Source organism: Micavibrio sp. TMED2 (assembly GCA_002168225.1).
Taxonomy (GTDB): Bacteria; Pseudomonadota; Alphaproteobacteria; order TMED2; family TMED2; genus TMED2.
In genome coordinates this window covers 284,951-341,979 of the sequence record NHBH01000001.1, presented here as the reverse complement: position 1 = coordinate 341,979, position 57,029 = coordinate 284,951, and the positions used below count along the sequence as shown (strand labels likewise).

60 protein-coding genes and 1 tRNA gene (2 of these 61 running past the window's edge) are annotated in these 57,029 nt (G+C 58.7%); 32 read left to right on the top strand and 29 right to left on the bottom strand.

Annotation, left to right across the window (positions count from 1 at the left end; genetic code table 11):
* From CBB62_01715 to CBB62_01675, 9 genes are all read left to right on the top strand, one after another.
* Positions 1-100: the 3' portion of a hypothetical protein gene (locus tag CBB62_01715; protein ID OUT41104.1), read on the top strand. 539 nt of this gene lie to the left of the window's left edge; the window shows 100 of its 639 coding nt (coding positions 540-639); its start codon lies beyond the left edge, outside the window; the stop codon is at positions 98-100.
* Positions 78-698, top strand: coding sequence for a 16S rRNA (guanine(527)-N(7))-methyltransferase RsmG (locus CBB62_01710; GenBank protein ID OUT41103.1), 621 nt, complete (start codon positions 78-80; stop codon positions 696-698). The genes CBB62_01715 and CBB62_01710 overlap by 23 nt, the downstream gene beginning before the upstream one ends.
* 69 nt (positions 699-767) lie before the next feature.
* Positions 768-1,667, top strand: a complete 900-nt coding sequence (locus CBB62_01705) for a chromosome partitioning protein ParA (protein OUT41102.1) — start codon at positions 768-770, stop codon at positions 1,665-1,667.
* Positions 1,667-2,632, top strand: a complete 966-nt coding sequence (locus CBB62_01700; GenBank protein ID OUT41101.1) for a hypothetical protein — start codon at positions 1,667-1,669, stop codon at positions 2,630-2,632. The genes CBB62_01705 and CBB62_01700 overlap by 1 nt, the downstream gene beginning before the upstream one ends.
* Before the next feature lie 181 nt (positions 2,633-2,813).
* Complete coding sequence (locus CBB62_01695; protein ID OUT41100.1) at positions 2,814-3,533, top strand: hypothetical protein; 720 nt, start codon at positions 2,814-2,816, stop codon at positions 3,531-3,533.
* Positions 3,534-3,596: 63 nt separating this feature from the next.
* Complete coding sequence (locus tag CBB62_01690; protein ID OUT41099.1) at positions 3,597-4,781, top strand: hypothetical protein; 1,185 nt, start codon at positions 3,597-3,599, stop codon at positions 4,779-4,781.
* 119 nt (positions 4,782-4,900) lie between these two features.
* The gene (locus tag CBB62_01685) at positions 4,901-6,160 is read left to right on the top strand and encodes a hypothetical protein (protein OUT41098.1); all 1,260 of its coding nucleotides are present in this window, start codon (positions 4,901-4,903) and stop codon (positions 6,158-6,160) included.
* 125 nt (positions 6,161-6,285) lie between these two features.
* Complete coding sequence (locus tag CBB62_01680; GenBank protein OUT41097.1) at positions 6,286-7,491, top strand: hypothetical protein; 1,206 nt, start codon at positions 6,286-6,288, stop codon at positions 7,489-7,491.
* A 126-nt stretch (positions 7,492-7,617) separates the two neighbouring features.
* Positions 7,618-8,301, top strand: coding sequence for a hypothetical protein (locus CBB62_01675; GenBank protein OUT41096.1), 684 nt, complete (start codon positions 7,618-7,620; stop codon positions 8,299-8,301).
* 4 nt (positions 8,302-8,305) lie between these two features.
* On the opposite strand, the gene CBB62_01670 is transcribed toward CBB62_01675, so the two are convergent.
* Positions 8,306-9,466, bottom strand: a complete 1,161-nt coding sequence (locus CBB62_01670; GenBank protein ID OUT41095.1) for a hypothetical protein — start codon at positions 9,464-9,466, stop codon at positions 8,306-8,308.
* Positions 9,467-9,609: 143 nt separating this feature from the next.
* Between CBB62_01670 and CBB62_01665 the strand changes: the two genes are divergently transcribed.
* A complete protein-coding gene (locus tag CBB62_01665; GenBank protein OUT41094.1) occupies positions 9,610-10,143 on the top strand; it encodes a hypothetical protein in 534 nt (177 codons plus the stop codon).
* A 19-nt stretch (positions 10,144-10,162) separates the two neighbouring features.
* Complete coding sequence (locus CBB62_01660) at positions 10,163-11,875, top strand: hypothetical protein (GenBank protein OUT41093.1); 1,713 nt, start codon at positions 10,163-10,165, stop codon at positions 11,873-11,875.
* Between the two features lie 16 nt (positions 11,876-11,891).
* Here CBB62_01660 and CBB62_01655 read toward each other — a convergent pair whose 3' ends face one another.
* The 6 genes from CBB62_01655 to CBB62_01630 form a co-directional block, all read right to left on the bottom strand.
* Complete coding sequence (locus CBB62_01655; GenBank protein OUT41092.1) at positions 11,892-12,449, bottom strand: hypothetical protein; 558 nt, start codon at positions 12,447-12,449, stop codon at positions 11,892-11,894.
* A 135-nt stretch (positions 12,450-12,584) separates the two neighbouring features.
* A complete protein-coding gene (locus CBB62_01650) occupies positions 12,585-13,163 on the bottom strand; it encodes a hypothetical protein (GenBank protein OUT41091.1) in 579 nt (192 codons plus the stop codon).
* Positions 13,164-13,232: 69 nt separating this feature from the next.
* Entirely contained in the window at positions 13,233-13,520 is a 288-nt protein-coding gene (locus CBB62_01645; GenBank protein OUT41090.1) for a hypothetical protein, read from the bottom strand.
* 153 nt (positions 13,521-13,673) lie between these two features.
* Positions 13,674-14,666 (bottom strand): GDP-fucose synthetase, encoded by a 993-nt coding sequence (locus tag CBB62_01640; protein OUT41089.1) that lies wholly within the window; start codon positions 14,664-14,666, stop codon positions 13,674-13,676.
* 18 nt (positions 14,667-14,684) lie between these two features.
* Positions 14,685-15,608 (bottom strand): hypothetical protein, encoded by a 924-nt coding sequence (locus CBB62_01635; protein ID OUT41088.1) that lies wholly within the window; start codon positions 15,606-15,608, stop codon positions 14,685-14,687.
* Complete coding sequence (locus CBB62_01630; GenBank protein OUT41087.1) at positions 15,601-16,686, bottom strand: GDP-mannose 4,6-dehydratase; 1,086 nt, start codon at positions 16,684-16,686, stop codon at positions 15,601-15,603. Before CBB62_01630 ends, CBB62_01635 begins: the two co-directional genes overlap by 8 nt.
* A gap of 279 nt (positions 16,687-16,965) precedes the next feature.
* Between CBB62_01630 and CBB62_01625 the strand changes: the two genes are divergently transcribed.
* The gene (locus CBB62_01625) at positions 16,966-17,868 is read left to right on the top strand and encodes a hypothetical protein (GenBank protein OUT41086.1); all 903 of its coding nucleotides are present in this window, start codon (positions 16,966-16,968) and stop codon (positions 17,866-17,868) included.
* Between the two features lie 21 nt (positions 17,869-17,889).
* Here CBB62_01625 and CBB62_01620 read toward each other — a convergent pair whose 3' ends face one another.
* The 3 genes from CBB62_01620 to CBB62_01610 all read right to left on the bottom strand — a co-directional run bounded on the left by CBB62_01620 (position 17,890) and on the right by CBB62_01610 (position 20,202).
* A complete protein-coding gene (locus CBB62_01620; protein ID OUT41085.1) occupies positions 17,890-18,201 on the bottom strand; it encodes a hypothetical protein in 312 nt (103 codons plus the stop codon).
* Between the two features lie 532 nt (positions 18,202-18,733).
* Positions 18,734-19,447, bottom strand: a complete 714-nt coding sequence (locus tag CBB62_01615) for a hypothetical protein (GenBank protein OUT41084.1) — start codon at positions 19,445-19,447, stop codon at positions 18,734-18,736.
* A 35-nt stretch (positions 19,448-19,482) separates the two neighbouring features.
* Complete coding sequence (locus CBB62_01610; GenBank protein OUT41083.1) at positions 19,483-20,202, bottom strand: hypothetical protein; 720 nt, start codon at positions 20,200-20,202, stop codon at positions 19,483-19,485.
* Between the two features lie 196 nt (positions 20,203-20,398).
* Between CBB62_01610 and CBB62_01605 the strand changes: the two genes are divergently transcribed.
* The 3 genes from CBB62_01605 to CBB62_01595 are packed head-to-tail and all read left to right on the top strand — an operon-like array spanning position 20,399 to position 22,761.
* Positions 20,399-21,283, top strand: a complete 885-nt coding sequence (locus CBB62_01605; GenBank protein ID OUT41082.1) for a shikimate dehydrogenase — start codon at positions 20,399-20,401, stop codon at positions 21,281-21,283.
* The gene (locus tag CBB62_01600; protein ID OUT41081.1) at positions 21,283-21,999 is read left to right on the top strand and encodes a dephospho-CoA kinase; all 717 of its coding nucleotides are present in this window, start codon (positions 21,283-21,285) and stop codon (positions 21,997-21,999) included. The genes CBB62_01605 and CBB62_01600 overlap by 1 nt, the downstream gene beginning before the upstream one ends.
* 39 nt (positions 22,000-22,038) lie before the next feature.
* Positions 22,039-22,761, top strand: a complete 723-nt coding sequence (locus tag CBB62_01595) for a DNA polymerase III subunit epsilon (protein OUT41080.1) — start codon at positions 22,039-22,041, stop codon at positions 22,759-22,761.
* 7 nt (positions 22,762-22,768) lie between these two features.
* Here the strand turns inward: CBB62_01595 and CBB62_01590 are convergent, their stop codons facing one another.
* Both CBB62_01590 and CBB62_01585 read right to left on the bottom strand, forming a co-directional pair.
* Positions 22,769-23,344 (bottom strand): protein-export chaperone SecB, encoded by a 576-nt coding sequence (locus CBB62_01590; protein ID OUT41079.1) that lies wholly within the window; start codon positions 23,342-23,344, stop codon positions 22,769-22,771.
* A gap of 104 nt (positions 23,345-23,448) precedes the next feature.
* A complete protein-coding gene (locus CBB62_01585) occupies positions 23,449-23,955 on the bottom strand; it encodes a hypothetical protein (GenBank protein ID OUT41078.1) in 507 nt (168 codons plus the stop codon).
* A gap of 302 nt (positions 23,956-24,257) precedes the next feature.
* Here CBB62_01585 and CBB62_01580 point away from each other — a divergent pair, with 302 nt between their 5' ends.
* Both CBB62_01580 and CBB62_01575 read left to right on the top strand, forming a co-directional pair.
* A complete protein-coding gene (locus CBB62_01580; protein ID OUT41077.1) occupies positions 24,258-24,947 on the top strand; it encodes a hypothetical protein in 690 nt (229 codons plus the stop codon).
* Positions 24,934-26,223, top strand: coding sequence for a hypothetical protein (locus CBB62_01575; protein ID OUT41076.1), 1,290 nt, complete (start codon positions 24,934-24,936; stop codon positions 26,221-26,223). The genes CBB62_01580 and CBB62_01575 overlap by 14 nt, the downstream gene beginning before the upstream one ends.
* On the opposite strand, the gene CBB62_01570 is transcribed toward CBB62_01575, so the two are convergent.
* Positions 26,155-26,778, bottom strand: a complete 624-nt coding sequence (locus CBB62_01570; protein ID OUT41075.1) for a hypothetical protein — start codon at positions 26,776-26,778, stop codon at positions 26,155-26,157. The two genes, CBB62_01575 and CBB62_01570, sit on opposite strands and share 69 nt — an antisense overlap.
* 21 nt (positions 26,779-26,799) lie before the next feature.
* Entirely contained in the window at positions 26,800-27,687 is an 888-nt protein-coding gene (locus CBB62_01565; GenBank protein OUT41074.1) for a phosphoenolpyruvate synthase regulatory protein, read from the bottom strand.
* Between the two features lie 601 nt (positions 27,688-28,288).
* Here CBB62_01565 and CBB62_01560 point away from each other — a divergent pair.
* The 3 genes from CBB62_01560 (at position 28,289) to CBB62_01550 (ending at position 31,513) form a co-directional block, all read left to right on the top strand.
* Positions 28,289-29,392 carry a uroporphyrinogen decarboxylase gene (locus tag CBB62_01560; protein ID OUT42586.1) on the top strand — a complete coding sequence of 368 codons (1,104 nt, stop codon included), beginning with the start codon at positions 28,289-28,291 and terminating at the stop codon, positions 29,390-29,392.
* 7 nt (positions 29,393-29,399) lie between these two features.
* Positions 29,400-29,831: a TIGR00701 family protein gene (locus tag CBB62_01555; protein ID OUT41073.1), complete on the top strand. Its 432-nt coding sequence runs from the start codon at positions 29,400-29,402 to the stop codon at positions 29,829-29,831.
* A 425-nt stretch (positions 29,832-30,256) separates the two neighbouring features.
* Entirely contained in the window at positions 30,257-31,513 is a 1,257-nt protein-coding gene (locus CBB62_01550) for a transcription termination factor Rho (protein OUT41072.1), read from the top strand.
* Here CBB62_01550 and CBB62_01545 read toward each other — a convergent pair.
* Positions 31,507-33,207: a hypothetical protein gene (locus CBB62_01545; protein ID OUT41071.1), complete on the bottom strand. Its 1,701-nt coding sequence runs from the start codon at positions 33,205-33,207 to the stop codon at positions 31,507-31,509. The genes CBB62_01550 and CBB62_01545 overlap by 7 nt on opposite strands.
* A gap of 254 nt (positions 33,208-33,461) precedes the next feature.
* Between CBB62_01545 and CBB62_01540 the strand changes: the two genes are divergently transcribed.
* Entirely contained in the window at positions 33,462-33,992 is a 531-nt protein-coding gene (locus tag CBB62_01540) for a hypothetical protein (protein ID OUT41070.1), read from the top strand.
* Positions 33,993-34,001: 9 nt separating this feature from the next.
* On the opposite strand, the gene CBB62_01535 is transcribed toward CBB62_01540, so the two are convergent.
* Both CBB62_01535 and CBB62_01530 read right to left on the bottom strand, forming a co-directional pair.
* Complete coding sequence (locus tag CBB62_01535; protein OUT42585.1) at positions 34,002-34,976, bottom strand: UDP-glucose 4-epimerase GalE; 975 nt, start codon at positions 34,974-34,976, stop codon at positions 34,002-34,004.
* A gap of 128 nt (positions 34,977-35,104) precedes the next feature.
* Positions 35,105-35,179, bottom strand: a tRNA-Gly gene (locus CBB62_01530).
* Between the two features lie 203 nt (positions 35,180-35,382).
* On the opposite strand from CBB62_01530, the gene CBB62_01525 reads away from it, so the two are divergent.
* From CBB62_01525 to CBB62_01505, 5 genes are all read left to right on the top strand, one after another.
* Complete coding sequence (locus CBB62_01525) at positions 35,383-35,889, top strand: hypothetical protein (GenBank protein ID OUT42584.1); 507 nt, start codon at positions 35,383-35,385, stop codon at positions 35,887-35,889.
* A 188-nt stretch (positions 35,890-36,077) separates the two neighbouring features.
* Positions 36,078-36,986, top strand: a complete 909-nt coding sequence (locus tag CBB62_01520) for a thioredoxin (GenBank protein OUT42583.1) — start codon at positions 36,078-36,080, stop codon at positions 36,984-36,986.
* An 80-nt stretch (positions 36,987-37,066) separates the two neighbouring features.
* On the top strand, positions 37,067-37,858 hold the full coding sequence (locus tag CBB62_01515) for a hypothetical protein (GenBank protein ID OUT41069.1): 792 nt from the start codon (positions 37,067-37,069) through the stop codon (positions 37,856-37,858).
* 42 nt (positions 37,859-37,900) lie between these two features.
* The gene (locus CBB62_01510; protein OUT41068.1) at positions 37,901-38,092 is read left to right on the top strand and encodes a hypothetical protein; all 192 of its coding nucleotides are present in this window, start codon (positions 37,901-37,903) and stop codon (positions 38,090-38,092) included.
* Entirely contained in the window at positions 38,085-38,450 is a 366-nt protein-coding gene (locus tag CBB62_01505) for a hypothetical protein (GenBank protein OUT41067.1), read from the top strand. Before CBB62_01510 ends, CBB62_01505 begins: the two co-directional genes overlap by 8 nt.
* 25 nt (positions 38,451-38,475) lie before the next feature.
* On the opposite strand, the gene CBB62_01500 is transcribed toward CBB62_01505, so the two are convergent.
* Positions 38,476-38,622 carry a hypothetical protein gene (locus CBB62_01500; GenBank protein ID OUT42582.1) on the bottom strand — a complete coding sequence of 49 codons (147 nt, stop codon included), beginning with the start codon at positions 38,620-38,622 and terminating at the stop codon, positions 38,476-38,478.
* A gap of 264 nt (positions 38,623-38,886) precedes the next feature.
* Between CBB62_01500 and CBB62_01495 the strand changes: the two genes are divergently transcribed.
* The gene (locus tag CBB62_01495) at positions 38,887-39,810 is read left to right on the top strand and encodes a hypothetical protein (GenBank protein ID OUT41066.1); all 924 of its coding nucleotides are present in this window, start codon (positions 38,887-38,889) and stop codon (positions 39,808-39,810) included.
* 24 nt (positions 39,811-39,834) lie between these two features.
* Here the strand turns inward: CBB62_01495 and CBB62_01490 are convergent, their stop codons facing one another.
* The 5 genes from CBB62_01490 to CBB62_01470 all read right to left on the bottom strand — a co-directional run bounded on the left by CBB62_01490 (position 39,835) and on the right by CBB62_01470 (position 43,738).
* Positions 39,835-39,996 carry a YqaE/Pmp3 family membrane protein gene (locus CBB62_01490; protein ID OUT41065.1) on the bottom strand — a complete coding sequence of 54 codons (162 nt, stop codon included), beginning with the start codon at positions 39,994-39,996 and terminating at the stop codon, positions 39,835-39,837.
* A 139-nt stretch (positions 39,997-40,135) separates the two neighbouring features.
* A complete protein-coding gene (locus tag CBB62_01485) occupies positions 40,136-40,756 on the bottom strand; it encodes a 2'-5' RNA ligase (protein ID OUT41064.1) in 621 nt (206 codons plus the stop codon).
* Positions 40,698-41,750, bottom strand: coding sequence for an NADP(H)-dependent aldo-keto reductase (locus tag CBB62_01480; protein OUT41063.1), 1,053 nt, complete (start codon positions 41,748-41,750; stop codon positions 40,698-40,700). The genes CBB62_01485 and CBB62_01480 overlap by 59 nt, the downstream gene beginning before the upstream one ends.
* A gap of 26 nt (positions 41,751-41,776) precedes the next feature.
* Complete coding sequence (locus tag CBB62_01475; protein ID OUT41062.1) at positions 41,777-42,916, bottom strand: hypothetical protein; 1,140 nt, start codon at positions 42,914-42,916, stop codon at positions 41,777-41,779.
* Positions 42,917-43,024: 108 nt separating this feature from the next.
* Positions 43,025-43,738 carry a hypothetical protein gene (locus CBB62_01470; GenBank protein ID OUT42581.1) on the bottom strand — a complete coding sequence of 238 codons (714 nt, stop codon included), beginning with the start codon at positions 43,736-43,738 and terminating at the stop codon, positions 43,025-43,027.
* 19 nt (positions 43,739-43,757) lie between these two features.
* Between CBB62_01470 and CBB62_01465 the strand changes: the two genes are divergently transcribed.
* The 3 genes from CBB62_01465 (at position 43,758) to CBB62_01455 (ending at position 47,965) form a co-directional block, all read left to right on the top strand.
* Positions 43,758-44,486: an ABC transporter gene (locus CBB62_01465; protein OUT41061.1), complete on the top strand. Its 729-nt coding sequence runs from the start codon at positions 43,758-43,760 to the stop codon at positions 44,484-44,486.
* A 4-nt stretch (positions 44,487-44,490) separates the two neighbouring features.
* Positions 44,491-47,052 (top strand): glycosyl transferase family 1, encoded by a 2,562-nt coding sequence (locus CBB62_01460; protein OUT42580.1) that lies wholly within the window; start codon positions 44,491-44,493, stop codon positions 47,050-47,052.
* 190 nt (positions 47,053-47,242) lie between these two features.
* Positions 47,243-47,965 (top strand): hypothetical protein, encoded by a 723-nt coding sequence (locus CBB62_01455; GenBank protein ID OUT41060.1) that lies wholly within the window; start codon positions 47,243-47,245, stop codon positions 47,963-47,965.
* 84 nt (positions 47,966-48,049) lie between these two features.
* Here CBB62_01455 and CBB62_01450 read toward each other — a convergent pair whose 3' ends face one another.
* Positions 48,050-51,388: a hypothetical protein gene (locus CBB62_01450; GenBank protein OUT41059.1), complete on the bottom strand. Its 3,339-nt coding sequence runs from the start codon at positions 51,386-51,388 to the stop codon at positions 48,050-48,052.
* Positions 51,389-51,553: 165 nt separating this feature from the next.
* On the opposite strand from CBB62_01450, the gene CBB62_01445 reads away from it, so the two are divergent.
* Positions 51,554-52,315, top strand: coding sequence for a hypothetical protein (locus CBB62_01445; GenBank protein OUT41058.1), 762 nt, complete (start codon positions 51,554-51,556; stop codon positions 52,313-52,315).
* 18 nt (positions 52,316-52,333) lie between these two features.
* On the opposite strand, the gene CBB62_01440 is transcribed toward CBB62_01445, so the two are convergent.
* Positions 52,334-52,954: a hypothetical protein gene (locus tag CBB62_01440; protein ID OUT41057.1), complete on the bottom strand. Its 621-nt coding sequence runs from the start codon at positions 52,952-52,954 to the stop codon at positions 52,334-52,336.
* A gap of 233 nt (positions 52,955-53,187) precedes the next feature.
* Here CBB62_01440 and CBB62_01435 point away from each other — a divergent pair, with 233 nt between their 5' ends.
* Positions 53,188-53,949 (top strand): hypothetical protein, encoded by a 762-nt coding sequence (locus tag CBB62_01435; protein ID OUT41056.1) that lies wholly within the window; start codon positions 53,188-53,190, stop codon positions 53,947-53,949.
* A 97-nt stretch (positions 53,950-54,046) separates the two neighbouring features.
* Here the strand turns inward: CBB62_01435 and CBB62_01430 are convergent, their stop codons facing one another.
* From CBB62_01430 to CBB62_01415, 4 genes are all read right to left on the bottom strand, one after another.
* Complete coding sequence (locus CBB62_01430; protein OUT41055.1) at positions 54,047-54,868, bottom strand: hypothetical protein; 822 nt, start codon at positions 54,866-54,868, stop codon at positions 54,047-54,049.
* A 113-nt stretch (positions 54,869-54,981) separates the two neighbouring features.
* Positions 54,982-55,839: a hypothetical protein gene (locus tag CBB62_01425; protein ID OUT41054.1), complete on the bottom strand. Its 858-nt coding sequence runs from the start codon at positions 55,837-55,839 to the stop codon at positions 54,982-54,984.
* A 264-nt stretch (positions 55,840-56,103) separates the two neighbouring features.
* Positions 56,104-56,853: a hypothetical protein gene (locus tag CBB62_01420; GenBank protein OUT41053.1), complete on the bottom strand. Its 750-nt coding sequence runs from the start codon at positions 56,851-56,853 to the stop codon at positions 56,104-56,106.
* 21 nt (positions 56,854-56,874) lie between these two features.
* A protein-coding gene (locus tag CBB62_01415; protein ID OUT41052.1) for a 4-carboxymuconolactone decarboxylase crosses the window boundary here: on the bottom strand, positions 56,875-57,029 show its 3' end. It continues 268 nt past the right edge of the window; 155 of the gene's 423 nt are visible here — the last part of the coding sequence; its start codon lies off the right edge, out of view; it ends in the stop codon at positions 56,875-56,877.

Genomic DNA, 57,029 nt, shown 5'->3' with positions numbered 1-57,029 from the left:
TACCACCGCCTTTACCTGTCTGCTCACCAGCGGCCTGACCGCCATGATGCTTTATCGTTACCGCCAGCAACAACGCCATGACCTCCCTGACCAGCCCTGACCTGAACGCCCTGAAACAGCACCCTGCCCTCGCCGCCTATGCCGCGCTACTGAAGAAATGGCAGCCGCGGATCAATCTCGTCGGGCCCAAAACCCTGCCGGAGATGTGGGTGCGGCATTTTCAGGATTCCGCGCAGTTACTGCCCTATTTGCCCGATGGCCCGGCACGACTGGTGGATTTCGGCTCCGGGGCTGGTTTTCCGGGGCTGGTGATTGCCTGTCTGCGGCCCGATCTCGATGTGCATCTGATCGAATCCGACCAGCGGAAATGCGCGTTTCTGCGCAGCGTGGCGCAGGAAACCGGGGCAAAGGTCACGATCCACACCGACCGAATCGAAAGCCTCGATTCGCTCAAAGCCGACGTGGTAACGGCGCGGGCACTGGCTTCGCTCGACAAACTGCTCACATATACACAGCCACACCTCGCGGAATCCGGATTTTGTATCTTTTTAAAAGGACAAAATGTAGATGCGGAATTGACCGAAGCCACTAAATGTTGGAATTTTGAGGTGGAAACCCATGCCAGCGAGACGGATCGGGCCGCCCGTGTAATCGTGCTGCGGCGCCTTGAAAAGCAAGGCGATCAGGACCTTATCTAGCTGACAGGCCGATATGCGCTGGTACGGGGTGAACAGAACTGTTTTGACCCAAGCCGGAGAGCCGAGCCGATGAGCAGCGCCCTTGCCAGCATCACGCCTGAGACGTATCACCCTCTGTATGAGCGTGAGTTACGCCGCCTGCAATGGAACTGGCCCGTGAGTGGAAATCTGACCCTGCCGACCGTTATCTCGATCGCCAACCAGAAAGGCGGCGTCGGCAAGACCACGACCGCGATTAATCTGGGCACGGCCCTCGCCGCCATCGGCAAGCGCGTGTTGCTGGTCGATCTGGACCCGCAGGGCAATGCCTCAACCGGCCTCGGCGTGCGGCGCGAGAGTGAAGCGCTCGGCACCTATGACCTGATTTCCGGTGAGGCCGATCTCGTCGATTGCGTGCACAGTACCCCTATTCCCGGCCTGTCCATCGTGCCATCCTCCATCGACCTGTCCGGCGCGGAAATCGAGCTGGTGAACGAGCGTCGGCGCGAGTTTCGCCTGCGTGAGGCGATCCGCAACGTGCCGATGGAGTTCGACTTCATCATCATCGACTGCCCACCGGCACTCGGCATGCTGACCCTCAACGGTCTGGTTGCCTCGCATCATGTGCTGGTGCCACTGCAGGCCGAGTTCTATGCGCTTGAAGGCCTCAGCCACCTGACCCGCACGATCCAGCTGATCCAGGGCGGGTTGAACAAGGAGCTGCAGATGATGGGCGTGGTCCTGACCATGGTCGATCGGCGCAACAATCTCAGCCAGGCAGTTGAAGATGACGTGCGCGAATATATGGGCGGCAAGGTCTTCACCACCACCATCCCGCGCAATGTGCGCCTGTCGGAAGCGCCGAGCCATGGCGTGCCGGCCCTGATCTATGATTACAAATGCGCTGGCAGCAAGGCCTATATCGATCTGGCGCGTGAGGTCATCACCCACCTGCCCGACACCGCGCAAGCACAGGCGAGTGTGCAGTAATGAATGCGCCCGACAACAAAGAAGACGGCAAGGCAGCCGCCCGCAAGAAACGTGGCCTCGGTCGCGGGCTTGATGCGCTGTTTTCCGATGCCGAAGCATCCTACAGCGCACCGGATGCCACGGCACCCGCCGACGCAAGCGATGCGCCCGCCTCTGCTGCCCAGCCACGCGGCGGTTTGCGCACCCTGCCGCTGGAAAAGCTGCAGCCGGGCAAATACCAGCCGCGTCAGGAATTCGACGAAGACGCCATCGACGAGCTGGCCCAGTCGATCCGCGAGCGTGGCCTGATCCAGCCAATTCTGGTCCGTGCCGTTGCCGGGGACAAGTTCGAGATTATTGCCGGTGAGCGCCGCTGGCGTGCCTGTCAGGTAGCGCCGCTGCATGATGTGCCGGTCATCATCAAGGATTATGATGATGAGGAAGCCCTGCAGGTCGCTCTTGTCGAGAACCTCCAGCGCCGCGACCTCAATTCCCTTGAAGAAGCCGAAGGTCTGCAACGGCTGATCGATGAATTCGGCCATCGGCAGGAAGATGTGGCCAAGGCAGTGGGTAAATCCCGCAGCCATGTGACCAATACCCTGCGCCTGCTCGGCCTGCCGACTGAAGTGCGCGATCTGTTACGCGACGGCAAGCTGACCGCCGGTCATGCCCGCGCCCTGATCGGTGTGCCCGACGCCATCGTGCTGGCCCAGAATGTCGCCCATCGCGGCCTCAGCGTGCGTGAAACCGAACGACTGGCGCAGGCACGCAAAACCGGTGAAGCAAAGCAGAAAGACCCGACCGGCGATGCGCTTCGCAAGGCCGCCGCCGGTGTAAAGGATGCCGATATTCTGGCGCTTGAACATGATCTGTCCATGCGCCTCGGCCTCAAGGTCTCGATCGACGGCAAGGGCGTTAAAGGCACCGTAAGCGTTGAGTATCAAAGCCTTGAGCAGCTCGACGAACTGATCCGCCGCCTGACCTGATCCGGCTCGCCCTGAGCCGGCCAGCGCAAGACCACTGTGAAACCCGACAATCAACTTGCCTAACCCATTGTTTCAGTTAGGTTAAATCATCTGTCGGTAGCTAGTAATCACTCCCGGTTTTCATTATCCGCAGCGACGGTAAGGCCATGAACTGGTCCCGTAGCAATGGAAATGACTTCCAATGTCCAGATTTCGAGCGGTGCTGACCGATATTGACGGCACCATGGCACGTAGCGAAAACGTGCACCGCGACGCGCTCAAACAGGTCGCAAAAGCCTATTACGGTGTTGCGCTCACCGATCAGCAACTCGATGACATCAATGGCAAAGGTGCCAAAAAGCGTTTCGAGCTGGTCCGCGATGAAGCCCGCCGTAACAATCCGAATGCCACGGTCAATGAAGCCGAGTTCCGTGAACAGCTCTCGGCCTATTTTCTGACCCATTGGCGGCAGATCGAACCCATGCCTGGTGCCAGGGAATTTCTGAACCGTGCCGCCGAGGCCGGGATGCGCCAGGCAGCCGTAACCAATTCCCAGCGCGATATCGGTGAGGTGGCCCTGTCGAGCCTTGGTGCAGATCGTCGTCATCTGGAATTTGTCGTCGCCATTGATGATGTCGCCGAGGGCAAACCATCCCCGGCAAGCTATCTGCTCGCAGCCGAAAAAATGGGGCTGACCAGTGCCGAGGATCGTCGCCAGATTATCGCACTTGAGGATAGCCTCGTCGGTGTCGAGGCGGCCAAGCGGGCAGGGCTGACCGTGATCCAGATCCAGTCCGATCCGAAACATGTGCACCCCGATGCCGACCTCGTCGTGACCCGTCTCGACGATCCACGGGTCGCCAATCTGGTCGGTTTCCGCCCCAACCCGAACGCCCGTCCGGGCCTCGGCAAAGCCGCATGATTGCTGGCTGAATCCGAAGGTATAAGCATCGTTATCTCACCCTGAAACCCACTAAAACAGCATATGTCAGCGCCGCTACTGAACGCTATTGACCCCCGGATTGTGACACCACCACCGGGTCTCGAATTCGACAATTTCAAGAATGCCGATGGTGCCAGCATCCGCCATGCAATGGTTCCCCCGGCAGCTGGTAAAATGATCAATGGCAAACCGGTTGGTGTCGCGGTGGTGGTCACCGGGTTCCGGGAGAGTATCGAACGCTATTTCGAACTGATGCGCGATCTGTCCGAACGCGGCTATGCCGTGCACGCCATGGACTGGCGCGGGCAGGGGGGGTCACAGCGCTATAACCCGGATCTGCCACAACGCCCGAATGCGCAGGGCTATGAGAATGATGTGGCCGACCTCTCGCAATTCGTCACCGAGGTCATCAAGCCGAAACAGCGCTATGGTCAGGACGCACCCGTCACGCTGTTCGCCCATTCCATGGGTGGCAATCTGGCGCTGCGCTATCTGCATGAGCATCAGGACCAGATGGATGCCGCTGTCATTACGGCACCAATGATGCAGATACGCACCGGCTGGATGCCGCCATGGGCCGCGCGCCAGATCAGCAAGATCGCCGAATATTTCGGTGCGGGGGATCGTTACCTGCCCGGTACCGGCGACTGGCATGAGCGCGAGCTGAAAAGCCTGCAGCGGATCAACTGCAACCGCGAAATCAGACAGAACCTGCAAACCCTGTTCTATCGCGACATGCCGGAAAACCGCATGGGCGGACCGACCTTTGCCTGGCTGCGCGAGGCATTCCGATCCATTGCCATCGTCCGCGACCCGAAGTTTCTGTCCGAGATCAGGACCCCGATCTTTCTCGCCACCGCCGGGCGCGACAAGCTGGTCTCCACCAGCGCCACCCACAAGGCAGCCAAGCATCTGCCCAATGTTCAGGTGGAACATTTCAAGGACGGGCTGCACTCGCTCTGGATGGAGCATGACAGCATTCGCGATCGGCTCTGGAACCTGACCGACCGGTTCCTGAACCGGACATTGGGCATCCCCATACCGGTGCCGAATACAACCAAAGACTGCTGCGCCAATGACAATGCCTGCACGGCACCAGCATCGAAACAAGTCAGATTGCCGAGCGGGCCTGAACATCATAAGCGTCCAGCCCCGCCAGTGATTGATCCTGCCACCATGCCGGTGCCGATCCTGCGCCCGCAACGGCTGCCGCGGCTCACCGCCTGATCTGACAAGACACCCACCTGACAAGACAACCAAATTTACGAAATCTTTGGCGCTTTCCTTCGGCATCGGCAGGGTTGCACTGGTAATCAGACAACCATGCAACCAGCCGGGCAATTCAGATGGCAGCTGCATCAGGCACACATACGATCCGCGAGCGCCTGCAACAGGGCGGCTATACCGACCGTGACCACCGGGCACTGATCGACAGCCTGCGCGAAACGCCGAACAGCCTGAAAGCCTCTGGCCCGTTCAAGCATGGCGTCTGGGCCAATCCCGATGGCATCCCGACCAGCCTGGCCGAAAGCGACCGCTATCTCGCCGATCTGCCGCGACCACAGGCCAAGGCCATCGTCGCTGTTCAGGACAAACTGGCCAAAAGCGCGCTGGGCCGCGGCTTGCTTGAGCGCGCTCGTGAAGGCGGCGTTACCTACGGCTATAGCGCCATGCGGGGCAGTATTTATGGCAAATACGGCACCCTGAACCGGCAAACGGTTTATAACAGTGCCCAGAAAATCCCGGCTGACAACGACGAATACATATCGGTCATGGCCTATGTCTCGGCCCATGAACTGACCCATGCCCAGCAGCACGCCCATATGGGGCCACGCTTTGCCAATCTGCCTATGGGTATTGATAACGTGGCTGTCCGGCTTGATGACCGCATCCTGCTCGACCGGCATATGGAAGCAGCAGCCAATGCTACCTCGGTGCAATTTGCCTTCGACACCATGAAGGCGGGCGATAACAGCGTCTGGCGCGGTATTGCCATCCATAATGCCGATCTTCATGCCACCCGCGATTTTGCCCTGACATTTCAGGCGGACAAGGATGCCGCCACCGATGGCCGCGCCAGACGCGCCGCCCATGATGCGCATTTCATCGACCGTGATTACCTCGATGTCTATGACCGCCAGCGGGTCCAGACCTATGCCACGTTGCTTACCGTGCTCGCGGCACAGCAGGCCGACGGCTTTCCCGATCCCGATGCCCGCAAGATCACTGAAACCATCGGCAGCATCCGTCTGAGCGATGACGATATCGCTGCCGCTGCCGAACTGCCCGATGGCTCCAACCACCTGACCGCGACCGGTGCCAATGTCCGCGACAGCCGCTATACCGTGCCCGGCAGCCTCGAAATGAGTGGCAAGACCCGCTTCCTGATGGCGATCGCCGACCGCTTCCGGGACGGCAAGACCGTGACGGTGGAAACGGTTCAGAGCGTCCGGCTGGTCCAGAGCGAGCAGGATGCCGAGCAGATGATCGACAGCCTGTCTCTTGGCGATGACCTCGATGACAAGCTGCTGATCAGCAACTGGCGGAAGAACCGCGCCACGGGTCCCGACCCGGCAGCCAAGACACCGCACAGACCGACCCTGTAGCGCGCCCGCACAATCGCCGGAAGCTCAGAACTTTCAACACATTATGCCATAATTGCCGGTATGGGGCAGGGTGGAACCAACCGCTCGCCACCTGAACAGAGACACCAGAGAGCAAAAACCGGCCTATGTCCGCACCCCGTTTGCGCGATATTGATCCACGGATGGCAACCCCGCCCGATGGGCTTGAGTACGGGCATTTCAAAAATGCCGACGGTGCCGCCATTCGCTATGCCGTGGCCCCGCCACCGGCTGACCGGCTGGTTGATGGCAAACCGACCGGCGTTGTGGTTCTGGTTACCGGCTTCCGCGAGAGCACCGAACGCTATTACGAGCGCATCCGCGAGCATCAGGAACGCGGTGAGATCGTCTATACCATGGACTGGCGCGGGCAGGGCGGCTCCCAGCGCTACAACAAAAACCTGCCACAACGACCGGGCGCGCAGGGCTATGAACATGATGCCGCCGACCTCGAACAATTCATCACCGAGGTGGCAAAGATAGAAGAGCGCCACCCCGGCATTCCGAAGACGCTGCACGCCCATTCCATGGGTGGCAACATCGCGCTGCGCTATCTGCATGATTATCCGGGCCGGGTCGATAATGCCGTCATCACCTCACCGATGCTGGAGATCAAGACCGGGATCGTGCCCCAATGGGTCGCACGTCAGGTCGCCAGGGTAGTCAGCTATTTCGACAAATTCCGCTATATGCCCGGCGAAGGCGACTGGAACGAAGCCAAGGCATTCGGCGATATCAGGGAAGACAAGATCAATGAACGGGTCATCCGGCAGAGCCTGCAGGATCTGTTTTACCGCGACATGCCGGACAAGCGCATGGGCGGCGCCACCGCCGGATGGTTTGTCGAGGCCTGTCGATCCATGTCGGTGCTGCGCGATCCCAAGTACCTGAAACAGATCAAGACCCCGGTCATGCTGGTGGCCGGACGGCTCGATGATCTGGTCAATCCGAAAGCGATCATCCGCGCGGCACAGCATCTGCCCAATGCCACCCTGCATTATTACCGCCGGGTCGGTCATTCGCCGTGGATGGAGAGCGACACCACCCGCGAGAAACTCTGGGGTCAGGTCAATGCGTTTCTGGAGCAGCAACGCGGCAGCACAGCGCCCGCACCAGCCAAATCTGTCAAGGCAACGCAGGATCGGCCCAATCCCGATCCCGGTATGGCGCGTCGCCTGAGCAGTGGGCCCGATGCCGGGGCAGGGGTCAAACCCGGCACCTCACCCGCCGCGACCGACTGGCAGGGCATGCCGCCCGCCAATGACCGGAGCGCGTCTCCGGCACCTGCCACACGCCATCGCCGCGTGCCATAATCCGGATACACCATTTTTCATAAAACATTTGTTACATCAGTAGCTTATGGGATGTTTCCAGTCGCCACTTTCATCTATTGAACCGAGCCTGTAAGCATCGAAACCGCAACTGTACTGGATCGCGTCATGGCACGCTTCAAGGCAATCCTATCAGATATCGACGGCACGCTGACGGACAGCGAGGATGTGCACCGCGACGGCTTTGTCGCCATCAATCGCCAGCTCGGGGTTGAATTTTCCCCGGAAGAGATCGAAGGCGGTGTCGGGGTGGCTCTCAAGGACAAATATGAAGAACTGAAATCCCGGTTCAATCAGGACATCTCCTATCAGGACTGGGCCGACCGGCTCGCCGCCTATTACGTCCTGCATTCGGACAAGGTGAAGGTACTGCCCGGCGTCAAACCGTTTCTCGCCAAGGCCGATCAGGCCGGCATGAAAATCGCCGCCGTGACCAATGCCCAGAAAACCGAAGCCGATATCAATATCGGTCGTCTCGGCAATCAGGCTGATCTGGTGCAGTTCACCCTGTCGGTCGAGGATTTCCCACGCCCGAAACCGGCACCGGATGGTTATCTGATGGGTGCCGACAAATTCGGCATCGATCCGAAGGATATTCTGGTGCTCGAGGACAGCCCGGTCGGTGTTGCCGCCGCCAAGGCAGCGGGCATGACCGTGATCCAGATCCAGAAAGACCCGAAGCTGATCAACAAAAATGCCGATCTGATTGTCGAGAGCCTCGACGATCCGAAGGTTGCGGCCTTTGTCGGTCTCGGCCCTGATCTGCGCTCTGTCCCGCGTATGGCGGGCTGACCGGTCAGTTCGCTGAGCCTGCCGCCGGTGTCAGTGTTTCCGCTGCCTCGCCCTCAACCATATAGCTGAGGCGCAGGATCGGCGTATCGCCCATACCCGGCAGTTTGCTGGCCTCGACGATATTGGCGACAATCGTGCGCTCCTCGGTAAAACCGAGCGTGTCGTCATCCTTGAACACCTGCCCCTGATCGAGCAGATAGGCGAGCAGGTTGACCAGCACCAGCGCCTGTTCCGGCGCCGGACGGCCCGACGGAATCAATTCGATCTCCCGACCGATAAACCCGGCCAGACCCTTGGTCACAAAACCAACCGCATCATTCGGAATATCCTCACCCAGCTTCTGCGCCAGACTCTGGCCATAGGCAGCACGGAACACATCTGTTGTCACCGGCCGGATATTGACCCACATGGTCAACAGGCGGTGCCAAAGCGGCTTGACCGGCTGGTTCGCCGCCTTTGCTGCCTCGGCATCCGATTTCGCTTTCTGGAACGCCTCGACCATGGCGGCGGGCGGAATGGCCAGATCGGCCTCACCCCAATGAATCCCGAGCGTATTCGCGCCACTGGCAAAGGCTGTGGCCACAACACTGACCGCCTCGGCGGCCCGTACCTGCTCGGCGGTGGTCTTGGGATCATTCAGGGCAAAGATGATGGTATGGGCCTGATGCTGCTCCAGCACTTCCGGAGCATTCGGGAATTGTCGCCGTGATTGCCAGTCGGCGGCAAACTCCGCACGCGGCAATGGCCGGGCAGCAGGCACGATCAGGACCGGTACGTCAAATACCCGAAACAGGATCGGCTCGCCGCCCTCGACAATCGGGAAACTCTCACGTGTCCGGGCCTTGATCTGATCGGCCTCAACCCGTTGCTGCTCATCGCTGCCATTGATGAAATTAGAGGTCTTGCCGAAAACTTCAGGCAGGCTTGCGTCTATCGTCTCCTGCAGCTCAAGCGCGGAAGGGGCGGCCTCTTCCTGTTGCAGGATAAAGGCGATCATCCGCCCGCGCGGTACATCGCCGGGATAGACGCTGGGCCCGGTCTCCGGTGTGGTGAACTGCGCAGATGCGGCCATACCAACCGACAGGAACATGGCGGTCAGCGCCATTATAAGAACGTATCTGATGGCACCGATTGCGTGTCGATCCAGGGCTTTGCCGATTGTCATTCCTGTTTCCTGCCTGTCTTGCGAGTATCCGACATATCTGAAATATCGCCCTTCAGCAGCTAAATCTAGGTATCACGCGAGATTTGATGATGCTAAAGCCTTGGATATGGTGCGAATAACACGAGATATCGGGAACTGTATCCATGCTGCTTGAGAAAAAACGATCACTGGTGCTGTTGGTTGACCTGCAACTGAAACTGATGCCGGCGATTGATAATCACATCCGGGTTCTGGACCACACTTTGCGGCTGGCCAAGCTGGCCAACCTGATGGATGTGCCGGTTGTCGCCACCGAGCATTGCCCGGACAAGATCGGCGCGCTCGAACCCGATATCGAAGCAAACGCCGATTACACGATACAGAAAACCACCTTCGATGCCTGCCGAACCGAAAGCCTGTTTGCCGCCTGGCCACAGGGGCATGAACAGGTCATCATCGCCGGTGTCGAGGCACATATCTGTGTGTTCCAAACCGCTGTCAGCCTCGCTGACCGGGGCTACAAGGTCACGGTCGCCGTCGATGCGGTCGGCTCCCGACGCACCATGGACCGGGATATTGCCATTGCCGCCATGGCGCGCCACGGCATCCGCATCGCCACGGTCGAGCAAGTGGTGTTTGAATGGCTCGAAGATGCCGAAAACCCGAAATTCCGCGACGCCCTGCAACTGATCAAATAACAAGGCGACCCGGCCAACCATGATGCGGCAGGCAATCAACGATACAGTGCTGCGTAACCAGCTGGCACAGGCGCTGCGCGCCGGGCAGCTGGCTCAGGCCGATCAGGCGCTGAAGCAACTGCTGATGCGCCATGGTCAGGACCCGGCCCTGCACCATACCGCCGCCGAAATCGCGTGGCGGCAGGGCAATCGCACAAACGCGCTCAAGGATTTCGGACAAGCATTCCGTCTTGCCAGCGATCACCCGACCCTGCCACAGGCAATGGCGATTGCGGATTCCGCTGCCCGCTATATCGGCCATCTGCTCGGCAGCTACGCCATCGACTGTCGCGACCTCCTGAGCCGTCAGACGCTGGCTGACCTGCTGACCCGTCCCGATCTCGACCCGCAGGCGATTGCCGGGGCCGCCATTCCGGTCTGGATTGAAACCGCACCGTGGAGCGATTATTTCGCACAAGCGCCCGAAACGGCGGCAACCACACTGATGCAGGATGAGGGCAAAGCCGCGCGCCATGATCCGCTGGCGCTGGCGCTGCTCAACCATGCGGTGCTGGCCGATCCGGCGGTGGAGCGGCTCCTGCTCGCCTGCCGCGACCATATCCTCGCCCATCCCGACCGCCGCGACCCGGTATTCACCTGCGCGCTGGCCCGGCAATACTGGCTCACCGACTATGCCGGGCGCGCAGCAACCGCGCCGCGCCCCAATGATGATCTGTTGCGGGCACTGGTGGAAAATCCGGTCGATTGGCAAGGCACCGGCGATGATACGCTCTGTGCCGAACTGATTGCGCAGCATAAGCACGAACTGGCCCTGATCGACGAGATCATTGATGTCGGCGATGATGCGGATGAGACCGCGATAACCCGGGCGCAGTATGAACAACATCCCTATCCGCGCTGGGTTGGCCTGACCGTACCGCAACCGGGCAGCCGCCGCGCCCTCCTGCACCGCGCCATGCCTGAGGGCAACTGGCAGTCACGCGAACTGGCTATCCTGATTGCGGGTTGTGGCACCGGGCGTCATGCCCTGATGGCAGCCCTCGGCTATGGCAACAAGGCACAGGTTACCGCCATCGACATCAGCCAGCGCTCGCTCGCTTATGCCGAACGCCAGCGCCGCCGGTTCGGAGCCAGCAATTTAAGCCTCGCCCGCGCCGATATTCTGCGCCTCGACCGCTTGCCATCCGCACTCAAACCGGCGCGCGGCTATGACGTCATCGAATGCGTCGGGGTGCTGCATCATATGGCCGATACCTGGGCCGGGCTTGCGGCACTGGCCGATCATCTGGCCGAGGGCGGCCTGATCCAGCTCGGCCTCTATCGCCGGGCGGGCCGAACCCATGTGGCCACTGCCCGTGCGGATATTGCCAAACGCGGGCTGGACCCGGCCAATGATGATGATATTCGCCGCTATCGCCGGATTATTCTTGATGACCCGCAACATCTACTGCATGGGGCACTGGCCCATAACCGCGATTTCTACAGCCTTCCCGGCTGTCGCGATCTGCTGTTTCACAACCGCGAGCGCGATACCGAGCTGACCGAGATAGCGGCGGAACTCGACCGCCTCGGCCTCAAATTCCGGGGTATGCAGATGCCCAATGCCGTGCTTGAGGCCTTCGCCACTCACTATGACCCGTCAAAACTCAATGATCTGAGCCTCTGGCAGCAGTTCGAGGCCGAGCGCCCCGATCTGTTCGATGCCATGTACCGGTTCTGGGTATCGCGCTAGCTGGCAAGAGTTGTTATCAGTACGTGAAGTCCTGACATAATTCCTCACCCGACTTGTCCTTCGGCACATCGAGGCCGAGGCTGGCCTGATCCGGGAATTGCGCCCGGCATTGCTCCATGACCTGCATTTCACGCTCATCGAACAGGGTTTTCACATTGCGCTCATCCATCACGAATGATTTGGCGGCGCTGTATTGTCCTGCCTCGCACAGGCCCTGAATTTCCTCAATATAAGGCGACATGCGCGCACCCATGGACAGCAGCCAGTCCTGACCGAGGCCGGATGAGATGCAGTTATTATACTTGTTCAGTGCACCGACCATCCCCATGGCACCCTGATAATCATATCCGCTCATGCCCTGCTGCGAGAACATTTCCTGCATCTTGCGCATCTGTTCCTGCAGCTGTTCATTGTTCTGATAGCCCTGCATCTGTTCCTGCATTTTCTGCATCTGTTGCATAAGCTCCTGCTGTTCCGGCGTCAGACCGGTCTGGGCCTGAACGCTCGAGAGCGCCGGTGCGACAGCAAACAGGGCAAGGATCAGGGCAAAAGCGGTTTTCTTGAGGAGCATCATGGATCGAACCCGTGGGCGTATAAATTTCAGCCCGACAAATCTAGCTGTCATGGCAAGTGGTTACAAACAGATAGCGCATATGAAAAGGGCGGCACCATCGGCACCGCCCTAAATCCAATTTTATACTTCAAGCTGTTATCGGTCACCTGCTTCGCCCGGCTCCGGCTTGTCGCCATCCATATCGGGCTTACCATGATGGTCGCGATGGCCACCGAAACCGCCGTGACGGCGCATATCCTTGCGGCTCAATTCACCATCAAAGTTCCGATCAAGGCGACCGAACATGATCAGGCTCTGCTCGGCAAATTCCTCTTCGCTGATCGAGCCATCGCCATCTTGATCTCGGCGGGAATAGATCTTGTCGACCCGCTGTTTCAGGCGCTCGATCATATGCTCAAGGGTTTCATCCTTGGAAATCGAGCCATCACCATCGGTGTCCATGGTCTCGAAACGCTCCATACCCGCGGCCTTGAATTCGCCAAGGGAAATGCTCTTGCTGTTATCGGTATCGGCCTTCTGGAACATTTCGATCATATGGCCCATCGGACCGCCGCCGCCATGGCCTTCCGACCACTCGCCGCGCCTTGCATCGGCTGCGGCAGGCAACAGCAGGGCACCGGCTGCCAGTACCGACAGCACTCCGCCACAGGCACCGAGGGCAAACCAGCCCAGCTTGGTATAATCACGTTTCTTACCAGTAATCTCGTCGGTCATCTCGTATCTCCATGTCGAGGGGTAACTCTGTCATGGATACACGGGGGACAACCGGCAAACCCTGTGCACTTATTTCTGAATACCCTTGGTTGTCAGGATCAGATCAAGCGGCGGGCCGAAAGCGCGGTAGGTATCGGCCTCGGCAATCTGGTCAACATTCTCGCCGTCAACAACCGTGTTGCTGACATAAATCGTGTCCGATGGCTGTTGCTGGAAGCGGTAGTCGCTGACGCTGTCTGGAATGCTGGAACTGATATTCGCCGCCATACGTATCCGGGTATCATAAACACCGGATTTTTCGGCATCCTGCGCATGGGCAATTGCAGCCGGTATGATGATGGCTGCACTCAGCACCATTAAGCCGCTGACATTCAACAGTCTTTTTGATTTCCTCAGCATTTCCTTCAATCCTTCCCTCGTCTCTAGCCTGTTCAGGAAACAAACGGCTGACGGACATGGTTCCGAAAAAGAACCGAGGGGGAAGGGCGAAGCAGTGAGGGGAAGGCGGGCTTACTGACCTACCGCCACCTCGAGCCGGGCGTCGCGGTAGTTGTCGAGGAACCACTGATAGGTGCCGGTGAGCCCTTGCGGCAGATCGATACGGTGACGCCAGCCGAGGGCATGGAGGCGGCTGACATCAAGCAGCTTGCGCGGGGTGCCATCGGGCTTGTCCGGATCGAATTGCAACTCGCCCTCATAGCCAACGGTTTCGGCCACCAGATGAGCGAGATCGGCAATGCTCAAATCCTCGCCGGTGCCCACATTGACCTGCGGCGCATCGCTGTAATGCTCCATCACATAAACACAGGCATCGGCCATATCGTCCACATGCAGGAATTCGCGCTTCGGCTTGCCAGTGCCCCAGACGGGCAGGGCGGCATCGCCCCGCTGCTTTGCCTCGTGAGCCTTGCGCATCAGGGCCGGGATCACATGGGATTGCGCCAGATCGAAATTGTCGCCGGGTCCATAGAGATTGGTCGGCATGACCGAGACAAAGTCACAGCCATATTGCTTGCGATAGGCCTGACACAGCTTGATGCCGGCAATCTTGGCGATGGCATACCACTCATTGGTCGGCTCGAGCGGACCGGTCAGCAGCTGTGCCTCATCCATCGGCTGTGTCGCCATGCGCGGATAGATGCAGGACGAGCCGAGCAGCATCAGCTTTTCAACCCCGATGCGCCGGGCAGCCTCAATGACATTGCCCTCGATCATCAGGTTGTCATACAGAAACTCACCGGGCCTTGTGTCATTGGCATGAATGCCGCCAACGGTGGCGGCGGCGAGGAAGATTGCCTCGGGCTTAGCCTCGGCCAGCCACGCCTCGATTTCGGCCTGACGGCGCAGATCGGCGATGTCGCGCCCGACCGTCAGCACCTCGCACCCCATATCGGCCAGCCGCCGGACGATGGCCGAACCAACCATCCCGCGATGGCCCGCGACCCAGACCCGCTTGCCGCTCAGATCATAGAGTTTTGTCATGTCCGGTTTCTCCTGCTGCATCCAGCATATCATGTTCCGTCAGGAACCGGACCATCCCGCATCGAGCGCGGCGGCCAGATCCCAGAGCATTTCAATATCATCAGCCGTTGCCGGTATATGGGTCATATTCACCTCTTCCGCAAACAGGCCGGGCAGCCTGTACCATGGACGCTGCAGGTCGATGGCAACGAACAGCAACCCATCGCGGATCACGGCGGATATCCTGTCGCCATGGCGCGCGCGCAGCCGGGCGAGGGCAGCGCGCACCGGCGGGGTCAGCAACCGGTGGGCGAGGGTCAGGTCACTGCCCTGATCGGGATTGCCATCGGCACGCAACCGCACCGATCCCTTGATCGGCCGGGCGAGGGCAAAGCGAGCGCAGAGGCCCTGAAACACCCGGACCGGGCGCAACTCCTCTTCCCGCCAGCGCCACACTGTAAGCTCAAAGGCCTGACCATCGGCACCGCCGAGCGGCCCGACAAACCAGTGCCGCGCCACATGATACTGCCCGCGTGGAATGCAGCCCAATATCTCAAACAATGTAATCAGCGGCTTCAGCCGCCCGCGCGGTGGGTTGCGGCCATAGATAAGGTCATAACCCGCCGCCAGCCGGTAATAGACCGCGTCCTTGATGCCGAGCAGGGCGTTCTGCCACTGATACCAGACAAACCCGAGTGCAGCGGCGGCACCGAGGCCGATCAGCAGAAACGCCCCCGCCGCCGACAACCCGGCACCGGCCAGAAACACGATCACCATAAGGGTCGGCAGGCAGATGAGGGTGAGCAGCACCAGATCGCGATAGAAGCCCTGCCGCGCCTCATCACGGGCCAGCTCCTGCGCATCGCGCATCAGCACCATGTCATTGTGATGCGGGCGTCTGGCCCGGGCGCTATATGGCGCGGCGTGCGGTTCATGACTGCCAAAGACAATGTCTGATCCGCCATCGGTACCCTGATCAGTCATCGACCTGCTTGCGATCACGCTCGAGCAGCACGTTCTTCATATCGGCGCGGACCATCTCGGCGACCAGATCCTCGAACGCGGTCTTGTGCTCCCAGCCCAGAACCCGTTTTGCCTTGCTAGGATCACCGAGCAGCAGGTCAACCTCGGTCGGACGGAAATAGCGCGGATCGATGGCCACCAGCTGCTCGCCAGTTTCGGCACACAGCCCCTTTTCCTCAACCCCGCTGCCCTGCCAGTCGATGGTACGGCCAATCTGCTGGAAGGCGAGGCTGACAAATTCGCGGACCGAATGGGTCTCACCGGTGGCGAGGACATAATCATCGGCCTTGTCCTGCTGCAGGATACGCCACATGCCCTCGACGAAATCACGGGCATGGCCCCAGTCACGCTTGGCATCCATGTTGCCGAGGAACAGGCATTTCTGGAAGCCGTGATGGATCGAGGCCACTGCACGGGTGATCTTGCGGGTAACGAATGTCTCCCCCCGCGTCGGGCCTTCATGGTTGAACAGGATGCCGTTGGAGGCGTGCATGCCATAGGCTTCACGGTAGTTCACGGTGATCCAGTAGCCGTACAGCTTGGCAACGGCGTAGGGTGAGCGCGGATAGAACGGTGTGGTCTCTTTCTGCGGGGTTTCCTGCACCTTGCCGTAGAGTTCAGAGGTCGATGCCTGATAGAAGCGCACCTCGTCCTCCATGTTCAGAATACGGATCGCCTCCAGCAGCCGGAGCGGTCCCATGGCATCGGAATTGGCGGTATATTCCGGCGTCTCGAACGACACCTTTACATGTGACTGTGCCGCGAGGTTATAGACTTCCGACGGCTGTACCTCCTGAACCAGACGGATCAGGTTGGTGGCATCGGTCATATCGGCATAATGCAGATGGAACCGGCGGTTGGTTTCGTGCGGGTCCTGATAGAGGTGATCAACCCGCGGCGTGTTGAAGGATGATGACCGGCGCTTGGTGCCATGGACCTGATAGCCCTTCTGCAGCAGCAGTTCCGCCAGCAGCGCTCCGTCCTGGCCCGTGATACCGGTGATGAGGGCGACCTTGCGGCGTTCTTTCGCGGCAGCCATATGCGTGTCATCCTTTTTATGATTTGCCGGTTACTGACCGGACAGCCCGAACGGGCGCTGGTGTGACGCGGATCAGAATAGCCGATAATGCGGCGATAGGAACAATCGGCTGAACAATTTTTCAACAAATCCCGTCGGATAACGCCCATGGCGCAACAGTTGCGGCAAAACCGGTTGATCAGCAGCTGATTGTCACAGAACCGCGCTTGACCACCACCGGCCTGCCGAGCGATCACCATGCTGTTGTGAACAGAGACCGAAACCGGATCGTAAAACCAGATGACAACATGCCAGCAGATACCCGGATTATCCGACATTGCGGCGGATTATGATGCCTTTATCCTCGATCTCTGGGGTGTCCTGCATGATGGGGTTCGTGCCTATGACCATGCGGTATCGACACTGCAGGCACTGAAACAGACCGGCAAACAGGTCTGCCTCCTGTCCAATGTGCCGCGTCGGGAATTTGCCACAGTTGATCGCCTCAACAGCCTCGGCCTGCTGCCGGAACTCTATGACCATCTGGTGACCTCGGGCGAGGCCACCCATCAGGCGCTGAAGCAACCCGCCGATGACTGGCACCGGCGGCTGGGTACAGCGGCCTATGCCCTGTCCCCGCGTGAGGAAGCCGAGGAGCTGGTTGAAGGAACCGGCAAATCCCTGGCCGATGATCCCGCCGATGCCGATTTCATGCTGGCCATCGGGATCGGGGATAAGAGTGAGACGCTGGAGCAATATCAACCCGCACTGGATGCCGGGCTGGCAAAGGGCCTGCCCTTGCTCTGCGCCAACCCCGATCTGATCGTGAATGCCGGTGGTGACCGTCTCGCCATCTGTGCCGGCAGCTTTGCCAGATATTATGCCGAGCAGGGCGGGGACGTCGCCTATCACGGCAAACCCCATGCGCCGATCTATCAGACCTGCCGCGACCGCCTCGGGCTGGGGCAGCAGGCCCGTATACTGGCGGTTGGTGACAGCATGGCGACCGATGTTACCGGTGCCAAACGCGCCGGGCTGGATGCCTGCCTCGTCACCTCGGGCATTCATCTGCGCGATCTGGCAGAAAGTGCCGGGCAACCGGCGGTGCCGGAACGGCTCTCGCGCCTCATCGACCGCTATGATCACACGCCGGATTATGCCGTTGCCCTCTGTCAATGGGCACCGGCAGATCGGGCAGCCTGATTACCGGCTGGCGATTGATTATCAGCGAAGAGTGGCCAGCACAGCCTCTATGCGTGGCGAACCTGCCTTTTTACCGCCCGTAGCCGAGGCTGGCTGCATGATGCTGTGGGCACGGTAGTAATTGATGATGAATACCCGCAGGGAAGCGGTCAGCCCGTTATCCCCGCGAATATCATCGATCATGGCAATCAGGTCGCGGAGGCGGGCCTCTTCATTCTCTGCAATTTCTGACAGCGATTGCCAGACACTGCGCTCCATTCTGATGCTGGTACGGCGGCCATTGATTGTTATACTCCGGCTCACCTGGTCCATATCGTGGGACTGCTCGGTCATAAAGTTCACGCATCACTTGATAATGAATCGCATTGGCTGGTTTATACCTACAGCTGTAAATATCCTGAATGCAACCCAAGCGTTTATTTTTCAATATTATTCGCGCTTCAGTTGATGCAATCGCGCCAGTACGGACCTTGCGATAACGGCAATCAGTTTTATGATTTTTCCACCTGAAAACCGGTCAAAACGGCATTTTTTCGCTGGTTCGAAAAAAATGTTAATATGGATACAAAGCTTATTTTTTATTGGTTTCAGCTAGTTGGCTAAAAGGTCGATAAATTTTTATCTTTTTTGTACATTTTCTTCTGGCGCTTTCAGAAAAATGTCATAGAACAGCATCACACGACGTCGACCCCCACCCCATTCCCGACGTCGGTTTGGAATCGGCAGCTGTTCGGGCATCCCCCATCCCCCATCCCCCCGCTCGGGCAGCTGCCTTCCCAAACCCTCCGATATCTTCCTTAAAATCTGATCGACACAACGGCCTGCCGGAACATCATTCCTGCGCCATGTGTTCTTGTATCCGGGTTCAGCGATTGCGCCGGAGCAGGACATAGAATGCGCCACGGCCACCATCGCCCGGGCGCGCTGTCTTGACCGCCAGGATCAGTGGTCGCAATGCAGGTGCCGAGAGCCAATCAAGCAGGCGGCGGCGAATAACACCGGGCTGCGGATCGTTTACATCGCCCGTCATGGCAACGTCCGGCTGCCTGCGGTGGCGGGTGCCCTTGCCGGTTATCACCAGCACACAGCGATGGCCTGCACTGTGGCTTGCCAGAATAAAGCGGGTCAGCCGCTGCTGGGCCTGATGTTGGCGATCGCCATGCAGATCGATGCGGGCATCAATTGGCAACTGTCCACGCCGCAGCTTCTGTGCCGTGCGCCGGTCCACATCCGGCGTATCCGCACCCTCCACATCCCAGACCGGCATCGCCCTCTGAACGGCAGGTGACGGCTGTTGCGCCACATCGCGGCTGCCGCTGCCGAGCAATCCCGATTTCAGGTTTTTGAGCGGCGTCAGATCCGTGCCCGGTTGATGTGGCTGCTCCGATGCCAGAGCCTGTTGCCGGGCCTTGGGTGGTTTATCGGTTTCTGGTGTAAAGCGGTTGGCGGATTTTGAGCTGATTGGCGCAACGGTAGAAGCCACGCGCTGCCACAGTTGCCGATCGGGATCAGCATCATTTGCCTGTGATGGCTGTGGCTTGTCGTTATTGCCGTGCTTGCCGGAACGGTCCTTGGCCATTGTCCAGTATCAGCTGTCCAGTACCGGGAAACCGGCTACTGGCTCAGCCGGTTCTGATTGAGGATATCGCTGCTGGCAATAACGCGAACGATCTGTGGCTTGCGGCCACCGGAACAGGCCTTCTCACAGAATACGAAATATTGCGGCAGACCATTGATCAGGAAGAAATATAGGTCAATCTGCACCTGCCCCTTGGTCAGGGCATAAAGGCGCCAGTATTCATCAAAGTCACCCTTGTTGATGTCCGGGCGCGTGCTGATGGTGAGCTGGCCGAGAAGGGCGTCGATCAATTCCCCGGCATGGAGCGCCTGGCTGGTGTCCAGCTGGGCGACACCCATGGTGGTGAAATAGGGCAACTGGTTGGCCACAGCGACGAGATCGTCATTGTTCTTGGCCGTCACCTCGAACAGCTCACCCTCCATGCTGCGCCAGTCATAGCCATCGGCGGCTGTAATAAAGTGGCCCTCGGCCCGGCACTCGAGCTTGGCCCAGTTATAGAATGGTTCGGGAATAAAGACATAGGCATCGTCGGGCGCATCGGGACAATCGGCAACACCCGGTGCATTCAAATCTAATTTCGGACCGCCGCTCTCTTCGGATGCGGCCTGTTCGGCCTCTTCCTGTTCGGCCTCATCATCGGCGAAAAGTTTCGGCAGCAGGGAATCCTGAGCCAGAACCGGTTTTGCGGTCAATGGCAAGGCAAGGCCCATGAACAACATCATGATGCTGAATGCCCGCAATGTCAGTGGAGACATAACCTGTTTTATCCTTCGTAACCCGACCGAACTGCCCAAACCTGAACGCCGATCATAGCGATAGCAATGCCGGGACGCCAGAATATGTATCAGGATATCCGCTTCGCAATATGCTTGCGTGACCCCATCCCGATTGCCCATAAAACGCTGTCACTGAAATCCCGCAGTAAAAAGACAGGCGAAGGGACAGCCGGACATGAATTTTATCTCTGGAGCCGCGACCGTCACCGGACTGATCGGCTGGCCGGTCAGTCATTCGCTGTCACCGAAACTGCATGGTTACTGGCTGCAGAAGCACGGCATCGACGGCAGTTATCTACCACTGCCGGTGGATCCCGAGCGGGTTGAGCAGGCGGTTGCCGGGCTGCCCGCCCTCGGCATTGCCGGGGTCAATGTCACCGTCCCGCACAAACAGGCGGTTATCCCCTGTCTCGACAAGATTGAGGCGACGGCGAAACGGCTGGGCGCCGTGAACACGATACTTGTCCACAAGGACGGTACACTCGAAGGGCATAATACGGACGCATACGGCTTTCGTGCCTGCCTCGACCGGCAGGCAGGGCCGGAAATCAAGCGTCAGATTGAGGAAAACCGGCAGGTTACGGTGGTTGGTGCCGGTGGTGCCGCCCGTGCGGTCATCGATGCCGTCTTGCAGGCCGGATACCGCAGGCTGGTGATTACCAACCGTACGCTTGATAAGGCAAGGCATCTTTCTGATGATTTTCAACAGTTTTACCCACAGGCCGAGATCAGCGCCTGTGACTGGGCAGAACGCGCCGAACTGCTCATGGAAACCGGCCTCCTGATCAACACCACCAGCCTCGGCATGATCGGCAAACCGCCGCTCGATCTCGACCTGACGCCGCTGCAGAGCGACGCCGTGGTGGCGGACATCGTCTATGCGCCACTGATCACACCACTGCTCTCGGCTGCCCGCGACCGCGACCTCAAGATCGTCGACGGGCTGGACATGCTGTTGTTTCAGGCACAGGCCAGTTTCGAGCTCTGGCACGGGGTAAAGCCCGAGGTGGACAGCGGCCTGCGCCACTTCATGCTGGACCAGCTCCGGGATAACGACTGATGGGCAATGCGACGCGCCCAGTAATTATTGGCCTTACCGGCTCGATCGGCATGGGCAAATCCACCGCTGCCCGGATGCTCAAACGCGCCGGGGTGCAGGTATTCGACGCCGACCTAGCCGTCCATCGACTGATGGCCGCGAAGGGTGAGGCGGTACCCGCGCTGGCCGATGCCTTCCCCGCCTGCCTTGTCAGTGATGGCGATGGCCCGCGCATTGATCGCGCCTGTCTGTCCCGGCATATCGCCGAACACCCGGAAGACCTAAAAAAGCTTGAGGCCATCCTGCATCCACTGGTGCGCAAGGTCCAGCAGCAAGCCCGACGCGCCGCCGCCATCGCCCATGCGCCGGAACTGGTACTCGACATTCCGCTGCTGTTTGAAACCGGTGGCCATCGGCGCTGCGATCTGGTGGTTGTGGTCACCGCCCCGGCGTTTCTGCAGCGCCAACGGGTCATGGCCCGGCCCGGCATGACGGCAGAGAAATTCGCCATACTGCTCGGCAAACAGCTGCCCGATCGCCAAAAGCGCCGCCAGGCCGATTATGTTATCCAGACCGGCATCGGTCGCAAACCGGCCTGGCGCCAGATGGCCGCTCTGTTGCGACAATTACGATCGGGCAAGGTGAGGCTCAACCCGCGCCGGTTATGCCCAACTCATCCACCGCTTTTTGTCCCGGAAAACCCCGACCGCTGGACACCATCGGTGCGGGCTTCCTAAGTTGGGTGATCCCTGACACTGACAGACAGTCCTTATGTAATGCGCGAAATCGTCCTCGATACAGAAACCACCGGCATCGACCCCAATGATGGCCACCGGATTGTTGAAATCGGCTGTGTCGAGGTCATCAACAATGTGCCAACCGGCAAGACCTATCACGTCTATATCAACCCAGAACGCGATATGCCGGCAGAGGCCGAACGGGTCCACGGCCTGTCCGAAGAGTTTCTGAAGCAGCACAAGGTTTTCGCCGAGATCGCCGGGGATTTTCTCGACTTCATCAAGGATGATCCGCTGGTCATTCACAATGCCAGCTTTGATATGAAGTTCCTGAATGCGGAGCTGACCGCGCTCGGCTTCAAACCAATGCCGCCAAGCCGGGCGATTGATACGCTGGCCATGGCTCGCCGCAAGTTTCCGGGTGCCCAGGCAACGCTTGATGCGCTCTGCCGCCGTTTCGGGGTCGATAACTCGAACCGTACCCTGCACGGCGCATTGCTGGATTCCGAATTGCTGGCCGAGGTCTATCTGGAACTGCGCGGTGGCCGGGAACCGGGTCTGGGTCTCAATGCCAATCAGGCTGCGGAAGCTGATGGCAACACCACCGCAATCGTCAAAAAGCCTGTGCGTCCGGCGCGCGCCCATGCGCCGATCCCCGAAACGGAACAAGCCGCGCATCGGGAAGCGATAGCGCGGCTTGATGGATCACTCTGGGCGAAGATGCTGCCGGATCAGTTCAAAACCGACAGCGCCGACGCCTGATAACGGATCAGATTACCGGTTCATCTGCATTGGCAGCGGCAACACCGTTTGCCTGACCCTGCGCGGCAGCCTGGGCACCGTTCTGACGACGATAGAGATCAGCAAAATCAACCGGATTGATCAGCAGTGGCGGGAAGCCGCCCTGACGGGAGGTATTGGCCATGATTTCACGCGCGAACGGGAACAGCAGGCGTGGCGCCTCGATCAGCAGGACCGGCTTGCGCATTTCTTCCTTCAGACCCTGCAGACGGAACAGACCGGCATATGACAGGTCGAGCAGGAACACTGTTTCTTTTTGCTCTTCGGTTGGTGCCTGACCCTCGGCCGGAGCCGGGCGAGCGGTCGCGACAATACGCAGGACCACTTCATAGACCTCGTTCTGCATGTCACGGGCCTGCACATCCACATTGATCTCAACCTGCGGCGGACGCTGGGCAGCGGCGGCGAGGCTGGCCGGAGCCTTCGGGCTCTCGAAGGACAGATCCTTGGTGTACTGGGCCAGAATTGTTATCGGCGCGACCGGGCCTTGCTGGCCCTGCGCTGGTGCCCCGGTACCGGGTTGATCATTGGTGGCGTCAGACATGCGAGATTTTCCAATTTATGTGATGGACGAAAACTGTTTGGTCGGGTCGGGCTAACATGAAGCCGCGCCCAACTCAACCTTGAGCCATGGCAGCGGCGCTAAAATCAGCCCTGTTGCCGGGGATCATTGGCGTCATCGACAACCGTATAATCGCCCTCGATGACAACGCCTGCGCCGGTTGATTGCCGCGGTGGCTCCTGTCGCGGCTGGCCGGGAAACGGCTGCTCATGTGCATGACCACCGGCTGATCCGGTCTGCGCCCGTTTGCTCAGACTCTTGTGCAGCCAATCACTGGTGATGTTGCGCAGCCCCGGCAAGGCGAAGGCAAGGCCGATTATATCGGTCAGAAAACCCGGAATGATCAGCAGGATACCGCCAACAATGGCCGCCAGACCAGTTATCGCCTCGGCCATCGGTTCGTCACGGTTCTGCACCGTGGTCCGGGCCTGGTCGATCATATGCTGGCCCTGGGCACGGATCAGCCCGACACCGAGGATGGCGGAACCCAGAATCCACAGCAGCACACCGGAAATACCGATTTCATCGCCGACCATGATAAACAGCGAAATTTCTAAAATCGGAAAGAGGAGAAACAGGATCAGAGCTGGCATCGGCTTCTTTCGAAATTCGTCCTTGCCGGACAGTTATAATGCCCAGATAGGATTATTATTGCCGCGAACAAGAACATTTACCGGACGGTTTTGCCAGTTTTTCACGATCAGAGCCGCATCAGGACTGGCAAACCCTGTTCTTTATACCACGTTAGAGGTAACGTATTTTATGGCTGGCTACTAACGGGGACACTGGAAATCGGTTTACATCACTGGTAACAGCGTAAGGCTTGGAATCTGGTCCTAACGCCGTTACCCATGAGATCAGTCGAGTAAAACGGGCATCCATTCAGGCATCATACATGATCGAACTTATTATCTTTGCCGTTATCGCGGGTTTGTTGATCGCACGGCTCAACAGCGTTCTTGGGCAGAAGAACGAAGGCGATGAATTCCGCGGTTCTCATACATTCAAGCGTGACAACAACACACCGCGTGATGCCAAGGGCGGTGAGCGTGACAATGTCATCACCCTGCCGGGCTATGACAATCCCAGTCAGGCAGTGCTGAACACCGGCGATGATGATCTGCCGGTATCGGTCAACGAACAGCTCAAGCGCATCCATATGATTGATGGCCAGTTTGACGAGGATCACTTCACCAGTGGTGTGAGGGTGGCATTCCCGATGATCGTCGAGGCCTTCGCTGCAAATGACAAGGACACGCTGAGCACCCTGCTTGATGACAATATCTATCAGGATTTTGCAGCTGCCATCGATGATCGGGCTGAGGCCAATGAAACCCTGAGCACTGAGATTAAGGAAGTTCATGACATCTCGATCATCGAGGCCAAAACCAATAACAACATGCTGGAAATCACGGTCCGGATCATTTCCGATCAGGTCAATGAACTGACCCGTGAACAAGCGGAACATGAGGGCAAGGATGCGGAACCGGCAACGGTTGAAATCACCGATATCTGGACCTTTGCCCGCCCGATAAACAGCGATAATCCGAACTGGAAACTGATCGAGACCCGTGTCGACCCTTAATTCTGGCAGCGCGGGAAACTCTCTCTGCCGTCTCCTTGGTATCCTGACCGTACTCCTGCTGTCAGCCTGCGCCGCAACCGACGATACTACTGATATTCCTGCCCGCGCCGATCTGATCCCGGCGCAGTGGTCCGACCTGCCCGGCTGGAAGCATGATAATGTCGCCGAAATGCGCCCGGCACTGGAGCGATCATGCGCGGTCATGAACCGGCGCAGCCCGACCGCAAAAGTCGGTCCGTCGGGTCTCGCGGGCATTGCCGGCAAATGGCAGCGCGCCTGTCAGATCGTGCTCAGCACCGATCCCGAGCAACCGGCTGATTTCAGAAAAGCCCTCGAAGCCGTCTTCAACCCCTACAGCGTGCAGGATGAAACCGGCAGCCGTGACGGGTTGTTCACCGGCTATTACGAAGCATCACTGGAAGGCAGCCGCACCCGTTCATCGCTTTATCACACCCCGCTTTATCAGCGCCCGGGTGATCTGGTCATGGTGCAACTCGGCGATTTTCGCGATGACCTCAAGGGTCGGCGGATTGCCGGGCGGATTATCAATGGTCAGCTGAAACCCTATGAGGATCGCGGCGAAATCGTAGCCGGACAAAGTGCCAGCGAACTTGAACCGCTGGTCTATGTGGCCGATCCGGTGGAAGCCTTCTTCCTGCAGATACAGGGTTCCGGACGTATCCTGCTTGATGATGGCGATGAAATGCGCGTCGGCTATGCTGCCCAGAACGGCCACCCCTATGTGGCAATCGGCCGGACCCTGATCGATCAGGGTGAGTTGACCAGAGAAAACGTCTCGCTGCAGTCGATCCGTGACTGGTTGAAGCGCAACCCGGACCGTGCCGATGAGATCATGAACAGCAACCCGTCCTATGTTTTCTTCCGGGAGATTGAGGGCGAGGGACCGATCGGCGGCGAGGGTGTTGCCCTGACCGCAGGGCGCAGCCTGGCGATTGATCGTTCATTACTGCCCTATGGCGTGCCGGTGTTTCTTGATGCCGATGATCCCATGCAGCCGGGCAAGCGTCTGCAACGTCTGATGATGGCACAGGATACCGGCGGTGCCATTCGCGGCGCGGTGCGCGGTGATGTGTTCTGGGGCTATGGCAGCGATGCCGAGGAAAGAGCCGGCAATATGAAAAGCAGTGGTCGTTACTGGCTGCTATTGCCCAAAGTTGCCCTGCCGGTACCGGTCAGCAGCAATTCATCACCCGGGCACAACATTGCGATCGCGCAGGAACCCGAGCAGCGCCAGCAATGGCAGACCACGGATTGAAAATTCATCCCCCTCAATCCGGGTAAACAGATGCGGGCCAAGTCCTTCAATCTGATAACCGCCAACACAAGCCAACAGATCATCGCCGCCCGCCGCGATATAGGCATCGATAAACTCAGGCGATAACCGGCGCACGGTCAGGGCGGGACGGGTTACCTGATGCCAGATACGGGCACCGCGATAGAGCAATACCGCTGCCGTCTCCAGATGATGGGTTTTGCCACTGATGGTCTCGAGATGATTTTTCAGATCATTGGCATCCTTCGGCTTGTCGAACCAGCGGGTTTCCTCGCCGGTAACCGACAGCGACATGATCTGGTCGCAGCCAAGCACATAATGATCGGGATATTTCGCGGCAACGCGCTGGGCCTTGGTTTCGGCCAGGGCTTCGGCGGTTTCGGCAGCGGTCAGACCGGCCTGTTTACAGGATGCCTTGACCTCATCCTCATCCACCGCAGCAGGCGCAATGATCGGATCGAGGCCAACCGCCTCCAGCATCTGACGGCGTGCGCTGGACCCTGATGCCAGCACCAGTGGGGCAGAGACAAAACTCATGATACGGGGAACTTCCAGAGATCAGTTATCGGTTTTGCCGCCAGTAGCGGCTTCGATTGCCTTGGCGCGTTTGCGCGACAACAGCATCATAATTTCCGCTGCTGTCTCCTCGATCGAGCGACGGGTCACATCAATCACTGGCCAGCCATGCTTGGCAAAATAGCGTCGGGCTTCTAACACTTCTGCCCGCACCTTATCGGGATTGGCGTAGTCCGTGTCCTCATCCTGCTTCAGCATCCGCAGGCGCTGCTGCCGGATCTGGACGAGGCGGTCGGGATCCTTGGTCAGGCCAACGATCAACGGTTTCGTTGCCTCATGCAGGGCTTCCGGCAATGGTGAACCGGGGACATAGGGGATGTTCGCTGCCTTGACCGCGCGGTTACCGAGATAGATGCAGGTCGGGGTCTTGGAGGTACGCGAGACACCGACCAGTACCACATCGGCCTCATGCAGCCGCTGACCCATCTGGCCATCATCATTGGACAGGGCAAAATCCATTGCTTCGATCCGGTGGAAATAGGCAGCATCAAGAGTGTGCTGGCGGCCCGGCTCGGAATGGCGCTCCTGATCGAGATAAAGCGCAAAGGCATTCATCACCGGATCGAGCACCGGCACGCAGGGAACCTGCAGCTCACGGCAACGCTCAACCAGTTTGCTGCGCAGGACATCATCAACAATGGTTACCAGCACGATACCGGGGCAACGCTCGATCTCCTCGATCACGAGGGCGAGCTGACGTTCGGTACGGACGAGGTTCCAGAAATGCTCGATCGGTTCGACATTATCGAACTGCGAAATGGCAGCGCGACCGACGCTGTTAATGGTTTCTCCACTGCTGTCCGATATAAGATGCAGGTGGAATTTTCGTTTTCCGGCACCGTTGCCATCGGCTGATGGGGTAATCGTCATGGGGATCGTTTTAGGAAAAGAACCGGGATAACCAGTGGATAAAGCGGTGTGAACACTGGCATGGCCAGAACTGTGCACCTTCTCTTTAATATCTACCATACGCCTATCCCCCAGTGGAGCAGTTTACCGACATCTCCCCACAGCGGTGGATGAGTATGTGCATTCATGGCTCACCGGGACCGTAATCCCCAATGATGAAATCCTGTATCAACTAATTGGATTTCTGCGGTTCATAAAGCATTGCTATCGAATTACCAACATGCTGGTCCACAGGCCACGGGAAACATCACCCGGCCCGTGTACTGCATGTGGATATGCCGTGCATAAAAATGAATCCCCGGAACCCACAGGCATCCACTAACAACAACAAATCCTTATTAATAAATTAATAATTATGTATTGGGTCCGAGCGTATTGACCCGACGCGCCGAAACGGACACTTTCATGCCTGCCTTGACGATCAGATGTTCTCTCATCGGCGTTAAGCCTGTATGTTTATGCTTTGGCAGAATTTTTCGGGGACCAGCCTTCCATGTCAGGTGATTTTGGACAATCCACACCAACCAGTGACGAACCCATGCTCGATGCCGATGGCAAGCCAATGGGCCAGCAGCAGGCGGCAGAACCGGAAGCGCCACCACCGGCCAAGCTGTTTCTGGAAATCGTTGATGGTGACATTGCCGAACGTCCCGCCTTCTGGTTCCTGCGCCAAGCCGGTCGCTATATGGAAGAATACCGCACTTTGCGCGCCAAGGCGGGCGGCTTCCTCGATATGGTTACCAATCCCGCCTATGCATCCGAGGTAACACTGCAACCGGTGCGCCGGTTCCATCCCGATGCGGCAATTCTGTTTTCGGATATTCTGATGGTGCCCTATGCGCTCCAGCAGAAACTGGAATTTGTTGATGGCAGCGGGCCCAAGCTCGACCCGATCCGTGAATTCAACGATATGGGCAAGCTCAATCCGAAGCTGATTGTTGAACGTCTCGCTCATGCGACGGAAGCCGCCAAGCTGGCGAAAAAGGGTCTGCCGGATGATGTGGCCCTGATCGGTTTTGCCGGTGCGCCATGGACTGTCGCGACCTATATGGTCGAGGGCGGTGGCAGCAAGGACTTCGCCATGGCCAAGAAATGGGCCTATCGCGATCCACGTGGCTTCAACGGTCTGCTGACCGTGATTATCGAGACCACGGTCGAGTTTCTGTCAGCCCAGATCAAGGGCGGTGCCGAGGCGATCATGATATTTGACAGTCATGCCGGTGTGCTGCCGCCAGTGCTTTATGACACCCTTGTCGTGCGACCAACGCAGCGTCTGGTCAAACTGCTGAAAGCCAAGCATCCGAAAATTCCGATCATCGGCTATCCACGCGGCGTTGGTGAGAATTACCAGCATTACGCAAAGGTAACCGGGATCAATGCGATCCACATCGATGAGAAGGTGACGCCGCAATACGCCTATGATCACCTGTCGATGCTGATGCCGGTACAGGGCAATATCGATCCTGCTGCGGTTCTGGCCGGTGGTGATTCACTGAAAAAAGCCGCTGAAACCATCATGCTGCGTATGTGTGACCGTCCATTCATCCTCAATGTCGGTCATGGCCTGCATAAATCCACACCGGTTCGCCATGTGGAATATGTCGCTGATCTCTGCCGCCGCTTCTCCAATCTCGCGGCAGCTGCTGAAATGATGGCAATGGATTGACCTGATCATGGATTTTTATCTCTGGGTTAAGGCCGCGCATATCATCTCACTGATTGCGTGGATGGCCGGACTTTTCTATCTGCCGCGGCTGTACGTCTATCACGTGGAAAACGGTCTGACCGGGCCACAGGCCGAGACCTTTCAGGTGATGGAACGCAAACTGCTGAAATACATCATGAACCCGGCGATGATTGCGACCTGGGTATTCGGTATTTCACTGGTTGCGCTCAATCCCGGCTGGCTAGAAGCCGGTTGGCTACATGCCAAGATTACACTGGTTCTGTTGTTGAGCGGTTTTCAGGGAGCTTGCGGTAAATGGCGCCGGGAACTGGCTGATGGCAGTTCGACCCGATCATCGAAATTCTTCCGCATCGCCAATGAGGTACCGACGGTCATCCTGATCGTGATTGTGATCCTGGTGGTTGTCCAACCGTTCTGATCTGGTCCGATCCATATGCGATGGAACCGATCGGCTGTTTGCATGGTTTATCAAATACCATTGACCTGCTGGCCGCTCTGACATAGTTTTGGACTCATCCCGATAAGCATGATGAGTGAATTCGACCGTCAGAAGCGGTTACGAGTTAGAGGCGATGCTGGTTCTCCGATGGAGGGAGCCATGAACAACAGCCCATATCACCACCATGACTGTCGGCGGTCCCCCCGACCAGTTCTGTAAGTATCAGCCCGCAAAGTTTCTATAGGCAGTCGTCAGAAATACCGGTTTGGATTTCTTTTCCGGCTTCCGGTTGATCCGGATGACGATTTTGAAAAATTCCTCTCTTCCCCGTTTTTCCATGACATTGCCAGCGTTGATCCTGACGAGATAACCAGCCCAAAAACCATATCCGATCGATTACCCCGATGAACCTTCAAGACCTCAAAGAAAAAACCCCACAGGAACTACTCGCATTTGCTGAAGAGCTCGAGATCGAGAACGCCAGCAGCCTGCGTAAGCAGGACATGATGTTTGCGATCCTGCAGCAACTCGCCTCGAATGACGTGTCGATCTTCGGCAATGGTGTGCTTGAGGTTCTGCAGGACGGTTTCGGTTTCCTCCGCTCACCGGAATCAAACTATCTGCCAGGCCCCGATGATATTTACGTCTCGCCAAGCCAGATCCGTCGTTTCGGTCTGCGTACCGGTGATACGGTTGAGGGTGAAATTCGGGCACCGAAGGATGGCGAGCGCTATTTCGCCATGCTCAAGGTCAATACGGTCAATTTCGATGAGCCGGAAAAACTCCGCCACCGGATCAATTTCGACAACCTGACACCGCTTTACCCGGATGAGAAACTCAATCTCGAGATCGATAATCCGACCAAGAAAGATTACACCCCGCGGGTGATCGAGCTGGTTGCGCCACTCGGCAAGGGCCAGCGTGCCCTGCTGGTCGCACCGCCACGGACCGGTAAAACCATCATGCTGCAATCGATCGCATCGTCGATCGAGGCAAACCACCCGGAAGCCTATCTGATCGTTCTGCTGATCGATGAGCGGCCCGAGGAAGTGACCGATATGGCCCGTTCGGTGAAGGGTGAGGTGATTTCCTCAACCTTCGATGAGCCGGCAACCCGCCACGTTGCGGTTGCGGAAATGGTGATCGAGAAGGCCAAACGTCTGGTTGAGCACAAGCGCGATGTTGTGATCCTGCTCGACAGTATCACCCGTCTGGCGCGTGCCTATAACACCGTTGTTCCATCATCCGGCAAGGTTCTGACCGGTGGTGTCGATGCCAATGCCCTGCAGCGTCCGAAGCGTTTCTTCGGTGCCGCCCGTAATATCGAGGAAGGCGGGTCGCTGACCATTATCGCCTCTGCCCTGATCGATACCGGCAGCCGGATGGATGAGGTTATCTTCGAGGAGTTCAAGGGCACCGGTAACGCCGAGATCGTCATGGATCGCAAGCTCGCCGACAAGCGTACCTTCCCGGCCATTGATGTTGGCAAATCCGGTACCCGTAAGGAAGAGCTGCTGGTCGACAAGGGCGCACTGGCCAAGATGTGGATGCTGCGTCGTATCCTCATGCCGATGGGTACCACCGACAGCATGGACTTCCTGCTCGACAAGCTGAAGCAGACCAAAAACAACGACGATTTCTTCCAGTCGATGAATCAGTAAGCCGAAACCGGCGGCACTGGCGGTGGCGGCAGCTGGATCGGCAGGTAATGCTGGATCATCGGCAACCAGTCGGGCTGAACGCCGCCGTAATAGATTGCGCCGATCATCCCGGCAAAGCTGAGCAATGGCACACCGATAAGCGCGAGCAGGAACAATGACCCGCTCTTGCCCTTGGTTTCGCCAGCTTCGGCCTCTTCTTCATCCTCATCGGTATCGGCCAACAGGACCGCACCGGACATGCCCTGTCCGGTTTCCTGAGGCATTTCCGTTGCCTGTTTATAAGCCTCTTCCATGGCCTCGTTGAACAGTGACGGCAAAGAGAGCTGCAATGCCCGACCCGAAACATAGCGGGTGGCCATGAAGGTAAAGGCCAATGACATCAATGGAATGATCGCATCGAATACCCAGCCGGCCATGGGCTGGGCGGTGGCTTTGATCGCAATATTCCTGATCGGCAGTGAATAGGCACCAAAGCTGATGAGCGGGCTGAGCAGCATACCGCCAAATACTGCCTTCATCCGTGGATAACGGGTGATGTGCAGGAATGCCTTATCGAGCAGGTTATCAATGTGCTTGCCGGTTTTCGGTGTCAGCGCCAGCGGGAACCGCTCGACCAGATAGCGTTCCAGATCGCCACGACCAGCCAGCGCCTGTACCACTGCCAGCTTGAGCACCCGGTATTTGGTTGCCTGCTGGATATGCCCGGCCACATTGCCCTTGCCTTGTCCGGCCTTTTCCAGCGCCTGCAGACCCGGTTCGATCATCTTGTCGAGGAAAGGTGGCATGCCGCCGAGCCGATGGCGATTGCCGAAGATTGTAGCCGGTATCTTGTTCTTGCCGAGACCGACCTGAATCTGCGCCAGCGGGAAGGTGGCGCTGTAGTTGAGTATCAACCCTTCCGGGCCGGCTTTCTGATCGATGATCTCGATCTCTGCCTGTTCCTGATCGATCACTGTTGGTGGCTGGGTCTTGAACACCCGGACCATGGGCGGTGGAATATCCTTTGGCGCCATTTTGAAGGCAGCCCGACCGACCAGATTAACATCGGCGATATGGGTAAAGCGGCCATGACGCTGGCAGGTGTCACAACCGATCTGGGTTTTGCCATGACACATTTGGCACATCACCCGGCCCTTGCCGATACACTGATCGCACTGCATCTCGCCGGTGCCACGGCATTCGTTACAAGGCACGGTGCCGGTCGCGGTCTTGACCTGTCCTGTGCGGTTACAGGCGGTGCAGTTGACCGTGCCACGAGCGTTACAGGGGCGGCAGGGCAACCATGATTCACCACGGCAGGTAGGACAGATAATCATGCCCTGCCCGTGACAATCGTCACAGACCTGCACAAACCCAAACGAGACATTGGAGGTGGGCAGCTTGAGCTTGTCAGTCTGGAAGCCCCAGCCCTTGCCGGGCTGCTTCATAATCAGATCAATCAGCTGGTCACGCAGTTGCGGATCCTTGCCTGCTTCCTGACTGGCGGTTTTGGCCCGCTGCTGCCAGTCATGCTTGGTACCGCAGATGGTAATGCCGTCAGGCGGATCGCCGACATTGCGTTTGGTGCTGACCTTGCCGGCAATCTGGATGGTCAGCTGACCGCGCAGGGTGGCAGTGCCTTCCTTGGCCTGCAGCAACTTGACCTTCTTGCCATCAATGCCGTTGCCATGGGCCAGAGAGGCAATCTGCTTCAATCCTGCGTCACTGAGCGGGCCTGACCCTGATGATTTGCCTGACATGATGGTTGTACGCGCGTGGGTCTCTGACGTTTGACATGGCTCTTTGGATATGGCCCGTTGATATGGCAGGTGCCGCCCCATCGATGTCCGGGGATTCTAGCGAAAGCCATGGATAAAAACAATTTGGTGATTGAGTAAGATTTTATCGGTTTTCAGGCTATAATTAGTCATAATTAAAGCTAATAAATTTATATTGTACTTGTTGTTTAATGACCCATTATTTGTTCATGGACAACTGGCCGACACATATTCTCTGTTATGCCCCTGATGCTGAACAACGACGTTCGGCCCAGCAGGTGTTGCCGTCTGATCGCGGTTTTTCCATCGAGATTGCGCCGACAGACCGGTTTTTCGGTCGTTTGATGAACTGTTACCGGTTTGATGTGCTGGTGACGATGGAGCCGCAGACGATGGAGGAGGTGGCGCTTATCTGGCGCTATCGCCGCCATTCGCGCTGTAACAGCCAGACCCCGATGCTGATTGTCGGCACGTCACAGACCCAGACCATGGCCAGCCTGTTGAGCCGCAAACCGGGGATCGAGCACATCCTGCTGCCTGCCGGTGACGGCATGATCCGCAAACGCATGATGTCGATTGCCCATGCGACCGACCATAGCCCTGTCCGACCTGCCCGCACCGGCACCCCATCAAGATCCGGTGGCTGGCAGATGACCATGCCAACGGCGCTGGCATCGCTGCTGCCGGTACCGGTGGTGCGCATGGCCGATCAACCGGCCTGAAAACCCTGCTTAAACCGCTGGTCGTTTCTGCTGCCATTGCCAGGCGGTTTCGATAATCGTGTCCAGTGACGACCGTTGGGTCAGTCCGGGTCCGAGCAGTTTTTCCGCTCGTGCCGGATTGGCTACCAGCGCTGCCGGGTCGCCCTCACGCCGCGCGCCCATGCTGTATGGCACCGCGCGACCGGTAATCCGTTCGGCAGTATCCAGCACCTGTTTCACCGATATGCCGCGCCCGGTGCCGAGATTGACGGTTGCACTTGGGCAATCCTCAAGCAGCAGGTTGAGGGCGCGCAGATGCGCCTCGGCGAGGTCGGTGACGTGGATATAGTCGCGAATGGCGGTGCCATCGGCAGTGGCGTAATCATCGCCGAAAATGGTCAGCGGCTCGCGGCTGCCGGTGACAGCGTCGAGCATCAGCGGGATAAGATGGGTTTCAACCGCTCGGTGTTCACCGATCTCGCCCGCCGGATCGGCCCCGGCGGCGTTGAAATAGCGCAGCGCCATATAGCGCAGATCATAGGCTTGGCTGTAATCAGCGAGGATATTCTCGACCATCAGCTTGCTGGCGCCATAGGGATTGATCGGCGCTGGCGGCAGGTCCTCGTCAATCGGCTGCTGTTCCGGCTGGCCATAAACCGCACAGGTGGAGGAGAACACAAAGGCCCGGATGTCATGGGCGCGGCACAGCTCGATCAGGTTGAGCGCACCGGTGACATTGACGTGATAATACAGTGCCGGATTTTTGACGGATTCACCGACCAGGGTCAGGGCTGCAAAATGCATGATGCCCAGCGGTTTATAGGTCTCGATTACCGCCTGCAGCCGGTCACGATCGAGAACATCGCCCTGCTCGAACGGGCCCCATTGCACGGCCCAGCGATTACCGGTGGAGAGATTGTCATAAACCACCGGTGTATAACCAGCTGCCCTCAATGCCTTGCAGGCATGACTGCCGATATAGCCTGCGCCGCCGGTGACGAGAATATGCTTATCACTACTCACGTGATCGGTCCTTAATGCTTGGCGCGAGACATCAGGCACAAAAAAACGCGCTGGCCATGCACCCCTGAGAACGGGAAACCAACGCGCTACCTATGGACTTGCTGGCAAAATGGAGCGGGTGATGAGATTCGAACTCACGACTTCAACCTTGGCAAGGTTGCGCTCTACCCCTGAGCTACACCCGCACTCCGTTCTGCGGCGGCGACTATATACACCCTGTTTCAAAAGATGCAAGTACCTGTCGGCATGAATCTTCAAAGAATTTGATGATTCTTCGCCGACACCCCGGTAAACATGGATTTCTGCAGCAGAATTTTCCTCTGAACCGATACCCGGAAACGTTTTGATGACTGAAAACAGCAGCGATAACGCGCTTGCCGATACGCCCCTGCCAACCTCTGCCGATGATTTGCTGGCGGTACTGGATCAGCTCGGCCTTGCCTATGAGCGCCACCACCACGCGCCGCTGTTTACGGTCGAGGACAGCCAGTCCCTGCGCGGTGAAATCCGTGGTGCCCATATCAAGAACCTGTTTGTGAAGAACAAGAAGGGCCAGCTCTGGATGATCACGGTGCAGGAGGATCGCCGGGTTGACCTCAATACGCTGGCAAAACAGATCGGTGCCGGTCGGGTTTCCTTCGCCAGACCCGAACTCTTATTCGAGCATTGGGGTGTGCGCCCCGGTGCCGTCACGCCATTCGGTGCGATCAATGACCGGCAGAACATGGTTTCCGTGGTGCTCGACGAGACGCTGATTGAGGCGGAGATGGTGAATTGTCACCCGCTGGTCAATGACCAGACGGTGGGCATTGCGCCGGACGACCTGCTGACCTTCCTGCGCCATACCGGTCATGAGCCTCTTGTCACCGGCATTCCCGAGCGCGATGCAGCGTAATCAACAGATAAACTCTCTGATGCAATGACGGGTTGCGCCCTTGTTGTTTGGCATGGGCGGCCCAATCTGTTACCCATCACAAAACGTCGAATGTATCCATACAAACGGAACAGATCATGGATCTTATCATCGGTAACAATTCAGCCCCCAAGCCTGCGCAATCGGTGACGGATGAGGCGGGTCAGCCCATGGCTGGCAGCACTGGCGGTACCGCACCGACCGGTGCCGATATTATCGATGTCACCATCGCCGAGTTCGAGGCCGAGGTCATCAATGCCTCGATGGAACGGCCGGTGTTGATTGATTTCTGGGCCGACTGGTGCGGTCCGTGTAAACAGCTCACCCCCATTCTGGAAAAGGTGATTGCCGAGACCCGCGGTGCGGTTCGTCTCGCCAAGATCAATGCCGACCAGAACCCGGAACTGTGCCAGATGCTGCAGGTGCAATCCCTGCCGACGGTATTTGCCCTGTATCAGGGTCGCCCGGTCGATGCCTTCATGGGCGCACAGCCCGAAAGCCAGATCCGCGAATTTGTGACCAAGGTGGCCAAGCTGGCCGGGCCGGCCACCCTGCCGCTCGATGCCATGGTTGAACAGGGCAATGCCGCGCTTGAGGGCGATGACCCGGAACAGGCTTATGAGCTGTTCGCCAGTGTGCTGGCCGAGAATGGCGACCATGCCAAGGCGCTGGCCGGTGCTGCCCGTGCCCTGCTGGCCATGGGTGAGACCGAGGCGGCCAAGGAACTGCTCGCCGAACTGCCGCCGAACCTCGCGGTCGACAGCGACATCATGGCGGCGAAATCAGCGATTGAGGTGGCCGAACAGGCCGCCGATGCCGGGCCACTCACCGAGCTGCAGGCGGCGGTGGATGCCAATCCCGATGATCATCAGGCGCGCCTCGATCTGGCGATTGCCGCCTTTACCGCCGGTCAGCATGAGCTCGCCATGGACACCCTGCTCGACAGCATCGGTCTCGACCGGGAGTGGCAGGAAGGGGCCGCGCGCCAGCAGCTGCTGAAATATTTCGAAACCCTCGGCCCGGGTCATGAGCTGACCTCGAAATATCGCCGGAAATTGTCATCGGTCCTGTTCTCCTAGGCCAATCCAACTATATGACTAATTATTCCAGCGTCTGGTCGGGCGCTGGTATGGTGTCGGATCGGTGCTGATAGGGGCCTATGACTGACAATATCTTTGATCCGAAATCTGGCGAGCTGCCAGCGACGATACCGGTATTTCCGCTTACCGGCGTCTTGCTGCTGCCTGATGGCTCGCTGCCGCTGAATATTTTTGAGCCCCGCTATATCGCCATGATTGACCATGCCCTGCGCAATGGTCGGCTGGTCGGCATGGTGCAGCCGGTACAGCCGAATGAGCGGGATAATTTCGGTGGTCTGGCCGGGGTAACGGACCCGGATGACGAACGCGTCGATCCCGAAGCAGTCGAGCGCGAGCTGTCCGCCCTGCGCGGTGAGCCGGAAAAACCCAGCGTCAAAACCCCGGCGCTGTATGAAACCGGCTGTGTCGGGCGCATCGTGCAGTTTGAGGAAACTGACGATGGACGCTATATCGTCGTGCTCAAGGGTCTGTCGCGCTTCCGCATCGTCAATGAGCACCCGGTTGCGTCCGGCGGTTATCGCACAGTCGATGTATCATGGGACGAGTACGGTCATGATCTGCTGATGCTGCAAGAGGCCAGCTCGGACAGTGGTGTGATCAACCGCGACCAGCTGATCCCGAGCCTCAAGACATTCTTTGACCTGCATGGGCTGTCCGCTGATTGGGAAGCGATCGAACGCACCCCGGATGACAAGCTGGTCACGACCCTTTGCATGATCTGCCCCTTTGCGCCGGGCGAGAAACAGGCGCTGCTCGAAGCGCCCGACCTGAACAGCCGGGCTGAGATAATGCAGACGCTGATTGATATGGCGGCACATCAGGGTGATGACGCCCCGGCCATTCGCCACTAGTTTGAACCATAAGAACAACCACCACACCGAAGGGTGCCCGCCATGGCCAATACAGATGCCACCGCCGTTGATCCGAAACTGCTCGAGATACTGGTCTGCCCGGTTACCCGTGGTCATTTGCGCTATGACCGCGAGGCACAGGAACTGATCTCGGACCGCGCCCGTCTCGCCTTCCCGATCCGTGACGGCATCCCGATCATGATCGCGGAAGAGGCAAGGTCGCTTGATGGTTGAGGAACTCACCGTATCCGCTATCCGTGTTGCTGCCGATCGGAAGTCGGTGGAGCTTGATTTCGAGCGCGGGGACAATCTCGAAACCCATAGCCTCGCTGCCGAATATTTGCGGGTCGAGAGCCCGTCTGCGGAGGTGCAGGGGCATGGGCCGGATCAGAAGAAGCTGGTGAGTGGCAAGGCGGATGTGATGATCGAGCAGATCGATCCCGTTGGGCATTACGCCATCCGGATCACGTTCTCCGACGGCCATGCGACCGGGCTATATACCTGGGAGACGCTGCATGACCTTGCCAGGGATCATGCGATTTTGTGGCCTGCCTATCTGCGGGCCCTGTCAGCAGCGGGAAAATCCCGCTGACTGAGTAAGGTAGGGTGGGCCTGTATCAGGCCTGCCAGAACGGCTTGGCGGCTTCGGCTTCCGCATCGAGGCGGCTGACACCGATGTCGCGCAGCATGTTATCGGGCAGTGTGCGCAGTTGCTGGCGCTGACGGCGGCGGGTATTCCACACCGACAGGGTGTCGAGTACCATCTCAACACGAGCACTCAGATCCAGCGGGTGCAGTTTTTCAGTGGTTGTTGCGACCGGAAATGTACCATCACCGAGGCCGCAGGTTTTTCCAACAAGTACTGACTGTTTCAAGACCGACATAACCTGAACTCCTCTGTTATAGGTTGAACTGTTGGTTGTCTTTGTTGCGTTGTCTACATTTTGCCCTAACAGAGCTAAACAACAACCGGAAAGAACTTGCCCTAAGCATTAGGTATTTTAAGCCTTCTCTGGTAGATTTCGGGCATGGCTAAACCGCTCCCACCGCTCAATTCACTCCGCGCCTTTGAGGCGGCAGCCCGGCTTGGTGGCTTTGCGAGAGCGGCGGATGAGTTGAATGTGACCCCGGCGGCGGTCAGCCATCAGGTAAAGCAGCTGGAAGCGATGCTGGATGTCACCTTGTTCGAGCGGAAGCCGCGCGGACTGGTGCTGACCGAAGCCGGTAACCAGATGCTGCCCGACCTGACCCGCGGCCTTGCCCATATGGCGCGGGCGGTGGGTGGTCTTGCCGATGAGCCGGTGGCAGGTGCGTTACGCCTTGGCATCGGCCCGACACCGGCGCTGATGTGGTTGATGCCGCGCCTCGGACGGCTGCTGCAGTCACATCCCGAGATTGAATTGACGGTAAACAGTTCATGGCCGACACCTGATCCGCGCTCCGGCCTGACCGATATTTCCCTGTTTTATGGTCGCGGTCATTATCCGGGGCTGGTGACAGAACTCCTGATGCGTGAGGAGGTGTTTCCAGTCTGTGCGCCGCAGGTACTGGCGCGTCACCCTTTACGCAATCCCGATGACCTGCTGGATCATGTGCTGATCCATGACGTCGATACCAATGATGATGAGCCGGCCCTGAAATGGGACCGCTGGTTCCGCGATCTGGGGGTATCCAAGGGGGCGCCGGCCGGGGGGATCAAGTTCACCAACTCCGGCCTTGTCTATCAGGCGGCGCTGGCCGGGCATGGGGTAGCGCTGGGTCGGACCGCACTGGTGTCAAAGCATCTGCGCAAGGGTCGCCTTATCCGACCGTTCGCCCATAGTCGCCCGGCGGATTACGCCTATTATGTGGTTACCACCGAGGCGGACGCAAAACGGCCCCGGATCAGAGCCATGATGGAATGGCTGCGATCCGAGGCCGCGTTTGATCTTGAAAACATCAATCAGGATTAAACCCCTGACTGATCATCACTCAACCTAGCGTCGGGCGATGATATAGACCGCGTGGACGATACCCGGGATATAACCCAGAATGGTCAGCAGAATGTTGAGCCAGAAGTGTTTGCCCAGACCAACCTCGAAAAACACACCCAGCGGCGGCAGGATAATTGCCAGAATGATGCGCAGCAGGTCACCCATTGCGCTGTCAGTAGATGGATCAGTCGATGGTGATTGATAAGACATTTAAACACCCTTTGGTTTGTTCATGTTCTGCCCTATCAACGGTTTGCCCGGCTTTTGGTTCCACTAATGGTTATGATGGTTATTGCGGCAAGCACTACAGCATGGCACCGATCAGCGGATAATCCGCCAGTGCCCGGTAGCTTGCCTGCGACTTGCCGAGCGTGCTTTCGAACAGGGTGAAATATTCCACCGTCCATACCGGCAGACTGAGCGCGGCGTTGTCGGCCACATAGGCATCGAGGCGGTTCATCGGGCTGGCCGTAACCCGTCCGAGCGTGACATGGGGGGTAAAGCGTCTGCCTTCGGGTTCCAGCCCGCTTTTCTGGGCTGCCCGCTCGATCTTGGACTGCAGGAAGTCGAGACCGGCCTCGGCGTTCTCCACGCCGGCCCAGAGGGTTCTGGGACGTTTGCCAGAGGCGAAATAACCCGCACCGGCGATTTTCAGGGGAAAGGCCGGGGCGCTGACGTGCATGAGGGCATCATGCAGATCCTCGGCCTGTGGCTCCTCGATCTCACCGATAAAGCGCAAGGTCAGATGCAGGTTTTCCGGTGCTGTCCAGCGGGCATCGGGCAAACCGTTCTGAAACCGGTTCAGGGTTTGCTTGTGCTGCTCGGGCAGTTTGATGCCGACAAACAGACGCATCATGGCTCTGACTTCAAGGGCCGGGGTTTGGGTAGCGCTGGTGGATCGCCTCGATCCCGGCCAGTACCTCATTGCTCAGCGTGAGGTCGATGCTGGCAATATCGGTCTTCAGATAATCCATGCTGGTCGCCCCGATGATGGTCGAGGTGACGAATGGCTGGCGGATGCAATAGGCGATCGCCATCTGGTTCGGATCAAGGCCATGGTCCTTGGCGAGATTGACATATGCCTCGGTCGCCGCTTCCGCCTCATCGCTGCCATAGCGGGATTTGCGCGGGTCGATGGTGCGTCGGGCGCCGGGCGGGCGGGCGCCGCCGATATATTTGCCCGAGAGCTGGCCACCGGCGAGCGGTGAATAGGGCAGGCAGGCAATGTCCTCGCGGATCGAGATTTCGGCGAGACCAACCTCATAGGTGCGGTTCAGGAGGTTATACGGGTTTTGCACCGAAACCACCCGTGGCAGTCCTTTGGTTTCCGCATAATGCAGATATTTCATGACGCCCCAGGGGGTATCATTCGACAGACCGATATGGCGGATCTTGCCGGCCTTGATCTGTTCGGCGAGCGCTTCCAGCGTCTCGAGGATCGGCACGGCGTTGGCTTCGCGCTCTGCCTGTTCGTCATACTCGAACCCCAGCTTGCCGAACCGGTTGGCCGGGCGGTCGGGCCAGTGCAGCTGATAGATGTCGATGTAATCGGTCTGCAGGCGTCGCAGGCTGTTATCCAGCGCTTCCACCACATTGGCGCGGTCGGAGCGGGTATTACCGTTGCGCACCCAATCAAAATGCGGCGCGCGCCCGAGCATTTTGGAGGCCAGTATCACCTTGTCCCGGTTCTGACGGGCGCTGAACCACTCACCGATAATGGTTTCCGTACGTCCGTATGTTTCAGCCTTGGGTGGCACCGAATACATTTCGGCGGTATCGAAGAAATTGATGCCCTGATCGAGGGCGTAATCCATCTGTTCATGGCCTTCCTCGAGGGTATTCTGATCCCCCCAGGTCATTGTGCCGAGACAGATTTCTGAGACTTTCAGGTCAGTGCGACCCAGCGTACGGTATTGCATCGGAGAACCCCGATTTGTGAAGGCTGTTATGTGAAGAGCAGCAGCACACCCGTATGGCTGTACAGCCGGTCGTGATTGATTTCGCCATTGGCGAACAGGCCGATGATCGGCAGGTCCGGGAAGCTGTCGAGAATTGCACGTACTTCCGCGCTGTCCGGGCCAAACATATGTACGCCCCGTGAGAGACAGGAGAAGTACACGGCACCGCGTGGATTGGGCACACGTTTTTTCAGGCTGCGCAGCATGTTTTCCATATCCGCCATGGCGGCATAGGTATTGCGCTGGACGAACTGGAGGGGCTGGCCCTCCTCGACCTCTTCGGAAATGGCAATCCACCCGCGTTCTTCATCAACGCCGAGGATGTTCCGTACCAGATAATCTGCTGTATCCGAGCCTTCAACCGGCAGGGCAGCAAAAACATGGGCCTCGATCTGTTCCTCGGAACCCGAGAGGGCGGCGGCAACGTCGCTCTTGAACACTTCAAGCGCGGGGCGGTTGTCGACGCTCATGACGATATTGTCTTCGCATTCGGTAATGTGGCGCACCGGGCTGATCGGTGAGCAGGCCTGGGTCAGACCCGTACCAACCCCGGCGGACTGGTCGAGCAGTACACCGCTCAACCCGTTCTCCCAGACCTTGTTGGCGACCTGTTTCAGCGCCACGCGGGAGGAGCTGAGCCCGCCGACCAGAAATGCGCCGGTATCGGCTGCCGTGCCGGTGACGAGGTAGGGCAGTTCGGCATCGCGCGGATCGGCATGGACGATGGCGGCCATGGCATCATGGCTTTCCAGCCAGCCCCCGACCGACGGGCCGCTGCTGCTGAGGTCGACAAACCCGCGGGCATCGCGGCGGAACACATGGAAGCTGGAGGCTGGCAGGTGGCCGACCATCAGCGCCATGGCCGGTTCGGCGAGAATTTCATCGGCACCGGCGATAATCCCGATCCCGACCGAGCCGACCCAGTCCTCGATCCCGGTAATGCCACGCAGCAGGGTCAGGATGCTTTCCATATCCTCGACCAGCGCATCGGTCATGTAGATGAAGCCGATATTCGCACCCTCGATTTCGCCAAGGCCATCAAGGCATTGCTTGGCCACGGCTTTCCAGTCCTGACCACGGGCAGAGGCAAGGCGGAACGGGCCGGTTTTTATATCCGATGAGTGCATAGGGGTTCAGTCTAGGGGGAAGCAGGCAGTATGCCGAGCGCATCAGTCCATGCTGATGCCTTTAGTGTGGTTTAGACGGTTTTGGTCTCATACCGCAAGCCCGAGCACTCAGCCACTTGAGTTAGCGGTGGATGCGGACAGCTGTTCCAGTGCCTCGAGTACCACCGGCAGCATACGCTCGACCATCAGCGCGACGCCCTTGCCGTTCGGGTGAATGCCATCATTCTGGTTCAGTGCCGGTACCCCGGCGACGCCGTCGAGCAGAAACGGGTAATAGGCCGCATCATACTGGTCGGCAAGCTCGGGATAGATCGGATCGAAGGCGGCGACATATGCGGGCCCAAGGCTTTTCGGTGCCACCATACCGGCGACCAGTACGGGTATGCCCTCACGGTCGAAGGTCTGCAGCATGGTTTCCATATTGGCGCGGGTCGAGGCCGGATTGATGGCGCGCAGGATGTCATTGCCGCCCAGTGCCAGGATCACCAGATCGGGGTTGTCGGCCAGCGACCAGGTGAGGCGGGAAACCCCGCCTGCTGTGGTGTCGCCGGAGACAGAAGCATTGATAATGGTCACGTCCTGCCCGTTTTCGGCGAGCGCCGCTTGCAACTGATTGGCAAATCCATCTGCCTCACTCAGGCCATATCCGGCCAGCAGACTGTCACCGAACAGCATGATCCGTTTGGGTTCTGCGGCATGTGCGGCGGCGGTAGCGGCGATCCAGATCGCCATAACGCTCAGCAAAACCAGCAGAAATAACGGCTTGTTGAATTTGAATCCCTGCCCAAAAGCGCCATATTGCAAGTGCGAAACAGCGCTCATCTGATAATCCGGTTTATACATGCTCGATAATCCTTCCCCGAAATCCGACCTTACCGACCATGATAGCGCGGCTGATGCCGTCATTCGATTAAATGACGTTCATGTAACACTTGGTAGTGAAGCCGGTCCGGTCAATATCCTGAAGGGAATTGATCTGTCGATCCCGGCCGGGCGCACGGTCTCGATCGTCGGGCCGTCGGGATCGGGGAAATCCACCATGATGATGGTGATCGGCGGTCTGGAGCGCCCGACCAGCGGCACCGTGACCGTGGTTGGGCAGGATCTGTCAGCGCTGAATGAGGATGGTCTGGCCGAATTCCGCCGGGACAATATCGGCATCGTGTTTCAGGCATTCCACCTCGTCCCCACCATGACCGCGCTGGAGAATGTTGCCATTCCCCTTGAATTTGCCGGGCGCGCGGATGCCTTTGAGGTGGCGGAGAGGGAGTTGGGGCTGGTTGGCCTCGGCCATCGGTTGGCCCATTATCCGGGCCAGCTTTCCGGTGGTGAGCAGCAGCGTGTGGCGCTGGCCCGTGCCTTTGCGGTCGAGCCGCGCCTGTTATTGGCGGATGAGCCGACCGGCAATCTCGATGGTGCGACCGGTGATAAGGTGATCCAGCTGATGTTCGATCTGGCACAACAGCGCGGCACGACCATCGTACTGATTACCCATGATCCCGCACTGGCGGCGAAATGCGACCAGCAGATCAGTCTGGTCGATGGTCATGTCCAGACGGCGGGAGCGTGAGAGCATGGGGGCAGCATCATGGTCGATGGCCTGGCGCATTGCGCGCCGTGAATTGCGCGGTGGTATTGCCGGGTTTCGTATCTTCATCCTGTGTCTGATGATCGGTGTCGCGGCGATTGCGGCGGTACGCTCGGTCTCCAATGCGGTTCTGGACGGGCTGGAAAATGACGGTCGGGCCATTCTCGGTGGTGATGTGGTGCTGCGCACGATCTATCAGCCGGTAACCCCGGAACAGCAGGCATTTCTGGAAACGCTGGGCAGGCTCTCCACCGGCATCGACATTCGGGCGATGGCGCGGATACCGGGTGCCACCGGTCTCGGCGCGCAATCGGCAACGCTGGTCGAGCTGAAATCCGTGGACGGGCAATATCCGCTCTATGGTGCCGTGGAACTGACCAATGGCGCGGATTTCAGCGCTTCTGTAGACCGACAGTCCGACAATAATTGGGGCGCGGTGGTAGAAGAGGGCGTGCTCATTCGCCTTGGCCTTGATGTTGGCGATCAGATCGAACTCGGCGACCGGCAGTTTACGGTCACTGGCATCATCGATCGGGAGCCGGACCGGGCGGCAGGCGGTACCTTTACCCTCGGCCCACGGGTGCTGATCTCGCTTGATGCCATGATGGCATCCGGTCTCGTACAGGCCGGCAGCCTGACCTATCACCATTATCGGCTGCTGTTGAAGGATGGCGAGACCCCGGCCTCGGCCCGCCGCGCGATTGCCGAGGCGTTTCCCGATGCCGGGTGGCGGGTTCGTGATTTCCGCAATGCCTCGCCCGGTCTGCGTGATTTCATCATCCGGCTGACCATGTTCCTGACCCTGACCGGGCTGACTGCACTGCTCGTCGGCGGTGTCGGTGTCGGCAATGCGGTCAAGGGCTATCTTGATGGTAAATCCCGCACCATAGCAATGCTGAAATGCGTCGGTGCGCCCGGTTCACTGATCTTCCGCGCCTATCTGCTGCAGGTACTGGTGCTGGCCAGTATCGGTGTGGCGCTGGGTGTGATTATCGGTGGTACGGTGCCGCTGCTGGTGGGCACGCTGCTGGAAGACATTCTGCCGATCCGTATTGCCATCGGGCTTGATATTCCCGGCCTGCTGCTGGCGGCCCTGTTCGGGTATCTGGTCGCCTTGACCTTCACCGTCTGGCCGCTTGGCTATGCCCGTGATGTGCCAGCGGTGGCGATTTTCCGCGAAATGTATCAGGACAACCGGCAGGAACCGCGCCGCATCTATGTGCTGGCCACCGCCGCGCTGGCGCTGCTGCTCGGTGGTATCGCCATTCTGACCGCCGATCACCGGATATTCGCACTGGCCTTTGTCGCCGGGGCGGTGCTGGTGCTGGTTGCGTTCAACAGCGCCGGTGGTCTGATCATTCGTGCGGCCAAGGCCGTTGGGCGACCACGGTTGCCGACCATGCGTCTGGCGCTGACCAATCTGCACCGACCGGGCAGCCCGGCACCGACCGTGGTGCTGTCGCTTGGCCTCGGCCTGACGGTGCTGGTGACGGTGGCGCTGATCGAGGGCAATTTTGCCCGCGCGGTCAATGATCGAATCCCGGACAGTGCACCGACCTTCTTTTTCATTGATATTCAGCCCGATCAGCTCGACCCGTTCCGTCAGCAGGTCGAGGCGGAGGAGGGTGTGACCGATTTCCGGGCCACGCCGATGATGCGCGGGCGGATCATGCAGGTGAACGGCGTTGAAGCGCGCAAGGCCGTGGTCAATCCCGATGAGGCATGGGTGCTGAACGGTGATCGCGGCGTCACCTATACCGCCGAGCCGGTCAATCAGGGTGAGACCATCGCCGGTGACTGGTGGCCGTCTGACTACATGGCCAATCGCGACGGCCCACCGCTGGTATCGGTCGAGGAGAGTATTGCCGAGGCGTTCGGTATCGGACCGGGTGACGAGATCACGGTCAGCATTCTGGGCCGCAATGTGACCGCAGAGATCGCCCATGTGCGTGAGGTCAACTGGGGCACGGTGCAGATGAACTTCACCCTGATCTATGCGCCCGGCCTGCTTGAGGGCGCACCGCAGACATGGCTCGCGACGCTCAAGGCACCACCCGCGGCGGAAGCGAATATCCAGCGCAGCATACCGGCACAATTCCCGAATATTTCCCTGATCCGGGTCGCCGATGCCATCGATACGGTGAATACGGTGCTGGGCAATATCGCCACTGCTGTCCGGGCTACCGCCGCCGTGACGCTGGTTGCGGGTACCATGGTGCTGGCCGGTGCCATCGCCGCCGGGCATCGCCGCCGAATTTATGATGCCGTGGTGCTCAAGGTGCTGGGGGCGACCCGCTGGACCGTGCTGCGGGCATTCCTGATCGAATACGGGTTGCTGGGTGTTTCAACGGCGCTGATTGCCGGTGTTGTCGGCACAATCACTGCCTATCTGGTGCTGACCCAGATGATGGGTATGGACTGGTTTTTCCTGCCGATGGCGGTGGTGAATACGGTGCTGATTGCCGGGCTGATCACCATCGGTCTCGGCTTTGTCGGTACCTGGCACGCGCTGGGCCAGAAACCGGCCCCGCTGCTCCGCAATGACTGATGCTGGCGGCTGATCAACTTTATTTGATGACGGGTCTGCCGAAATCGGTCGCAAATAGTCCGATTTTGGTTGAACCGGCGACCATGTTTGCCCATTTTCATAACCACGATGATGGGATTAGCCCGGTTATCGAAAGGGGTGGGCTGAAATCTGCCCCGTAAACAGTTTCAATTTTCGAGGAGGTGTCTCGATGTCGACCGGTTGGTCCAACGAGAATCAATCCGCAGTTTTCGGTCAGGGCGCGACAGGTGTCAGCTTTGACGAGGGTCTGCGCAAGCACATGCTGCGTGTTTACAACATGGTCGGTGGCGGTATCGCTGTTGCCGGCCTTGCCGCACTCGCCACTGTCATGACGCCGCTTGGCGCCATGCTGTACGGCACGGGCCTGAACTTTGTCGTCGCCTTTGCGCCGCTTGTCATGCTGTTCTTTATCAACTTCCGTATGCACAAGATGTCGCTCGGCGGTCTGCATGCCTTCTACTGGGCATTTACGGCAGTGATGGGTGTCTCCCTGGCTTATGTGTTCATGCTCTATACGGGTGAGAGTCTCGCACGGGTGTTCTTCATCACCGCGGCAACCTTCGCCGGTGCATCACTCTATGGCTACACGACCCGGAAGAATCTCGCTTCCATGGGTGGCTTCCTGATCATGGGCGTTATCGGCCTGATCATCGCCAGCCTGGTGAACATCTTCCTGCAGTCATCAGCCCTGCAGTTTGCGATCAGCATCATCGGTGTTATCGCCTTTACCGGCCTTGCCGCCTATGACACCCAGAACCAGAAGCAGATGTATCTGGCAGTTGGTGGTGGTGAAATGGCCCAGCGCCTCGGCATCATGGGTGCGCTCAGCCTGTTCATCAACTTCGTCAACCTGTTCCAGTTCATGCTGATGCTGATGGGTAACCGCGAATAATTCACTGGCCACAGCCAGAAAACAAAAGCCCGGTGGAGCGATCCAGCCGGGCTTTTTGCTGTCTGCAGAATGATATTCGGGTGGTCAGTTGCCTACCCGCTCGAGGATCGGGATTGACCGCAGGGCAAAGATCACCTGATCCGCCTCGTTCTGGATAGTCGTACCCATAGCTGGATCCAACGGTATAGGATCATCGGCGGCTATGCCCTCACGCCCGGTCTTCTCCAGCTTTGCACACATTTCCATCAGCCGTGGTGCGCCGAATGATCCGGCAAGGCTCTTGAGCGCATGGGCTTCCTCGTTCAGGGATTTGTGGTTATTGGCGACAAGGGCGGCGGCAATGCGGGTGGTACGTTCGCGCGCTTCTACCTCGAAGCTGTCGACCAATTCGCCGATGATGTCATCACCAACACTCTGGCGCATGTCATCGAGTACCTTCATGTCAATCGCGCTGTCATCCTCGTCGCTTGCCATCAGTTTTTTCCCTTTTGTCTCTTGCGGTCCCGATGTGCCGCCGAGTTCAGCGGTTTTCTGGTCATCGGCAGCCATGGTCATCTTGATAATCTCGACCAGCGCCCCATCCTCGGCATTGCGGTCAATGCTGGCGGTCAGACGGGCGACGGTATCGGCATCGGGCAGATGTTCCGGGTCGATCATGCCGATCCGGATAATCTGGTCCGAAGTGGTGCGTTGTTGTACCCGCTCCAGCAGGATCGCTCCCTCGACCGCCGGATGGGTCAGGTCGGGCAGCAGGATATTCACTACCTCATGATTGAGCACTTCCAGCGCGCCCTTGGCATCCGCCGCACAGATCGCGCGATGGCCCTGCCGTTCCATGAGCTGTGCGAGCTGGTTCTGCCGGGACAGGCTGTCATCGACGATCAGGATGGTGGTCCGGGTCAGGGTTCTGGTGGCGGTACCGGTACTGCCGCGACGACCGCTGGTATCCCGGCGCAGGGGTATTTTCTCGCCATGCAATACGGCCTGCACTTCCGATTGCCGGAATGGCATCGGCAGGACATCGGCAAAGCCACCGGCGAGATAGCGTTCACGATCCTGTCGGACCGGTGCCCGTTCAATCAGGATCGGTCCGCGGTGACGGGTATTGGCATTGAGCATCTCCCGTGGCACCCGTGGTGGCTCGCGACCGAACAGGGCGCTGTCGATCAGGATTTCGGAGAAGCCATCGACATCATCGGGCAGGCTGGTCAGATCGGGGGCGATATCCACCGATGCGCCACCGCTGATCAGTTGCTGACGCAGGCTGTCGCGCACCAGTGACGGTTCGGCAATCAGCAGGATCGGACGCGATGGCGGTTTTTCCGGCGGGGTCTGGTTACTGCCGCGCTGGGCCAGTTGCAGCCGTGCGGTAAACCAGAAGCTTGAGCCGCGATTGAGTTGGCTGTCGACACCGATCCGACCACCGAGCAGGTCGGTCAGGCGGCGGCAGATCGACAGGCCAAGCCCGGTGCCACCATGTTTGCGGCTGAGGCTGCCACTGCCCTGATAGAAATCGCCGAATAACGCTTCCTGCCCCTCATCGGAGATACCGATACCGGTATCGGCAACCACAAAGCGCAGATGGATACCGTCGCGGCTGTCGCCTTCCTCACGCACGCTGATGCGGATTGATCCGGTGCTGGTGAACTTGATCGCATTGCCGATCAGGTTGAGCAATATCTGGCGCAATCGCCCGGCATCGCCACGCAGATAGCGGGGGATGTCGAACGGAATATCGGCGGCAATCCGCAGGTCGAGGTCATTGACCTTTGCGGTGAACAGATCGATGATGCTCTCGATCTGATCCACCAGATCGAAGTCGCGATTTTCCAGCACCAGCCGTCCGGCCTCCATCTTCGAGACATCGAGAATGTCCTCGATAATGGTCATCAGACCATCGGCGGCTTCCTTGGCAGTATCGGCAAAATCATGCTGTTCATCGGTCAGGTCCGACCCGGACAACAGACCGAGCATGCCGAGGATGGCGTTCATCGGCGTGCGGATTTCGTGACTGATCACGGCGAGAAACTCGGATTTTGCCCGGCTGGCGCGCTCGGCGGTTTCCTTGGCCTTGAGCAACTGGCTCGCCGCCCGCTCCCGCGCCAGGGCGGCAACAATCAGGTCAACCGCGGTGCTCAGGGTCTTTACCTCGATATCGAGCCATTGCCGTGACTGGTCGAGCTGCAGGAAGCCGACAACGCCCCATAAGGGGTCCGGCTGATCCTTGAACGGGCAGATCGGGAACATGCAGAACGACTGAATACCGGCAAATTCCATCAGCTCGCGCAGTTCCTCGTCACTGTCGCTGAGTGACTGGATCGCCGGACGACCGCGGCGCAGATCGGCCATTTGTGCCAGACCGGTGGAGATAGGATCGAAGGCGGAGAGGCGATCCTGAAACAGCAGGTCATCATAGCCCTGAGCGGTCCAGCTCCATTGCTCGGCGACATTGTAGTTGTTCGACAGGAAGTGTGTCTCATCCTGATCGTCATGATGTTCCATATCCGACTGGGTCAGGGCATGGATGAACACATGGCTGACCCCGGCGGCGGTACCGAGCTGTTCGAGAATTGTCGGCAGGTTCTGGCGCCAGCCTTCACCGGCGAGGAACTTTTCCGCTGCGATACCGACGGCACCGAGAATGCCCTCACGTCGCCGCAGGGTATCCTGCACCCGCAGCCTTTCGGTGACATCACGTAGGGCGATAACGCCTGCCATGCCGTCGCGGCTCGGGATCCGTCGGGTCCGGGCCTCGGCCAGAAACGGGCTGCCGCTGGCTTTGAGGCAGGTGATCTCGATAACGCTGCCGGTATCCCGGTCGAGGGTTTCGGTAAACCGGCCCTGATCGATCGTGGCGACCAGCTCTACCGGTGCCCGGCCGATAAGCCGGTCCATGGGCATGCCGAACAATTCGGCGGCGGCCCCATTACACTCTTGGATGATGCCGTCATCATGGAGCAGCAGCCCATCGAGCGAGGCATCGCACAGCACGCGGAAGCGGTTTTCCACGTCCCGCAGGCGGAGCGTTGTGCCTTTCCAGTTGCTGATATCATGGCGCAGGACGATCCGGCCTTGCGCCAGTTTCCGGTCCTCGATCCGCAGCCAGCGGTTCTGGTGGGTCAGCATCAGGTCGAGCGGATCGCCGTCGCCGCTCTCGATGACATTTTCCACCATGCCCCGGGCCATCGCGCCGTCGGCGAAAATTTCCTGGGCAAAGCACTCGGCCCAATAATCATGGTAGCTCTGGCCGGTGGTAAGGGTCAGGACCGCAGGACGATGCAGGTGCCCGAAGGCCGCATTCGCCATCACCAGCCGGTCATCGGGGTCAAAGATGGCAACACCGAAATCCAGCGCATCAAACGCCGTGGCAAGACTGGTATCAACCGATTGCGGGCCGGTGCTGGGCGTTGCTGGCTGGGTCACAGATGGGCTGTTGATTGCTGGTCATTGAAATGAATTGCGGACAGGCAAAATTGCTAAACCATATCCGTTACCGATAGGGTAACAGCATGTGCCTTCAACTGCATCTTTCTAATGCATGTCAGGGCATTGCGGGGAAGCTGTTGTGGCAATATTCCGGGTATCCATATGCTTGTTACATTTACTGATTTTGGCCTCTCGGGTCCGTATCTGGGTCAGGTTCATGCGGTTTTTGCCGCCGAGGCACCGCAGGTACCCGTGATCAACCTGATCAGCGATGCGCCCGCCTTTGATCCATTGGCCTCGGCCTATCTGCTGGCGGCCTATAGTGCCGGGTTTCCCGTGGGCGCGGTATTCTTCTGTGTCATTGATCCGGGCGTTGGCAGTGAGCGCCGACCGATCATGCTCTCAACGGAAAAGCACCATTTCATCGGGCCCGATAACGGCTTGTTCGACATTGTCCTGCGCCGGGCGCTGAAGGCCGATGGCAAGGACAGCTGGCAGCAGCCGAAGGCCTGGGCAATCGACTGGCGCCCGGACAAGCCCATGTCCAACAGCTTCCATGGCCGCGACCTGTTTGCCCCGGTGGCGGCACGCATGGCAATCGGCCTGCGGGTCGATGCCACGCCGATTGATCCGGCAACGATCACTCGCCCGGACTGGCCCGACAGCTTGCCGCAGATCATCTATATCGATCATTACGGCAATGCCCTGACCGGCATTTTCGCAGAGGATATCGCGGAGACGGCGGTACTCGATCTGGGCGGTAAGACGGTGAGCCATGGCCGGGTGTTTTCGGATGTGCCGGTGGGTCAGCCATTCTGGTACATCAACAGCAACGGGCTGGTTGAGATCGCGGTCAATTCCGGTCGGGCGGATCAGGCGCTGGGCCTCGCGATCGGCCATGAGATCACGGTCAGGAATGACTGACCGGGAGCCGGTTGTGCGCTAGCGACGGGCGAAGAACTGGTGCATCTGGTCATTGGCGTCGTGATCATCATTATCGACGCGCAATGCCTTCATGCGGAACGGTGTTGCGGTTTTCAGCTTGAAGAACTTGGCCAGATGCTTGTTGGGAAAGCCCTGCAGCCGTTCATTCATGTCACGGGCATTGTCGTTGTAGTAACGCTCGGCTTGGGCAATATCATCATTGGCGGCTTGTAGGCGCTCCAGCGCTTCACGGTAATTCGGGTTGCCGATCACATCCGGATAGGTCCCGGCGAGGTCGACCAGTGCGCGGAGGCGTTTGCTCAGCTCGTCCTCACGCCTTGCCCGTTCGCGCGGATCATTGATGGCAACTTCCGCCCGGCTTGCCGCCTGTCGCACGGCGGAGGCGAAGTTGCGTACCCAGTCAATCGCCTGATTTTGGCTGCTGGCATGGTTTTCCAGCGCCTGAATCACGGCCGGGATACGATTGCGCCGATTGAGCAGGGTGTTCTCAACTTCGCGCCATGCCTTATCGAGCCGCTCTTTCTGCGCCATCATGCTGGAGCGGATCTGCATCATGTTGATGGCAAACATCAGGAATAGGGCCACCGCACCGAGCACCGGCCAATTGAGCTCAAGCATACCGGTCTCCCGACCGGCAGTGGTCTTCAGTCAAATTGGTTGCGGGTGTCATCATGCTCATGGTGTATCAGTTTATGCTGTTAAATCCGTCGTAATCCAGCGGTTTCGTGCGTTTTCACCCCCCGGATAGGCACGGGCGTTACCTCAATGTCGCAACCATATGGGTGAAGCCCTTCGGGGTATGACCCCACCATGAAATTTAACCTGATGCCGGTCATTTGCACCGATATGAATTGACGCGGGTCGATGATTTCTGCATTCTGAATTCCGAATTCAGAAAACCGCAGGAGGTTGCCTTGCGTGCCCTTGAAACCCGTCCCGATCTTGTCACCGAGGCTTATCAGGCCATGAAGGGTGCGATCATGGCCGGTGATCTGGCGCCGGGCACCTATCTGGCGCAGGAGGATCTGGCCTCGCGCCTCGGGGTCAGTCGGCAACCGGTCAGTCACGCACTCATGCTGCTGCGCCATGACGGTCTGGTGGTGGAGCGCGGGCGCAAGGGCCAGATGGTCGCCCCGATCGATCCCAACGATATTCTGTCGATGTATCAGGCGCGCGGTGCCCTTGATGCGCTGGCGGCGCGGCTTACCGCCGAACGTGCAGCAGAGCATGCCGATGAGTTTGCCGGGATATTTGAGCCGTTGCTGGCCGAGGGGCAGGCGGCAATGGCGAAGGGTGATATAGACCGGCTGCTGGCGGCCGATGTGGCCTTTCACCAGACAATCTATCGGCTGTCTGGCAATTCCCGGATCGAGATTATGACCGAAGCCGCATGGCATCACGTGCAGCGTTCCATGCGCATTGTGCTGGTTGACAGCGAGCGCCGACGGTTTGCCTGGGAAGAGCACGGGCAGATCGTGGACGCTATTCTGAGTGGTGACGAGGAACGTGCCGCGGACGTGGCCGTCAACCACGCCGAGGCGGCGGGTGAGGCCACCTATCGCCGCCTGATGGCAAAAAGGCAGGAAACCCCTGCAGAAATTTCAGGAGCTTAAGGATGTTCTGAACCGGACCGGGTTCGACCATTCTTCTTGCGCGGTGCCTCTGAGACCTCCCAGTTACACAGGCACCGCGCATTTTTTATCTCCGGCACTACAGCTTGGCCGTGATTTCCTTGAGCTGGGCCGGGGTAAGCATCAGGCTCTTGGCACAGCTGTCGAGCATGGCCTTTTCCTTCCTGTCGATTTTCCCGTCCACGGCAATGACCCGGTAAAGTTCCCGGATCATGATTTGCCGCTGAACCGGATTCATCATGGGGCCGATCATCTCGATATGGCTCAGCAGATCGCCACCCTTCAGGGTGCTATGATCGATATCCTGCATGATGCTGGTTTCCCGCACCTTGGCATTGGTGATCTTCGACATGATCTCGGCAATCAGTTTGATTTCCTCGGGATCGATTTTGCCATCGGCCTTGGCGGCACCGATCAGCGTTTGCCGGAGCAGTTCCGGAAAGCTGCTGCCAACCACGGCCCTTACCCTGCGGGAGCGGCGGTTCCGGATCATGATTGAAATGGTGGTGCTGATCAGGACGAATGCCAAAATCGGCCACAGGGAGTAGCCAATAACATACTCGCTGGCCGGGATCGGCGCGGCGGACAGAGGGATCGGCAAGACGCCGATGGTCTGGAGCGCGCTGATCCGTTCGGTACCCAAATCGAAATACCGGTCATCGTCCAGTTCAATGACATAGCCATGATCGGTGAGATAGGCGCCGGCAATGAACCATTTGATACTGATCCGTCGTGCCAGATAGGCATTATCAAGAAACTCCGGCGGCACCATCTGGCGGGCAGCGGCGGGCACCTCGATTTTCTGGATGCGAATAATCTTATCCTCGGTGCCGAACCTGGTGCGTGCTTCTGCCGGTGTCGCAATACACAACAGCAAAATGCAAATCATTATTATCCGCATTAGTGAGCCTGTAATTTGATAATCAATACAATAATATCATCAATTACTTATACAGCCATGCGATGGGTTTAAAAACCCCGATATTCAGGGGGTTTATCAAGGCGGATTTATTCTCAGGCCCATTTATTCATGGCGTAGCGGCGCAAGCGGGTATAGGGGCGACGGCGATGGATCGCCGGGCCGCTGACCGTCGGCAGGTCGAGCAGCGCCGGGCAATGCTGGTCCGGCATATCGCTGTGCCAGGCGTCGCGCAGTTTCTGCAGGCCCGGCGGCAGCTCCGCCAGCGCGTTGCGGATGGTGGCGGGACAGTCGGTGATGATGCCTTGTACCCCGGATGCGACCAGACTGGCGGCGAGCCGCGGATGGTTGATGGTCCAGGCCAGCACCGGCAGACCGGCATCGCGGCAATCGGCCAATTGTGCCGTGGTGATATGGGTACCGTTCAGGTGCAGTGCGGTCAGCTCCAGCCGGTTGGCGAGACGCTGCCAGTCGCGCGGCATCCGGTTGGCGAGCAGGCCGCGGGGATAGGCCGGGGCATCATAGCGGGCGGCAAGCAGTGATTTGGTTGAGAATGATGACAGCAGCGGCGGCAATTCCGCTTTCGGCCAATGGGCCTTGATTGCCTCGGTTACCGCCATGCCGGTCTGGCGCTCGCGACCGGGACAGGGCTTGATCTCGATATTCGGGGTCAGGCCAAGCATGGCACAGCGTTCCAGCGCCTCGCGCAGGCTTGGGACCGGCTCGTTGCGGAAATCCTCATGGAAGCGATACCCGGCATCGAGGCTGCGGATCACCTGATAGTCAGCATCCCTGACCAGTGCCTTGTACCCGGTTGTGCGTTTCAGGTTCACATCATGCATCAGGACCGGGATGCCGTCGCGGGTCAGCTTGACATCGAACTCAACCCAAGTGGCACCCTCGCGCGCGGCCTGATCGATACCGGCAATGGTGTTTTCCGGGGCTTTGCGCATGGCGCCCCGATGGCCGATTACGCGTGGAAGCTGGTACTGCACAGCTCTGTCCTCGCTCTCAGGGGCGTCATGACCATCCGAGTTCTTGGATGGTCCGGATACTGTTCGGTCATAGTGAGACAAACACGGAACGCCATATGCCGAGGAATATGCGGAGCAATGATGACAGTTTTAAGTAAGGGCGTTGACGGAATAATTACAACTGAGCATTTCGGGGCTTTTTATCAGGTTTTGCCGAACTCTTGTGGCCGCAAGGATACGTATTCAACCGCTCTGAAATTCGGCGAGGACCGGTAGCAGGGTCCGGGGCGTGTCGGTGAAAATACCGGCAACACCGCGCTCGAGCAGTGCTCTTGCCTGTTCGGCATCATTGACGGTGAAGGCCATGATGTGACGCCCGCTGGCAAACAGCTTGTCGATCTCATCCGGTGTTTCAATGCCGACATTATAGCTGATGATGGCCAGGTCGAGGCGATCGGCCAGTTCGCGCCAGTTATCCGGCTTGTAACGCAGCACGATCCCGCGTGGCCAGTCAGGACGCTCACGTTGGGCAATTTCCAGCGCCTCGATACTCAGGCTGGAGACAACCGGTGGGGCAGCCTGTTCCGGCCAGTAGCGGATAAGGTCGGCCATCACCGCTTCGGCGGTTTCCCGATCCCGGTCGGGGGCAACCTTGATTTCCACATTGGCGGTCATGCCGAGCCGGTGCACCTCGGCGATTATCTCCTGCAGCGTCGGGATGCGTTCGCCATCGCCCGCATCGAGTTGGCGCAAGGCGGCAAACGGCGTCTTGTCCACCGCGCCCGTACCACTGGTGGTGCGGTCCAGCGTATCATCGTGAATGATGATGGCCTGTGGCGGATGATCGCCGCTGATCGTGGCATCGAACTCAACGATTGTAACACCCTGAGCTGCCGCCTCACGGATGCTGGCGAGCGTATTCTCCGGTGCATGGGCCGCAGCACCGCGATGGCCGATGATAATCGGGGTTTGGAACGGCAGTGCGGCAGGCATGGCGCTATCACCATCGATGGTTCAGTGTGCTTCCTCCTTATACGCTGAAAACACCTCCTTCGCTGCAAAAAGCCCGTTCAGGGCAGCAGGAAAACCGGCATAGACCGCCATCTGCATGATGGTCTCGACAATCTCTTCCCGGCTCAGCCCCATATTTAGGCCGGCATGAATATGCA

Coding starts and splice junctions, on each gene's coding strand:
- CBB62_01710 (OUT41103.1), top strand. CDS start 78: ATGACCTCCCTGACCAGCCCTGACCTGAACGCCCTGAAACAGCACCCT.
- CBB62_01705 (OUT41102.1), top strand. CDS start 768: ATGAGCAGCGCCCTTGCCAGCATCACGCCTGAGACGTATCACCCTCTG.
- CBB62_01700 (OUT41101.1), top strand. CDS start 1,667: ATGAATGCGCCCGACAACAAAGAAGACGGCAAGGCAGCCGCCCGCAAG.
- CBB62_01695 (OUT41100.1), top strand. CDS start 2,814: ATGTCCAGATTTCGAGCGGTGCTGACCGATATTGACGGCACCATGGCA.
- CBB62_01690 (OUT41099.1), top strand. CDS start 3,597: ATGTCAGCGCCGCTACTGAACGCTATTGACCCCCGGATTGTGACACCA.
- CBB62_01685 (OUT41098.1), top strand. CDS start 4,901: ATGGCAGCTGCATCAGGCACACATACGATCCGCGAGCGCCTGCAACAG.
- CBB62_01680 (OUT41097.1), top strand. CDS start 6,286: ATGTCCGCACCCCGTTTGCGCGATATTGATCCACGGATGGCAACCCCG.
- CBB62_01675 (OUT41096.1), top strand. CDS start 7,618: ATGGCACGCTTCAAGGCAATCCTATCAGATATCGACGGCACGCTGACG.
- CBB62_01670 (OUT41095.1), bottom strand. CDS start 9,466: ATGACAATCGGCAAAGCCCTGGATCGACACGCAATCGGTGCCATCAGA.
- CBB62_01665 (OUT41094.1), top strand. CDS start 9,610: ATGCTGCTTGAGAAAAAACGATCACTGGTGCTGTTGGTTGACCTGCAA.
- CBB62_01660 (OUT41093.1), top strand. CDS start 10,163: ATGATGCGGCAGGCAATCAACGATACAGTGCTGCGTAACCAGCTGGCA.
- CBB62_01655 (OUT41092.1), bottom strand. CDS start 12,449: ATGATGCTCCTCAAGAAAACCGCTTTTGCCCTGATCCTTGCCCTGTTT.
- CBB62_01650 (OUT41091.1), bottom strand. CDS start 13,163: ATGACCGACGAGATTACTGGTAAGAAACGTGATTATACCAAGCTGGGC.
- CBB62_01645 (OUT41090.1), bottom strand. CDS start 13,520: ATGGTGCTGAGTGCAGCCATCATCATACCGGCTGCAATTGCCCATGCG.
- CBB62_01640 (OUT41089.1), bottom strand. CDS start 14,666: ATGCAGCAGGAGAAACCGGACATGACAAAACTCTATGATCTGAGCGGC.
- CBB62_01635 (OUT41088.1), bottom strand. CDS start 15,608: ATGACTGATCAGGGTACCGATGGCGGATCAGACATTGTCTTTGGCAGT.
- CBB62_01630 (OUT41087.1), bottom strand. CDS start 16,686: ATGGCTGCCGCGAAAGAACGCCGCAAGGTCGCCCTCATCACCGGTATC.
- CBB62_01625 (OUT41086.1), top strand. CDS start 16,966: ATGACAACATGCCAGCAGATACCCGGATTATCCGACATTGCGGCGGAT.
- CBB62_01620 (OUT41085.1), bottom strand. CDS start 18,201: ATGACCGAGCAGTCCCACGATATGGACCAGGTGAGCCGGAGTATAACA.
- CBB62_01615 (OUT41084.1), bottom strand. CDS start 19,447: ATGGCCAAGGACCGTTCCGGCAAGCACGGCAATAACGACAAGCCACAG.
- CBB62_01610 (OUT41083.1), bottom strand. CDS start 20,202: ATGTCTCCACTGACATTGCGGGCATTCAGCATCATGATGTTGTTCATG.
- CBB62_01605 (OUT41082.1), top strand. CDS start 20,399: ATGAATTTTATCTCTGGAGCCGCGACCGTCACCGGACTGATCGGCTGG.
- CBB62_01600 (OUT41081.1), top strand. CDS start 21,283: ATGGGCAATGCGACGCGCCCAGTAATTATTGGCCTTACCGGCTCGATC.
- CBB62_01595 (OUT41080.1), top strand. CDS start 22,039: ATGCGCGAAATCGTCCTCGATACAGAAACCACCGGCATCGACCCCAAT.
- CBB62_01590 (OUT41079.1), bottom strand. CDS start 23,344: ATGTCTGACGCCACCAATGATCAACCCGGTACCGGGGCACCAGCGCAG.
- CBB62_01585 (OUT41078.1), bottom strand. CDS start 23,955: ATGCCAGCTCTGATCCTGTTTCTCCTCTTTCCGATTTTAGAAATTTCG.
- CBB62_01580 (OUT41077.1), top strand. CDS start 24,258: ATGATCGAACTTATTATCTTTGCCGTTATCGCGGGTTTGTTGATCGCA.
- CBB62_01570 (OUT41075.1), bottom strand. CDS start 26,778: ATGAGTTTTGTCTCTGCCCCACTGGTGCTGGCATCAGGGTCCAGCGCA.
- CBB62_01565 (OUT41074.1), bottom strand. CDS start 27,687: ATGACGATTACCCCATCAGCCGATGGCAACGGTGCCGGAAAACGAAAA.
- CBB62_01560 (OUT42586.1), top strand. CDS start 28,289: ATGGGCCAGCAGCAGGCGGCAGAACCGGAAGCGCCACCACCGGCCAAG.
- CBB62_01555 (OUT41073.1), top strand. CDS start 29,400: ATGGATTTTTATCTCTGGGTTAAGGCCGCGCATATCATCTCACTGATT.
- CBB62_01550 (OUT41072.1), top strand. CDS start 30,257: ATGAACCTTCAAGACCTCAAAGAAAAAACCCCACAGGAACTACTCGCA.
- CBB62_01540 (OUT41070.1), top strand. CDS start 33,462: ATGACCCATTATTTGTTCATGGACAACTGGCCGACACATATTCTCTGT.
- CBB62_01520 (OUT42583.1), top strand. CDS start 36,078: ATGGCTGGCAGCACTGGCGGTACCGCACCGACCGGTGCCGATATTATC.
- CBB62_01515 (OUT41069.1), top strand. CDS start 37,067: ATGACTGACAATATCTTTGATCCGAAATCTGGCGAGCTGCCAGCGACG.
- CBB62_01510 (OUT41068.1), top strand. CDS start 37,901: ATGGCCAATACAGATGCCACCGCCGTTGATCCGAAACTGCTCGAGATA.
- CBB62_01505 (OUT41067.1), top strand. CDS start 38,085: ATGGTTGAGGAACTCACCGTATCCGCTATCCGTGTTGCTGCCGATCGG.
- CBB62_01500 (OUT42582.1), bottom strand. CDS start 38,622: ATGGTACTCGACACCCTGTCGGTGTGGAATACCCGCCGCCGTCAGCGC.
- CBB62_01495 (OUT41066.1), top strand. CDS start 38,887: ATGGCTAAACCGCTCCCACCGCTCAATTCACTCCGCGCCTTTGAGGCG.
- CBB62_01490 (OUT41065.1), bottom strand. CDS start 39,996: ATGGGTGACCTGCTGCGCATCATTCTGGCAATTATCCTGCCGCCGCTG.
- CBB62_01485 (OUT41064.1), bottom strand. CDS start 40,756: ATGAGGTACTGGCCGGGATCGAGGCGATCCACCAGCGCTACCCAAACC.
- CBB62_01480 (OUT41063.1), bottom strand. CDS start 41,750: ATGCAATACCGTACGCTGGGTCGCACTGACCTGAAAGTCTCAGAAATC.
- CBB62_01475 (OUT41062.1), bottom strand. CDS start 42,916: ATGCACTCATCGGATATAAAAACCGGCCCGTTCCGCCTTGCCTCTGCC.
- CBB62_01470 (OUT42581.1), bottom strand. CDS start 43,738: ATGAGCGCTGTTTCGCACTTGCAATATGGCGCTTTTGGGCAGGGATTC.
- CBB62_01465 (OUT41061.1), top strand. CDS start 43,758: ATGCTCGATAATCCTTCCCCGAAATCCGACCTTACCGACCATGATAGC.
- CBB62_01460 (OUT42580.1), top strand. CDS start 44,491: ATGGGGGCAGCATCATGGTCGATGGCCTGGCGCATTGCGCGCCGTGAA.
- CBB62_01455 (OUT41060.1), top strand. CDS start 47,243: ATGTCGACCGGTTGGTCCAACGAGAATCAATCCGCAGTTTTCGGTCAG.
- CBB62_01445 (OUT41058.1), top strand. CDS start 51,554: ATGCTTGTTACATTTACTGATTTTGGCCTCTCGGGTCCGTATCTGGGT.
- CBB62_01440 (OUT41057.1), bottom strand. CDS start 52,954: ATGCTTGAGCTCAATTGGCCGGTGCTCGGTGCGGTGGCCCTATTCCTG.
- CBB62_01430 (OUT41055.1), bottom strand. CDS start 54,868: ATGCGGATAATAATGATTTGCATTTTGCTGTTGTGTATTGCGACACCG.
- CBB62_01425 (OUT41054.1), bottom strand. CDS start 55,839: ATGCGCAAAGCCCCGGAAAACACCATTGCCGGTATCGATCAGGCCGCG.
- CBB62_01420 (OUT41053.1), bottom strand. CDS start 56,853: ATGCCTGCCGCACTGCCGTTCCAAACCCCGATTATCATCGGCCATCGC.